At 60.7% G+C, this 55,246-nt stretch carries 56 protein-coding genes and 1 tRNA gene (1 of these 57 cut by a window edge); 43 read left to right on the top strand and 14 right to left on the bottom strand.

Annotated elements, in window-relative coordinates:
* The 3 genes from V6M90_RS28990 to V6M90_RS28980 all read right to left on the bottom strand — a co-directional run.
* Positions 1–159, bottom strand: partial view of an endonuclease gene (locus V6M90_RS28990; RefSeq protein WP_003174992.1) — the start only. The gene continues 531 nt to the left of window position 1, outside the view; the window shows 159 of its 690 coding nt (coding positions 1–159); its start codon is at positions 157–159; its stop codon lies off the left edge, out of view.
* A 4-nt stretch (positions 160–163) separates the two neighbouring features.
* Complete coding sequence (locus V6M90_RS28985; protein WP_003174991.1) at positions 164–415, bottom strand: DUF1654 domain-containing protein; 252 nt, start codon at positions 413–415, stop codon at positions 164–166.
* Positions 416–603: 188 nt separating this feature from the next.
* Positions 604–1,692 (bottom strand): asparaginase, encoded by a 1,089-nt coding sequence (locus V6M90_RS28980; protein ID WP_003174990.1) that lies wholly within the window; start codon positions 1,690–1,692, stop codon positions 604–606.
* A 545-nt stretch (positions 1,693–2,237) separates the two neighbouring features.
* On the opposite strand from V6M90_RS28980, the gene V6M90_RS28975 reads away from it, so the two are divergent.
* The 7 genes from V6M90_RS28975 to V6M90_RS28945 are packed head-to-tail and all read left to right on the top strand — an operon-like array spanning position 2,238 to position 9,202.
* On the top strand, positions 2,238–3,197 hold the full coding sequence (locus V6M90_RS28975) for a sugar ABC transporter substrate-binding protein (RefSeq protein WP_003174989.1): 960 nt from the start codon (positions 2,238–2,240) through the stop codon (positions 3,195–3,197).
* Positions 3,198–3,254: 57 nt separating this feature from the next.
* A complete protein-coding gene (locus V6M90_RS28970; RefSeq protein WP_003174988.1) occupies positions 3,255–4,808 on the top strand; it encodes a sugar ABC transporter ATP-binding protein in 1,554 nt (517 codons plus the stop codon).
* Positions 4,805–5,782 (top strand): ABC transporter permease, encoded by a 978-nt coding sequence (locus tag V6M90_RS28965; RefSeq protein ID WP_003174987.1) that lies wholly within the window; start codon positions 4,805–4,807, stop codon positions 5,780–5,782. Before V6M90_RS28970 ends, V6M90_RS28965 begins: the two co-directional genes overlap by 4 nt.
* 3 nt (positions 5,783–5,785) lie before the next feature.
* Entirely contained in the window at positions 5,786–6,808 is a 1,023-nt protein-coding gene (locus tag V6M90_RS28960; protein ID WP_003174986.1) for a LacI family DNA-binding transcriptional regulator, read from the top strand.
* 23 nt (positions 6,809–6,831) lie between these two features.
* Positions 6,832–7,746: a ribokinase gene (rbsK, locus tag V6M90_RS28955; RefSeq protein WP_003174985.1), complete on the top strand. Its 915-nt coding sequence runs from the start codon at positions 6,832–6,834 to the stop codon at positions 7,744–7,746.
* Positions 7,743–8,147, top strand: a complete 405-nt coding sequence (gene rbsD / locus V6M90_RS28950; protein WP_003174984.1) for a D-ribose pyranase — start codon at positions 7,743–7,745, stop codon at positions 8,145–8,147. Before rbsK ends, rbsD begins: the two co-directional genes overlap by 4 nt.
* Before the next feature lie 26 nt (positions 8,148–8,173).
* The gene (locus tag V6M90_RS28945; RefSeq protein ID WP_332847609.1) at positions 8,174–9,202 is read left to right on the top strand and encodes a nucleoside hydrolase; all 1,029 of its coding nucleotides are present in this window, start codon (positions 8,174–8,176) and stop codon (positions 9,200–9,202) included.
* Between the two features lie 33 nt (positions 9,203–9,235).
* On the opposite strand, the gene V6M90_RS28940 is transcribed toward V6M90_RS28945, so the two are convergent.
* Positions 9,236–9,448 carry a hypothetical protein gene (locus tag V6M90_RS28940; RefSeq protein ID WP_003174982.1) on the bottom strand — a complete coding sequence of 71 codons (213 nt, stop codon included), beginning with the start codon at positions 9,446–9,448 and terminating at the stop codon, positions 9,236–9,238.
* A gap of 169 nt (positions 9,449–9,617) precedes the next feature.
* Here V6M90_RS28940 and V6M90_RS28935 point away from each other — a divergent pair, with 169 nt between their 5' ends.
* Both V6M90_RS28935 and V6M90_RS28930 read left to right on the top strand, forming a co-directional pair.
* Positions 9,618–9,923, top strand: coding sequence for a hypothetical protein (locus V6M90_RS28935; protein WP_003174981.1), 306 nt, complete (start codon positions 9,618–9,620; stop codon positions 9,921–9,923).
* Positions 9,924–10,068: 145 nt separating this feature from the next.
* Positions 10,069–10,389, top strand: a complete 321-nt coding sequence (locus V6M90_RS28930; protein ID WP_003174980.1) for an I78 family peptidase inhibitor — start codon at positions 10,069–10,071, stop codon at positions 10,387–10,389.
* A gap of 73 nt (positions 10,390–10,462) precedes the next feature.
* Here V6M90_RS28930 and V6M90_RS28925 read toward each other — a convergent pair whose 3' ends face one another.
* On the bottom strand, positions 10,463–10,675 hold the full coding sequence (locus tag V6M90_RS28925; RefSeq protein ID WP_003179963.1) for a cold-shock protein: 213 nt from the start codon (positions 10,673–10,675) through the stop codon (positions 10,463–10,465).
* 289 nt (positions 10,676–10,964) lie between these two features.
* Positions 10,965–11,279 (bottom strand): hypothetical protein, encoded by a 315-nt coding sequence (locus V6M90_RS28920; protein ID WP_003174978.1) that lies wholly within the window; start codon positions 11,277–11,279, stop codon positions 10,965–10,967.
* A 356-nt stretch (positions 11,280–11,635) separates the two neighbouring features.
* On the opposite strand from V6M90_RS28920, the gene thrS reads away from it, so the two are divergent.
* From thrS to V6M90_RS28870, 10 genes are all read left to right on the top strand, one after another.
* The gene (gene thrS, locus V6M90_RS28915; protein ID WP_003174977.1) at positions 11,636–13,558 is read left to right on the top strand and encodes a threonine--tRNA ligase; all 1,923 of its coding nucleotides are present in this window, start codon (positions 11,636–11,638) and stop codon (positions 13,556–13,558) included.
* Entirely contained in the window at positions 13,558–14,109 is a 552-nt protein-coding gene (infC, locus tag V6M90_RS28910; RefSeq protein ID WP_169850653.1) for a translation initiation factor IF-3, read from the top strand. The genes thrS and infC overlap by 1 nt, the downstream gene beginning before the upstream one ends.
* A 60-nt stretch (positions 14,110–14,169) precedes the next feature.
* Entirely contained in the window at positions 14,170–14,364 is a 195-nt protein-coding gene (gene rpmI / locus V6M90_RS28905) for a 50S ribosomal protein L35 (protein WP_002553160.1), read from the top strand.
* A gap of 30 nt (positions 14,365–14,394) precedes the next feature.
* Positions 14,395–14,751, top strand: coding sequence for a 50S ribosomal protein L20 (gene rplT, locus V6M90_RS28900; protein ID WP_003174975.1), 357 nt, complete (start codon positions 14,395–14,397; stop codon positions 14,749–14,751).
* A gap of 109 nt (positions 14,752–14,860) precedes the next feature.
* Positions 14,861–15,877 (top strand): phenylalanine--tRNA ligase subunit alpha, encoded by a 1,017-nt coding sequence (gene pheS / locus V6M90_RS28895; RefSeq protein WP_003174974.1) that lies wholly within the window; start codon positions 14,861–14,863, stop codon positions 15,875–15,877.
* A 26-nt stretch (positions 15,878–15,903) separates the two neighbouring features.
* Positions 15,904–18,282, top strand: coding sequence for a phenylalanine--tRNA ligase subunit beta (gene pheT / locus V6M90_RS28890; RefSeq protein WP_003174973.1), 2,379 nt, complete (start codon positions 15,904–15,906; stop codon positions 18,280–18,282).
* A 3-nt stretch (positions 18,283–18,285) separates the two neighbouring features.
* A complete protein-coding gene (gene ihfA, locus V6M90_RS28885) occupies positions 18,286–18,588 on the top strand; it encodes an integration host factor subunit alpha (RefSeq protein WP_002553164.1) in 303 nt (100 codons plus the stop codon).
* On the top strand, positions 18,569–18,925 hold the full coding sequence (locus V6M90_RS28880; RefSeq protein ID WP_003174972.1) for a MerR family transcriptional regulator: 357 nt from the start codon (positions 18,569–18,571) through the stop codon (positions 18,923–18,925). The genes ihfA and V6M90_RS28880 overlap by 20 nt, the downstream gene beginning before the upstream one ends.
* A 90-nt stretch (positions 18,926–19,015) precedes the next feature.
* Positions 19,016–19,092, top strand: a tRNA-Pro gene (locus V6M90_RS28875).
* Positions 19,093–19,318: 226 nt separating this feature from the next.
* Positions 19,319–19,753, top strand: a complete 435-nt coding sequence (locus V6M90_RS28870; protein WP_080547106.1) for a hypothetical protein — start codon at positions 19,319–19,321, stop codon at positions 19,751–19,753.
* 112 nt (positions 19,754–19,865) lie between these two features.
* On the opposite strand, the gene V6M90_RS28865 is transcribed toward V6M90_RS28870, so the two are convergent.
* Positions 19,866–20,402 (bottom strand): helix-turn-helix domain-containing protein, encoded by a 537-nt coding sequence (locus tag V6M90_RS28865; protein ID WP_141063192.1) that lies wholly within the window; start codon positions 20,400–20,402, stop codon positions 19,866–19,868.
* A gap of 135 nt (positions 20,403–20,537) precedes the next feature.
* Here V6M90_RS28865 and V6M90_RS28860 point away from each other — a divergent pair, with 135 nt between their 5' ends.
* The 3 genes from V6M90_RS28860 (at position 20,538) to V6M90_RS28850 (ending at position 23,043) form a co-directional block, all read left to right on the top strand.
* Positions 20,538–21,320, top strand: coding sequence for an aldolase (locus tag V6M90_RS28860; protein WP_003174970.1), 783 nt, complete (start codon positions 20,538–20,540; stop codon positions 21,318–21,320).
* A gap of 37 nt (positions 21,321–21,357) precedes the next feature.
* Entirely contained in the window at positions 21,358–22,245 is an 888-nt protein-coding gene (locus V6M90_RS28855) for a dihydrodipicolinate synthase family protein (RefSeq protein ID WP_003174968.1), read from the top strand.
* Between the two features lie 78 nt (positions 22,246–22,323).
* Complete coding sequence (locus V6M90_RS28850; RefSeq protein ID WP_332847608.1) at positions 22,324–23,043, top strand: type 1 glutamine amidotransferase; 720 nt, start codon at positions 22,324–22,326, stop codon at positions 23,041–23,043.
* Positions 23,044–23,123: 80 nt separating this feature from the next.
* Here V6M90_RS28850 and V6M90_RS28845 read toward each other — a convergent pair whose 3' ends face one another.
* A complete protein-coding gene (locus V6M90_RS28845) occupies positions 23,124–23,408 on the bottom strand; it encodes a hypothetical protein (protein WP_332847607.1) in 285 nt (94 codons plus the stop codon).
* Positions 23,409–23,615: 207 nt separating this feature from the next.
* Complete coding sequence (locus V6M90_RS28840; RefSeq protein ID WP_408637346.1) at positions 23,616–24,422, bottom strand: lipopolysaccharide biosynthesis protein; 807 nt, start codon at positions 24,420–24,422, stop codon at positions 23,616–23,618.
* A 170-nt stretch (positions 24,423–24,592) separates the two neighbouring features.
* Between V6M90_RS28840 and V6M90_RS28835 the strand changes: the two genes are divergently transcribed.
* Positions 24,593–26,998: a TonB-dependent siderophore receptor gene (locus V6M90_RS28835; RefSeq protein WP_141063191.1), complete on the top strand. Its 2,406-nt coding sequence runs from the start codon at positions 24,593–24,595 to the stop codon at positions 26,996–26,998.
* A 9-nt stretch (positions 26,999–27,007) separates the two neighbouring features.
* On the opposite strand, the gene V6M90_RS28830 is transcribed toward V6M90_RS28835, so the two are convergent.
* The 3 genes from V6M90_RS28830 to V6M90_RS28820 form a co-directional block, all read right to left on the bottom strand.
* The gene (locus tag V6M90_RS28830; protein ID WP_332847606.1) at positions 27,008–28,336 is read right to left on the bottom strand and encodes a hypothetical protein; all 1,329 of its coding nucleotides are present in this window, start codon (positions 28,334–28,336) and stop codon (positions 27,008–27,010) included.
* Positions 28,337–28,345: 9 nt separating this feature from the next.
* Positions 28,346–29,695, bottom strand: a complete 1,350-nt coding sequence (locus V6M90_RS28825) for an McrB family protein (protein WP_332847605.1) — start codon at positions 29,693–29,695, stop codon at positions 28,346–28,348.
* 171 nt (positions 29,696–29,866) lie between these two features.
* On the bottom strand, positions 29,867–30,763 hold the full coding sequence (locus tag V6M90_RS28820; protein WP_332847604.1) for a M12 family metallopeptidase: 897 nt from the start codon (positions 30,761–30,763) through the stop codon (positions 29,867–29,869).
* Here V6M90_RS28820 and V6M90_RS28815 point away from each other — a divergent pair.
* Complete coding sequence (locus V6M90_RS28815) at positions 30,762–31,376, top strand: TetR/AcrR family transcriptional regulator (protein ID WP_003174962.1); 615 nt, start codon at positions 30,762–30,764, stop codon at positions 31,374–31,376. The two genes, V6M90_RS28820 and V6M90_RS28815, sit on opposite strands and share 2 nt — an antisense overlap.
* A gap of 75 nt (positions 31,377–31,451) precedes the next feature.
* Here the strand turns inward: V6M90_RS28815 and V6M90_RS28810 are convergent, their stop codons facing one another.
* Positions 31,452–34,190, bottom strand: a complete 2,739-nt coding sequence (locus tag V6M90_RS28810; RefSeq protein WP_332847603.1) for a beta-glucosidase — start codon at positions 34,188–34,190, stop codon at positions 31,452–31,454.
* A gap of 487 nt (positions 34,191–34,677) precedes the next feature.
* Between V6M90_RS28810 and V6M90_RS28805 the strand changes: the two genes are divergently transcribed.
* The 19 genes from V6M90_RS28805 (at position 34,678) to V6M90_RS28715 (ending at position 53,404) form a co-directional block, all read left to right on the top strand.
* Positions 34,678–34,902, top strand: coding sequence for a hypothetical protein (locus V6M90_RS28805; protein WP_042944985.1), 225 nt, complete (start codon positions 34,678–34,680; stop codon positions 34,900–34,902).
* A gap of 58 nt (positions 34,903–34,960) precedes the next feature.
* Positions 34,961–36,691, top strand: coding sequence for a type II secretion system ATPase GspE (gspE, locus tag V6M90_RS28800; RefSeq protein ID WP_332847602.1), 1,731 nt, complete (start codon positions 34,961–34,963; stop codon positions 36,689–36,691).
* Positions 36,688–37,890 carry a type II secretion system inner membrane protein GspF gene (gene gspF / locus V6M90_RS28795; RefSeq protein WP_003174958.1) on the top strand — a complete coding sequence of 401 codons (1,203 nt, stop codon included), beginning with the start codon at positions 36,688–36,690 and terminating at the stop codon, positions 37,888–37,890. Before gspE ends, gspF begins: the two co-directional genes overlap by 4 nt.
* 20 nt (positions 37,891–37,910) lie before the next feature.
* Positions 37,911–38,336: a type II secretion system major pseudopilin GspG gene (gene gspG, locus V6M90_RS28790; protein WP_003174957.1), complete on the top strand. Its 426-nt coding sequence runs from the start codon at positions 37,911–37,913 to the stop codon at positions 38,334–38,336.
* A gap of 9 nt (positions 38,337–38,345) precedes the next feature.
* A complete protein-coding gene (locus tag V6M90_RS28785; RefSeq protein ID WP_003174956.1) occupies positions 38,346–38,777 on the top strand; it encodes a GspH/FimT family pseudopilin in 432 nt (143 codons plus the stop codon).
* A complete protein-coding gene (locus V6M90_RS28780) occupies positions 38,774–39,136 on the top strand; it encodes a prepilin-type N-terminal cleavage/methylation domain-containing protein (protein WP_003174955.1) in 363 nt (120 codons plus the stop codon). The genes V6M90_RS28785 and V6M90_RS28780 overlap by 4 nt, the downstream gene beginning before the upstream one ends.
* Positions 39,133–39,762, top strand: coding sequence for a prepilin-type N-terminal cleavage/methylation domain-containing protein (locus tag V6M90_RS28775; RefSeq protein ID WP_332847601.1), 630 nt, complete (start codon positions 39,133–39,135; stop codon positions 39,760–39,762). The genes V6M90_RS28780 and V6M90_RS28775 overlap by 4 nt, the downstream gene beginning before the upstream one ends.
* Positions 39,759–40,484, top strand: a complete 726-nt coding sequence (locus V6M90_RS28770; RefSeq protein ID WP_332847600.1) for a type II secretion system minor pseudopilin GspK — start codon at positions 39,759–39,761, stop codon at positions 40,482–40,484. Before V6M90_RS28775 ends, V6M90_RS28770 begins: the two co-directional genes overlap by 4 nt.
* On the top strand, positions 40,481–41,524 hold the full coding sequence (locus V6M90_RS28765) for a PilN domain-containing protein (RefSeq protein WP_305427479.1): 1,044 nt from the start codon (positions 40,481–40,483) through the stop codon (positions 41,522–41,524). The genes V6M90_RS28770 and V6M90_RS28765 overlap by 4 nt, the downstream gene beginning before the upstream one ends.
* On the top strand, positions 41,499–42,113 hold the full coding sequence (gene gspM, locus V6M90_RS28760; protein ID WP_003174951.1) for a type II secretion system protein GspM: 615 nt from the start codon (positions 41,499–41,501) through the stop codon (positions 42,111–42,113). Before V6M90_RS28765 ends, gspM begins: the two co-directional genes overlap by 26 nt.
* On the top strand, positions 42,106–42,630 hold the full coding sequence (locus V6M90_RS28755) for a hypothetical protein (RefSeq protein ID WP_332847599.1): 525 nt from the start codon (positions 42,106–42,108) through the stop codon (positions 42,628–42,630). The genes gspM and V6M90_RS28755 overlap by 8 nt, the downstream gene beginning before the upstream one ends.
* Positions 42,627–44,849 (top strand): type II secretion system secretin GspD, encoded by a 2,223-nt coding sequence (gene gspD, locus V6M90_RS28750; protein WP_003174949.1) that lies wholly within the window; start codon positions 42,627–42,629, stop codon positions 44,847–44,849. The genes V6M90_RS28755 and gspD overlap by 4 nt, the downstream gene beginning before the upstream one ends.
* Positions 44,850–45,443: 594 nt before the next feature.
* Entirely contained in the window at positions 45,444–45,707 is a 264-nt protein-coding gene (locus V6M90_RS28745) for a DUF6124 family protein (RefSeq protein WP_141063181.1), read from the top strand.
* 580 nt (positions 45,708–46,287) lie between these two features.
* Entirely contained in the window at positions 46,288–48,681 is a 2,394-nt protein-coding gene (locus V6M90_RS28740) for a TonB-dependent receptor plug domain-containing protein (protein WP_332847598.1), read from the top strand.
* Positions 48,682–48,697: 16 nt separating this feature from the next.
* Positions 48,698–49,663 (top strand): amino acid ABC transporter permease, encoded by a 966-nt coding sequence (locus V6M90_RS28735; RefSeq protein WP_003174945.1) that lies wholly within the window; start codon positions 48,698–48,700, stop codon positions 49,661–49,663.
* Positions 49,656–50,429: an amino acid ABC transporter ATP-binding protein gene (locus tag V6M90_RS28730; protein WP_003174944.1), complete on the top strand. Its 774-nt coding sequence runs from the start codon at positions 49,656–49,658 to the stop codon at positions 50,427–50,429. The genes V6M90_RS28735 and V6M90_RS28730 overlap by 8 nt, the downstream gene beginning before the upstream one ends.
* An 18-nt stretch (positions 50,430–50,447) precedes the next feature.
* A complete protein-coding gene (locus tag V6M90_RS28725; RefSeq protein WP_003174943.1) occupies positions 50,448–51,374 on the top strand; it encodes an ABC transporter substrate-binding protein in 927 nt (308 codons plus the stop codon).
* 12 nt (positions 51,375–51,386) lie between these two features.
* The gene (locus V6M90_RS28720) at positions 51,387–52,970 is read left to right on the top strand and encodes a flavin monoamine oxidase family protein (RefSeq protein ID WP_332847597.1); all 1,584 of its coding nucleotides are present in this window, start codon (positions 51,387–51,389) and stop codon (positions 52,968–52,970) included.
* An 11-nt stretch (positions 52,971–52,981) separates the two neighbouring features.
* A complete protein-coding gene (locus V6M90_RS28715) occupies positions 52,982–53,404 on the top strand; it encodes a RidA family protein (RefSeq protein WP_003174941.1) in 423 nt (140 codons plus the stop codon).
* A gap of 114 nt (positions 53,405–53,518) precedes the next feature.
* Here the strand turns inward: V6M90_RS28715 and V6M90_RS28710 are convergent, their stop codons facing one another.
* A complete protein-coding gene (locus tag V6M90_RS28710; protein ID WP_141063176.1) occupies positions 53,519–54,982 on the bottom strand; it encodes an aldehyde dehydrogenase family protein in 1,464 nt (487 codons plus the stop codon).
* Positions 54,983–55,246: the final 264 nt, after the last annotated feature.

Genomic DNA, 55,246 nt, shown 5'->3' with positions numbered 1-55,246 from the left:
GCGGTTGCCGGTGTATTTGCAGCCGCAATAGAACTCGGTGGATTGTGGCGCGTAGAGTTTCCAGGCGATTTTCTTGGCTTCGGTGAACGTTCGGGGCGCCTGGGCGTGGGCGCTGAAGGCAAAAAACAGGCAACACAATGCAATAAAACGCGCATTCATTGAGTCAATCTTCCTTCGGCACAACCCAGAAAATCTGCACACCGCCATCGTCCCGATAGGCGAGGGTGACGTTATCGTTCTCCGCGATTTCCTCCAGCAAGCGCTGCCACTCATCCTCTGGCTCATCCGGCAATCGGAAGATCAGGGCGGCCTTGGCTTTTTGAGCGTTGGTGGAATTGATGATTTTTTGCACGCGAATGGCCAGGCGTTCGTAGGCGTCGGGTGGGGTTGGCACTGCGGAAGAGGACTTTGCCACGGAGTATTCCTTGATAAACTGTACGCACATACAGTATTTAACTGTAGGTGATTTCGCAACTACTTAAATTTCAAGAAGTTCGTCTGATAGCTATTCGGGAATTTTGGTGTAAGGCGGGAGCGTTGTCGAAGCGAGCGCAATGGGGTGAGGGCCTTCGCTCCCTCACCCCAGTCGGGGTCAGTCAGGCATCAATACTCCCAGAACATCCGTTGCAGCTCTTTGCTGTCCTGGGTCTTGGTCAGGGCGACCATCGCCAGAATCCGCGCTTTCTGCGGGTTCAAGTCGAGGGCGGCGACCCAGTCGTACTTGTCGTCAGGCTGTTCGGCGTTACGCAGCACCATGCCGCCGGCATTCACGTGGGACGAGCGGATGATTTGCACGCCTTGCTTGCGCAATTCGACCAGGGCAGGAACCACCTTGGACGACACCGAACCGTTACCGGTACCGGCGTGGATGATGGCTTTGGCGCCAGCCTGGGCCAGGGCCTTGTAGGCGGTGTCGCTCACGTTGCCGTAGCCGTAGGCGATTTCAACGTCCGGCAGGCTCTTGATGGTCTTGATGTCGAATTCCGAATCCATGGTGTGACGCTTGGCTGGCAGGCGGAACCAGTAGGATTTGCCTTCAACCACCATGCCCAGTGGGCCCCATGGGCTCTTGAACGCTTCGGTCTTGATATTGATCATCTTGCTGACGTCGCGACCCGACTGGATCTCATCGTTCATGGTTACCAGGACGCCCTTGCCGCGCGCATCCTTGCTTCCTGCCACGGCGACGGCGTTGTACAGGTTGAGCATGCCGTCGGCCGACATGGCGGTGCCTGGGCGCATCGAGCCGACGACAACGATAGGCTTGTCGGTTTTTTCCACGAGATTGAGGAAGTAGGCGGTCTCTTCCAGGGTGTCGGTGCCGTGGGTGATCACGATGCCATCCACGTCCTTGTTGTCAGCCAGCTCGGCGACGCGGCGACCCAGTTGCAGCAGGTTTTCGTTGTTGATGCTTTCGGACGCAATTTGCATCACTTGCTCGCCACGCACGTTGGCGATCTGGCTAAGCTCAGGAACGCCGGCGATCAATTGTTCGATACCGACCTTGGCCGCCTGGTAGGTGGCGCTGTTGGCCGCGCTGGCGCCGGCGCCGGCAATGGTGCCGCCAGTGGCGAGGATCACCACGTTGGACAATTTGGTCTTGGATTCAACGTCCTTTGCCTGGACGGCAACGGGGAACAGCAGCAGTAGGGCTAACGCGCCCGGAACAAAGTTCTTCAGTGCAGATTTCATTATTCTTCTCTCTGGTTTTTGATGAGTGCTGTAGCCGGTTCATCTAGAACACCCGGGCGATTCTGAGCGCCACGAGCGCAGGGTTAGGAGCAGAATCCGTACCAGGCCGAACAGGTTTGTGAATTTAAATTAACCTATTGATTTATAAGATTTTATACTGGTTTTTGTATGTATCGTTCCCAGCGCATGTCCGGCTTTCCGAACAACTGGTGGGATTGTGTTCGGTTGCCCGAAAAGTCTGATGGAAAAGTCCTGGGTTAAACGTCGACGTCTGTCGTTTCGGACAATCGCATCGCGGGGAAGGAGTGAGGATGGCCGCCAGGTGGGGCGAGAGAAGGGGGCCGTGCATGAAAGGTTGTTTTATCCCGTTGACAAAACTCGACAAGGTTCGCATAGTTCGATCAACGCAAACGTTTGCGAGATGTTTCACGCAGGGCTCCCCGAGTCGGCGTGAACGCTCGTATCAGCCTCCCGGGTGGGCGGGCTGCCGAAGCGTTCTTCGGTGCAGGCGTTGCTCACAATAATCATAAGATCGGAGTACACCCATGAAGCTGCCATTTGCAGGACGTCTTCTTGCTGTCGCTGTGCTTGCTGCCGCATCCGCCGCTCTACCCCTGTCCTCTGCATTCGCTGATGACGCCGCCGCCAAACCCAAGGTTGGCCTGGTGATGAAGTCCCTTGCCAACGAATTTTTCGTGACCATGCAAGAGGGCGCCAAGGACTACCAGAAATCTCACGCCGCTGACTTCGACATGATCACCAACGGCATCAAGAATGAAACCGACACCAGCGCACAAATCGACATCGTCAACCAGATGATCCTGTCCAAGGTCAATGCCATCGTTATCGCACCCGCCGATTCCAAGGCACTGGTCACCGTGCTGAAGAAAGCTTCCGACGCCGGTATCAAGGTGGTCAACATCGACAACCGCCTGGATCCGGACGTGCTGAAAAGCAAAAAACTCGATATCCCGTTTGTGGGCCCGGACAACCGCAAAGGCGCCAAGCTGGTGGGTGACTATCTGGCCAAGCAACTGGCGGCGGGCGACAAGGTCGGCATCATCGAAGGCGTACCTACCACCACCAACGCCCAACAGCGCACCGCAGGCTTCAAGGATGCGATGGACGCTGCCGGCATGAAGATCGTGTCCACCCAATCCGGTAACTGGGAAATCGACCAGGGCCAGAAAGTCGCGTCGGCCATGCTCAGCGAATACCCGGATCTCAAGGCGCTGTTGGCCGGTAACGACAACATGGCCCTGGGCGCCGTCTCCGCCGTTCGTGCAGCCGGCAAGGCTGGCAAAGTGCTGGTCGTGGGCTACGACAATATCGAAGCCATCAAGCCAATGCTGAAGGACGGTCGCGTGCTGGCCACCGCCGACCAGGCCGCTGCACAACAAGCCGTGTTCGGTATCCAGAACGCGCTCAAGCTGGTCAAGGGTGAGAAAGTCGATGCCACCGACGGCGTGATCGAAACCCCGGTCGAACTCGTCATCAAGCAGTAATTCTCGCGGTACCCAACAGCGTCCGCTCGCCCTGGGCGGACGCCTGGAGATTTTCCTATGTCATCTTCCGCCCCGAACGCTGTCCTCTCGGTCAGCGGTATCGGTAAGACCTATGCCCAACCGGTTCTGTCCGACATCACCCTCACGCTCAACCGTGGGGAGGTGCTGGCGCTGACCGGTGAAAACGGCGCAGGCAAAAGTACCTTGTCGAAAATCATCGGCGGGCTGGTCGTGCCGACCACCGGGCACATGCAATTCAATGGTCAGGACTACCGTCCCGCCAGCCGCACCCAGGCTGAAGAGCTCGGCGTGCGCATGGTCATGCAGGAACTCAACCTGCTGCCGACATTGACCGTGGCTGAAAACCTGTTCCTGCATAACCTGCCCAGCCGCGCTGGCTGGATCAGTCGCAAGCAACTGCGCAAGGCCGCCATCGAGGCCATGGCCCAGGTCGGCCTGGATGCCATCGACCCGGACACCCTGGTCGGCAGCCTGGGCATTGGTCACCAGCAAATGGTCGAGATCGCCCGCAACCTGATCGGCGACTGCCATGTGCTGATCCTCGACGAACCCACGGCCATGCTCACGGCCCGTGAAGTCGAGATGCTGTTCGAGCAAATCACCCGCCTGCAGGCCCGCGGCGTGGCGATCATCTACATTTCACACCGGCTCGAAGAATTGGCGCGTGTTGCGCAACGCATTGCGGTACTGCGTGACGGCAAGCTGGTCTGTGTCGAGCCGATGGCCAATTACAACAGCGAGCAGCTGGTGACCTTGATGGTCGGCCGCGAATTGGGCGAACACATCGACCTGGGCCCCCGGACCATCGGTGGCCCGGCCTTGACGGTCAAAGGCCTGACCCGCTCGGACAAGGTTTGCGACGTTTCCTTTGAAGTGCGTGCCGGCGAGATCTATGGCATTTCCGGACTGATTGGCGCTGGCCGTACCGAATTGCTGCGCCTGATCTTCGGCGCCGACCAGGCCGACAGCGGCACTGTCGCCCTGGGCTCGCCGGCGCAGGTGGTGAGCATCCGCTCGCCGGTGGACGCGGTGGGCCATGGCATCGCTCTGATCACCGAAGACCGCAAGGGCGAAGGTTTACTGCTGACCCAATCCATCAGTGCGAATATCGCGCTGGGCAACATGCCGGAAATTTCCGCTGGCGGCATCGTCAACCGCCGTGACGAAACCGCGCTGGCCAAGCGTCAGGTCGACGCCATGCGCATCCGCAGTTCCAGCCCGGCGCAATTGGTGTCCGAGCTGTCGGGCGGTAACCAGCAGAAAGTCGTGATCGGCCGCTGGCTGGAGCGCGACTGCCAGGTGATGCTGTTCGATGAGCCGACGCGTGGTATCGACGTCGGTGCCAAGTTCGACATTTATGCCTTGCTCGGTGAACTGACCCGCCAGGGCAAAGCGTTGGTGGTGGTGTCCAGCGACCTGCGCGAGCTCATGCTGATCTGCGATCGCATCGGTGTGCTGTCTGCCGGTCGCTTGATCGACACCTTCGAGCGCGACAGCTGGACCCAGGACGAATTGCTCGCCGCCGCGTTTGCCGGCTATCAGAAACGTGATGCGCTGCTCAACGATGCCGCGCCTAGGAATACCCCATGAAAACCACAACTTCCCCCGGTAAAACTGGCGGCAACTTCTACGGCCTGGGCACCTACCTGGGCTTGGCGGGCGCGTTGCTGGCGATGATCGCGCTGTTCTCGGTGCTCAGCGACCACTTCCTGTCCTACGACACATTCAGCACCCTGGCCAACCAGATTCCGGACTTGATGGTGCTGGCGGTTGGCATGACCTTCATCCTGATCATCGGCGGCATCGACCTGTCGGTCGGCTCGGTGCTGGCATTGGCGGCATCGGCGGTCAGCGTGGCGATCCTGAGCTGGGGCTGGAGCGTGTTGCCTGCCGCCGTGCTCGGCATGGGCTGTGCGGCATTGGCCGGTACCCTTACCGGTTCGATCACTGTGGCCTGGCGCATCCCTTCGTTTATCGTGTCCCTGGGCGTGCTGGAAATGGCCCGTGGCGTGGCGTACCAGATGACCGGTTCGCGCACGGCCTATATCGGTGATTCGTTCGCCTGGCTGTCCAACCCGATTGCGTTCGGTATTTCGCCATCCTTTATCATCGCGTTGCTGGTGATCATCGCTGCGCAACTGGTGCTGACGCGTACGGTATTCGGTCGCTACCTGATCGGCATCGGCACCAATGAGGAAGCCGTGCGCCTGGCCGGTATCAATCCCAAGCCTTATAAGATCCTAGTATTCAGCCTCATGGGCCTGCTCGCGGGTGTGGCGGCGTTGTTCCAGATCTCGCGACTCGAAGCGGCGGACCCGAACGCCGGCTCCGGCCTGGAGCTGCAAGTGATCGCCGCGGTGGTGATCGGCGGCACCAGTTTGATGGGCGGGCGTGGCTCGGTGATCAGTACGTTCTTCGGTGTGTTGATTATTTCGGTATTGGCCGCGGGCCTGGCGCAAATCGGTGCCACGGAGCCGACCAAACGCATCATCACCGGTGCGGTGATCGTGATTGCCGTGGTCCTCGATACCTACCGCAGCCAGCGCGCCAGTCGGCGGGGCTGAGCCATGGCAACGATCAAGGATGTGGCAGCGCTTGCAGGTATTTCCTACACCACGGTGTCCCACGTGGTGAACAAGACGCGCCCTGTGAGCGAGCCGGTACGCATCAAGGTTGAAGCCGCGATCAAGCAGCTCGACTACGTGCCCAGTGCGGTGGCGCGCTCGCTCAAGGCCAAGACTACGGCGACCATCGGTTTGCTGGTGCCCAACAGCCTCAACCCGTATTTCGCGGAGTTGGCGCGCGGCATCGAGGATTACTGTGAGCGTAACGGCTACTGCGTGATCCTGTGCAACTCCGACGACAACGCAGAAAAGCAGCGCAGCTATTTGCGCGTGTTGCTCGAAAAACGCATCGACGGCCTGATCGTGACCTCGGTGGGCGGCGACGACAGTGGGTTGGCGGCAGGCTTGAGCGCGGTGCGCACGCCCATGGTGATCGTCGACCGGGCACTGGATGGGATTGATGTCGACCTGGTCCGTATCGATCACGAGGAGGGCGCCTACCTGGCGACCCGGCACTTGCTCGAGCTGGGGCATCGTGACATCGCCTGCATTGGCGGCCCGGCGCATACCCGCGTGGCGCAGATGCGTCTGGCGGGGTATCAGCGTGCGTTGCGCGAGGCGGGTATCGACGTGGCGGCCCATCGCATCCAGGCAAGTGATTTCACCAGCACCGGCGGTTACGCCGCCGCTGTGCAGCTGTTGGCGCAGAACCCGCCCAGCGCGATTTTTGCCAGCAACGACATGATTGGTTTCGGCGTGTTGCGTGCGGCTGCGGAGCGTAATATCCGCGTGCCCGGCGAACTGTCGGTGATCGGTTTCGATGACATTCAAATGGGCCGTTATGTGTACCCGGCGCTGACTACGGTCGGGCAATCGATCCTGCAACTGGGCGAGACGGCGGCCGAGCTTCTCCTGCGACGAATCGCAACACCCCAACTGCCGATCGATCAACGGATCGTGACGCCGAGCATCGTATTGCGTGAGTCGACGGCGCCCGTCGCCGGTGCGTTCGCCCAATACCGCTGAACCGAATTGATGAGTATTGATGTATGCCAGCAAAAGTAGTGGTTATAGGCAGCTTGAACATGGACCTGGTCACCCGCGCCAGCCGGTTGCCCCGTGCCGGTGAAACCCTGATCGGCCAGACGTTCTCGACAGTGCCGGGCGGCAAGGGCGCCAACCAGGCTGTCGCGTCTGCTCGCCTGGGGGCCGAAGTGGCAATGATCGGTTGCGTCGGTACCGATGCATACGGCGCTCAACTGCGGGATGCGTTGCGGGTGGAAGGCATCGATTGCCAGGCGGTCAGTACCGTGGACGGCTCCAGTGGCGTCGCCTTGATCGTGGTGGATGACAGCAGCCAGAACGCCATTGTCATCGTCGCCGGCAGTAATGGTGAACTGACGCCAGCCTCGCTGCAGGCGTTTGACGCGGTGTTGCAGGCGGCGCAGGTAATTGTCTGCCAGCTGGAAGTGCCGATGGACACCGTGGGGTATGCCCTCAAGCGCGGTCGCGAACTGGGCAAGACGGTCATCCTCAACCCGGCGCCGGCCAGTGGTCCGCTGCCCGCCGAGTGGTACGCCTTGATCGATTACCTGATTCCCAACGAAAGTGAAGCCACCGCGCTCAGTGGAGTGACCGTCGACTCACTCGACAGCGCCAAGCGTGCGGCAACCGAGTTGATCAAGGCGGGTGCCGGCAAAGTCATCATCACCCTGGGGGCCCAAGGCGCGCTGTTTGCTGATGGCCAGGGTTTTGAACAGCTGGTTGCGCCCAAGGTCCAGGCCGTGGATACCACTGCCGCCGGCGATACGTTTGTCGGCGGCTTCTGCGCGGCGCTGGCCAATGGCAAGAGCGAAGCGGAGGCCATCCGTTTCGGCCAGGTCGCGGCGGCGCTGTCGGTCACTCGCGCCGGTGCGCAACCCTCCATTCCTACGCTGCTCGACGTACAAGGTTTTGTGCCATGAAAAAGACTCCGCTGCTCAATATTGCCCTGTCGCGCGTCATCGCCTCCCTGGGGCACGGCGATATCCTGGTGATCGGCGATGCCGGTCTGCCGGTGCCGCCGGGTGTCGAATTGATTGACCTGGCATTGACCCAGGGCATTCCTGACTTCATCGGCACGCTGCGTGTTGTGCTGAGTGAAATGCAGGTTGAAAGCCACGTGCTGGCCGAAGAAATCCTGCACAAGCAGCCGCCCGCATTGGCTGAGTTGAACACCCTGACCGACCAGGCTGCCCTCGGTGAGCGGCGTCTGGTGAGTCATGACGCATTCAAGCAGCTCAGCCGCAAGGCGCGGGCCGTTGTGCGCACGGGCGAATGCCAGCCTTATTGCAATATCGCGCTGGTGTCCGGCGTAACGTTCTAGAGTTCCCCAACGACAAGGAGTGTTTTATGCAACGTGGTCTTCCCATCCTGAGAAATCTGTTTCGGAGTGTCCTGCTTTTGTCCGCGCTCACAGCAGCCAGCGCCCAAGCGGCGGAAAAAATCGATCTGATCATCGACACCGACCCAGGCGCCGACGATGTAGTGGCCTTGCTCTTCGCCATGGCCTCTGCGGACGAATTGAACATCCGTGCGCTGACCACCGTGGCCGGCAATGTGCGGTTGGACAAGACTTCGCGCAACGCGCGCCTGGCCCGCGAGTGGGCGGGGCGCGAGGACATCCCGGTATACGGCGGTGCCCCGGCGCCACTGCTGCGCAAACCTATCTATGCCGAGAATATCCACGGCAAGGAAGGCATTTCCGGTGTGGCCGTGCACGAACCCAAAAAGGGCTTGGCCGAGGGTAACGCGGTTGATTACCTGATCAAGACCCTTCGCGCAGCCAAACCTCACAGCATCACGATCGCCATGCTCGGTCCGCAGACCAACCTTGCGCTGGCATTGACTCAGGACCCGGAAATCACCCAGGGCATCAAGGAAGTGGTGGTGATGGGCGGCGCGCATTTCAACGGTGGCAATATCACGCCGGTGGCCGAGTTCAATCTGTTCGCCGACCCGATCGCGGCCGAGATTGTGCTCAAGAGCGGCGTCAAGCTGACCTACCTGCCACTGGACGTGACCCACAAGGTCTTGACCAGTGAGGCGCGGCTTAAGCAGATCGCCGATATCAAGAATAACGCGAGCAAGATCGTTGGCGATATTCTCAACGAATACGTCAAAGGGGACATGGAGCACTACGGTATCCCGGGAGGGCCTGTGCACGACGCCACTGTCGTTGCCTACCTGCTCAAGCCATCGCTGTTCAGCGGGCGTGAGGTCAACGTCGTGGTGGACAGTCGCGAAGGCCCGACCTTCGGCCAAACCATCGTTGATTGGTACGATGGCCTGAAACAGCCGAAGAACGCATTCTGGGTTGAAAGCGGCGACGCCCAGGGCTTTTTCGATCTGCTGACCGAACGCCTGGCGCGCCTGAAGTAAATCCCCTGCCGGTCGGCGCTCGTCGACCGGCTCTTATCCGCGCTCGGGGTTGTGCGCGCCCTGGTGATCGGTCGGGTATTTCTCGAATACCTGGCCTATGAACGCCTGCGCGGCTTGAGTGCCCAGTTCCTTGACCAGCAGGTCGATACCGATGATCGCCAATTCTTCCGGGCTGCCGGGGCTGTAGGAACTTTGTCCTAGGGGCCATTTGGCTTTGATATCGGCTTGGAGCGTTACGGTGGTCATGAAAGTCTCACGGGTAGAAATGCGGGGCAATGCGCTGGAATGCGGCTCTAACGGGCGCAGTTAAGCATTTTGCGCAGTGTTTGGCACTGCTACTTAGGCATGAAGTGTTTCGAAGTGAGGCCCGCGCTGTGCGACACTGGCCCATTGTTTAATGGCCGGGGAACACCGCGTGCAGATCGATTTGAACAATCCCGAGAACCTGACCCTGGATAACGTGCGTCAATTGCTCGCCAGCGCCAGCGACGATCAACATACTCAATTGCGTGTCACCAAGGCGGGTATCGCCTATATTTCTTCCGGGATAGTGGGCGGCACTGATATCGGCGGCCTGCTGTTCCGTCTGGAGACCTGGGCCAAGGGCTCCGGCTATGTCGGTAACGTGGCCGCCAGCGACGAGGTCTGGGTCATGCAGATTTTCAACGCGCTGAAGCAGAATTGGCCAAAGCCTGCCTTTGACTACATTGATATCTATTGATTACGTTCATATCTGGTCACGATTGACTGGGCGAATGCCTGTCGAGACTCAGGCAGACTTGCCCATCGACGGTTTACGTCTTGAAACCAATCTATCAGACCGCTGTCGCACGATCTCTGTCCATTTTTTATCATTAGGAGGCTTCATGCCTTGGAAGCTCGCATCATTCGGTACTTTGTTGGCAGCACTCGCCCTGGCGGGTTGCAGCACCCCGGGTGCCTCTGAGCCAGGCAAAGACGCCACCGTGACCGACGCCGGCCATAGCCGCTGTGAGGCAAAGGCCGCCGAATTCACCGTCGGCCAGAAGGCTTCGCCGCAGTTGCTGGAACAGGCCCGTACTCGTGCCGGTGCGCAGAACGCGCGGATCCTCAAGCCCAACGATATGATCACGCTGGAATACCGTTCCGATCGCCTCAATCTCAATACCGACGACAATCTGGTGATTACGCGCGTCAATTGCGGCTGATCGCTTCCAGGCTTTTGCAGCGCCCATAAAAAACCCCGTCACATGGACGGGGTTTTTTAGATCGGCGCAGAAATTACTCTGGGCGAACCTGTGCAGCTTGCATACCCTTTTGGCCTTTCTCAGCCACGAAGGAAACGGTTTGGCCTTCTTTCAGGCTTTTGAAACCGTCGCTTTCGATAGCTTTGAAGTGTACGAACAGGTCGTCACCGCCACCTTGAGGAGTGATGAAGCCGAAGCCTTTTTCATCGTTGAACCATTTAACGGTGCCGGTTTGGCGATTAGACATGGTGTATCTCCAAGAAACATATATTTTCAGTAGTGCTGTGCTGCTCAGGCCAACTGGGCACACCGGGCTATCATAGTCGAAATGTTCGACTTGGGAGCCCCCCCAAGGCACTGTTTGCTAATCAATAGCGTTGCGTTTAGGGGCTGTGTTGGCTGAAAGCCCCGATTTACGGGGCTTTCGCACGAAATATCAGCTGGTAAAAAAAGCCGTAAAAGCTGCGTAATTTGTGAGAAATGGCAGTTTTCAGGCTGTTTTTACGGCTGAAAATCCGTCTGATCGCGGGTCGTTCTTACTTTTTCTTCACGACTTTGCAGGAAGAAATAGCCGCTACAGCTTTGTTTTTGAGCTCAGGGCTGGCGTTCTGATTGGTCATCAGCTCCTTGATTTCGGCGGTGCTCAATTCAGCGTTGATCTTGTCGGCGCCGCATTCGCAGTGGGCTTTGGCGGTCTTGGCATCCACGTTCTGGCTGGCGGCCGCGCTGCAATCCTTGACGAAACTGTCGCGGGCACCGGCAGGCCAGTTCGACGGGGCCGCAGCGTGTGCGCCGAGGGAAAGCAGGGTCAGGGAAGCGGCTAGAGCGAGGGTAGAGGTAAAACGCATCATGAGGATGCTCCTTTGGGTCGAGGACGAACGGCGATTCTCAGTGGGTTTGAGGGCTTGCGTACAGCCCAAGTTCACTTTTGCCGCTATTTTGTCTTCGCATCAGTGGGCGTCGGCGCGATGACCGTTCATCTGTGCTAGCATCGTTGCCCTGGCTCTTACGGGTGCGCCATTTGCCGCCTTGCCATGTTCTTTTCAGCTCACTCCAGTCACTCTGGTTCGATTATCGGTTGGCCGAAAGGCTCCTGCCGCTGTAAGGCAGGCGTTCATCATTTGAACGGCCTGGTATTGGATCTTGTACTGGCTCATCCCAACCCACGTGACCTTTGGTAGGGGTCACCACTAGGAGAGGAGGCGCCATGCCAACTATTACTCTTCCCGACGGCAGTCAACGTTCATTCGATCATGCGGTTTCCGTAGCCGAGGTCGCCGCATCCATTGGTGCCGGCCTGGCCAAGGCCACCGTGGCCGGCAAGGTCGACGGCAAACTGGTCGACGCCAGTGACCTGATCACTTCCGATGCCAGCCTGCAAATCATCACGCCCAAGGATCAAGAGGGGCTGGAGATCATTCGCCACTCTTGCGCGCACCTGATTGGCCATGCGGTCAAGCAGTTGTACCCCACCGCGAAGATGGTGATCGGCCCGGTCATTGACGAAGGCTTCTATTACGACATCGCCTACGAGCGTCCTTTTACGCCGGACGACCTGGCGGCCATCGAGCAGCGCATGCACGCGCTGATCGAAAAAGATTACGACGTAATCAAGAAAGTCACCCCACGCGCCGAAGTGATCGACGTGTTCACCGCCCGTGGCGAGGACTACAAGCTGCGTCTGGTGGAAGACATGCCGGACGAGCAGGCCATGGGTCTGTATTACCACGAAGAATACGTCGATATGTGCCGCGGTCCGCACGTGCCGAATACGCGCTTCCTTAAGTCGTTCAAGCTGACCAAGCTGTCCGGTGCCTACTGGCGTGGTGACGCGAAAAACGAACAACTGCAGCGGATCTACGGCACCGCCTGGGCTGACAAGAAGCAGCTGGCGGCCTACATCCAGCGCATCGAAGAAGCCGAAAAACGCGACCACCGCAAGATCGGCAAGCGCCTGAACCTGTTTCACCTCCAGGAAGAAGCGCCGGGCATGGTGTTCTGGCACCCGAACGGCTGGACCCTGTACCAGGTGCTTGAGCAGTACATGCGCAAGGTTCAGCGCGAAAACGGTTACCTGGAAATCAAGACGCCACAAGTCGTTGACCGCAGCCTGTGGGAGAAATCCGGGCATTGGGCCAACTACGCCGACAACATGTTCACCACCCAGTCGGAAAACCGCGACTACGCCATCAAGCCGATGAACTGCCCATGCCACGTGCAGGTGTTCAACCAAGGCCTGAAGAGCTACCGCGAATTGCCGATGCGCCTGGCCGAGTTCGGTGCCTGCCACCGTAACGAGCCATCGGGTGCGCTGCACGGCATCATGCGTGTGCGCGGCTTCACTCAGGATGACGCCCACATCTTCTGCACCGAAGAGCAGATGCAGGCCGAATCCGCCGCGTTCATCAAGCTGACCATGGACGTTTATCGCGATTTCGGCTTTACCGAAGTCGAAATGAAGCTGTCCACTCGTCCGGAAAAACGTGTCGGTTCCGACGAGCTGTGGGATCGCGCCGAAGCGGCACTGGCCGCAGCGCTCGACAGCGCGGGCCTTGCGTACGATCTACAGCCGGGCGAGGGCGCCTTCTACGGTCCCAAGATCGAGTTCTCGCTGAAAGATTGCCTTGGTCGCGTCTGGCAGTGTGGTACCCTGCAGCTCGATTTTAACCTGCCGATCCGTCTGGGAGCCGAATACGTTTCCGAAGACAACAGCCGCAAACACCCGGTTATGCTGCACCGGGCGATCCTCGGCTCGTTCGAACGGTTCGTCGGTATCCTGATCGAGCACTACGAGGGCGCGTTCCCTGCGTGGCTGGCTCCGACCCAGGCAGTGATCATGAATATCACTGATAAACAGGCAGATTTTGCCGCTGAAGTTGAAAAAACTCTCAACGAAAGCGGATTTCGTGCCAAGTCCGACTTGAGAAATGAAAAGATCGGCTTTAAAATCCGCGAGCATACTTTGCTCAAGGTTCCCTATCTTTTGGTTATCGGAGATCGGGAAGTCGAGATGCAGACTGTCGCTGTGCGTACTCGTGAAGGTGCTGACCTGGGCTCGATGCCCGTCGCCCAGTTCGCTGAGTTCCTCGCGCAAGCGGTTTCCCGGCGTGGTCGCCCAGATTCGGAGTAATTATTATTAAGCGTGAAATGAGACAAGATAAACGAGCTGCACCGAAAGCCCCGATCAACGAGAATATCTCGGCACGCGAGGTTCGGTTAATTGGCGCTGACGGCGAGCAGATTGGCATCGTCTCGATTGATGAAGCGCTTCGTATCGCTGAAGAGTCCAAATTGGACCTGGTGGAAATCTCCGCCGACGCAGTCCCGCCTGTTTGCCGGGTGATGGACTACGGCAAGTCGATCTTCGAGAAGAAGAAGCAGATTGCTGCGGCGAAGAAAAACCAGAAGCAGATTCAAGTAAAAGAAATCAAGTTTCGTCCAGGGACGGAGGAAGGGGATTACCAGGTAAAACTGCGCAACCTGGTACGTTTCCTGAGTGATGGGGACAGGGCCAAGGTATCCTTGCGATTCCGCGGCCGTGAGATGGCCCACCAGGAGCTGGGGATGGAACTCCTCAAGCGGGTTGAAGCTGACCTGCTCGAGTACGGTTCGGTCGAACAGCATCCTAAGATGGAAGGACGCCAACTGATCATGGTCATCGCCCCGAAAAAGAAGAAGTAATCAACAGGGCACGGCAGGCCTTCTGATTATGTTTATCAACTGAATGCGGAGTATCCGAACATGCCAAAGATGAAGACTAAAAGTGGTGCTGCTAAGCGGTTTCTGAAAACTGCTAACGGTATCAAGCACAAGCACGCTTTCAAGAGCCACATCCTGACCAAAATGTCGACCAAGCGTAAGCGTCAACTGCGCGGTAGCAGCTTGCTGCATCCGTCTGACGTGGCAAAAGTCGAGCGCATGCTGCGCCTTCGTTAATTTTTGGATCAAGAATAGAGGAAGTAACTCATGGCTCGTGTAAAGCGTGGCGTCATTGCCCGTAAGCGTCACAAAAAAATTCTGAAACTTGCTAAAGGCTACTACGGCGCGCGTTCACGCGTATTCCGTGTTGCCAAGCAAGCGGTAATCAAGGCTGGCCAATACGCCTACCGTGACCGTCGTCAGAAAAAACGTCAGTTCCGCGCTCTGTGGATCGCTCGTATCAACGCTGGTGCACGTGTTAACGGTCTGTCCTACAGCCGTTTCATCGCTGGCCTGAAAAAAGCGTCCATCGAAATCGACCGTAAGGTTCTGGCTGAACTGGCCGTGAACGAAAAAGCGGTGTTTGCTGCGATTGTCGAGAAAGCTAAAGCCACCTTGGCTTAAGTACCCCCGACAGTCACCCTGGGCTACTCCTGTAGCCCAAGGTGGTAAACGTCATAAATAGGGGAAGAGCCTTCAAGCTCTTCCCCTATTTTGTATCTGGAGTCTGTACATGGAAAACCTGGACGCGCTCGTTGCCCAAGCTCTTGAGGCTGTGCAAAGCGCTGAAGATATCAATGCCCTGGAGCAAATCCGGGTTCACTACCTTGGCAAAAAAGGTGAATTGACTCAGGTGATGAAGACCCTGGGGAATTTGCCGGCTGAAGAGCGTCCGCAGGTCGGCGCGCTGATCAACGTTGCCAAGGAGCGCGTCACCGAGGTTCTCAATGAGCGCAAGGCGTCGCTCGAGGAGGCCGATCTTGCGGCCAGGCTCGCCGCCGAGTCCATTGATGTCACCTTGCCTGGCCGTGGCCAGGCTTCGGGCGGTCTGCACCCGATCACCCGGACTCTGGAACGTATCGAACAGTTCTTCACTCATATTGGCTACGGCATCGCCGAAGGCCCTGAGGTCGAAGACGACTACCACAACTTCGAGGCGCTCAACATCCCAGGCCATCACCCGGCCCGGTCGATGCACGACACCTTCTATTTCAACGCGAACATGTTGCTGCGCACCCATACCTCGCCGGTACAGGTCCGCACCATGGAAGCGAACAAGCCGCCGATCCGCATCGTCTGCCCAGGCCGTGTGTACCGCAGCGACTCCGATATCACCCACTCGCCGATGTTCCACCAGGTCGAAGGCCTGCTGGTCGATCGCGATATCAACTTCGCCGACCTCAAGGGCACGATCGAAGAATTCCTGCGGGTGTTTTTCGAAAAAGAGCTGGCGGTGCGTTTCCGCCCTTCGTTCTTCCCGTTCACCGAGCCGTCCGCTGAAGTCGACATGGAATGCGTGATGTGCAGCGGTAAAGGCTGCCGTGTCTGCAAGCAGACCGGCTGGTTGGAAGTGATGGGCTGCGGCATGGTCCACCCCAACGTGTTGCGCATGTCCGGTATCGATCCGGAAGAGTTCTCGGGCTTTGCCTTCGGCATGGGCGTTGAGCGTCTGGCCATGCTGCGTTACGGCGTGAACGACTTGCGTCTGTTCTTCGACAACGACTTGCGGTTCCTCGCGCAATTTCGCTAGTCGTAACGAATCTTTAGGAGAGCAGGATGAAATTCAGTGAACAATGGCTGCGCGGCTGGGTAAGCCCGCAGGTGGATCGCGACGCGCTGGTTGCGCGTCTGTCGATGGCCGGCCTTGAGGTCGATAGCGTTACGCCGGCCGCCGGTGTTTTCAGCGGCGTGGTCGTGGGTGAGGTGCTGAGCACCGAGCAGCACCCCGATGCCGACAAGTTGCGTGTATGCCAAGTCAGCAATGGCGCCGAAACCTTTCAGGTCGTATGCGGAGCGCCGAATGTGCGTCCGGGTCTGAAGATCCCGTTCGCGATGATTGGTGCTGAACTGCCAGGCGATTTCAAGATCAAGAAGGCCAAGCTGCGTGGCGTTGAATCCAATGGCATGCTGTGCTCCCAGGCAGAACTGCAGGTGGGCGAGGGCAATGATGGCTTGATGGAACTGCCGGGCGACGCACCGGTGGGCCAGGACATCCGCGTTTACCTGGAGCTGGAAGATGCCAGCATCGAGGTCGACCTGACGCCGAACCGCGGCGATTGCCTGTCCCTGGCCGGCCTGGCGCGTGAAGTGGGCGCGCTGTACAACGCCCCGGTCACCCGTCCGGTGGTTGCCTCTGTGCCGGCGGTGCACGACGAAGTGCGTTCGATCGAAGTGCTCGCGCCCAATGCGTGCCCACGTTACCTTGGGCGTGTAATCCGTAACGTCGACCTGTCCAAGCCAACTCCGCTGTGGATGGTTGAGCGTCTGCGACGTGCCGACGTGCGCAGCATCGATGCCGCCGTCGACATTACCAACTATGTCATGCTGGAACTGGGCCAACCGCTGCACGCGTTCGACCTTGCCGAGATCAACGGCGGCATCCGCGTACGCATGGCCGAAGAAGGTGAAAAGCTGGTGCTGCTCGATGGCCAGGAAGTGGCCCTGCGCGCCGATACCCTGGTGATCGCTGATCATTCGCGCGCCCTGGCCATTGCCGGCGTGATGGGCGGCGAGCACAGCGGTGTGTCCGCGACCACCCGTGACGTGTTCCTTGAAAGCGCATTCTTCGACCAGATCGCCATCGCGGGCAAGGCCCGTTCCTATGGCCTGCACACCGATGCGTCGCACCGCTATGAACGTGGCGTGGACTGGAAGCTGGCCCGTGAAGCCATGGAGCGCGCTACTGGCCTGCTGCTGGAAATCACTGGTGGCGAAGCCGGTCCTATCACCGAGACCGTCAACGAACAGTACCTGCCGTCCGTTGCGCCAATCACCCTGCGTGCCAAAAGCGTTGAGCAGATGCTCGGCCTGGTGATTGAGCCTGCTGAGATCGAGCAACTGCTGTCGGCCCTGGGGCTTGCCATCTCTGTTGGCGGGGAAGGGCAGTGGCACGTTGAAGTGCCAAGTCATCGCTTCGATATCAGCCTGGAAGTCGACCTGATCGAAGAGCTCGCTCGCTTGTACGGCTACAACCGCCTGCCGGTTCGCTACCCGCAAGCACGTCTGGCGCCGCAGCCCAAGGCCGAAGCGCGCGCTCACTTGCCTGAATTGCGTCGCCTGTTGGTTGCGCGTGGCTATCAGGAAGCAGTGACCTACAGCTTCATCGATCCAAAGCAATTCGAGCTGTTCAACCCAGGCGTTGAGCCGCTGTTGCTGGCCAATCCGATCTCCAATGACATGGCGGCCATGCGTTCGTCGCTATGGCCAGGCTTGGTCAAGGCGCTGTCTCACAACCTGAACCGTCAGCAAGATCGCGTGCGCATGTTCGAAAGCGGCCTGCGTTTCGTCGGTCAACTCGATGGCTTGAAACAAGAGCCAATGCTGGCAGGCGTGGTTTGCGGCAGCCGCCTGCCTGAAGGTTGGGCACAAGGCCGCGACGCCGTGGACTTCTTTGACGTCAAGGCTGACGTGGAAGCGGTGCTGGGCTTCGCCGGCGCGTTGGATGCCTTCACTTTTGTGCCTGGCAGTCATCCCGCATTGCATCCAGGCCAGACTGCGCGTATCGAACGCGAAGGTCGTTTGGTAGGTTTTGTGGGCGCCATTCACCCTGAGCTTTCGAAGACCCTGGGGCTGGACCGTCCAGTCTTCGTTTTCGAGTTGGTGTTGGCGGAAGTCGCGTCGGGCAAAATGCCGAAATTCAGCGAGTTGTCGCGTTTCCCTGAAGTGCGGCGTGATCTGGCCCTGATTGCCGACCGTGAAGTTGCCGCCACTGCCGTTCTGGATGTAATCCGTGAAAATGCAGGGGAATGGCTGACAGACCTCAGGCTATTTGACGTCTATCAGGGTAAAGGTATTGATCCGCATAGAAAAAGCCTTGCAGTTGGCTTGACCTGGCAGCATCCATCGCGCACTCTTAATGACGATGAGGTGAATACCACGACACAAAATATCCTCACCTCGCTTGAACAAAGGTTAAACGCCACGTTAAGGAAGTGACGTATGGGGGCTTTGACGAAAGCTGAGATGGCGGAACGTCTGTACGAAGAGTTGGGTCTGAACAAACGCGAGGCCAAGGAATTGGTCGAGCTGTTTTTTGAAGAGATCAGACACGCTCTGGAAGACAACGAACAGGTCAAATTGTCCGGTTTCGGCAATTTCGATCTGCGGGACAAACGCCAGCGGCCTGGCCGCAATCCAAAAACGGGAGAAGAAATCCCGATCACGGCTCGCCGTGTGGTCACCTTTCGTCCAGGGCAGAAGTTGAAGGCCCGAGTTGAGGCTTATGCTGGAACCAAGTCATAACGACGAGCTACCCGTCATCCCAGGCAAACGCTACTTCACCATCGGTGAAGTCAGCGAGCTATGTGCGGTAAAACCGCACGTGCTGCGCTATTGGGAGCAGGAGTTTCCTCAACTCAACCCCGTCAAACGCACCGGGAACCGTCGGTATTATCAGCGCCAGGATGTGCTGATGATCCGACAGATCCGTGCGTTGCTGTACGACCAGGGGTTCACCATCAGCGGCGCGCGTCAGCGCATGTCCGGTGATGAAGCCAAAGACGACACCACCCAATACAAGCAACTGATCCGCCAGATGATCTCCGAACTCGAAGATGTGCTGGTTGTGCTGAAGAAGTGATACAGGCTTTTAAAATACTTCCACATTTCAAAAGCTTGCGGTATATTCCTGATCGCTTCGTTGCGAAGCAAACCCAGTAACACGCCTAGTCGGGGCGTAGCGCAGTCCGGTAGCGCACTAGCATGGGGTGCTAGGGGTCGAGTGTTCGAATCACTCCGTCCCGACCATATTATTCAATGACTTAGCCCAATCGGTAACGGTTGGGCTTTTTCATGTCCGCGTAAAAACCTAAATATACAGCGACGACGCTCGCACCTCATGAAACCCAGACATCTCTTCCCAGTTCCACCCCCGCAGTAATTCGCCGCCTCCCCCTCCATCGGTCGCATGACTTGAACTCTCGGCGGGCCAACGCGTCTGACCATACGCCCCATTAAACCTACGGAAGCTATCATGCTTTTCAAGAATAAAAGTCTCGTTGCAGTCCTGTCCTGCGCCATGATGTTTGCAGCAGCCCCGTTACTCCCGGCTGACCTCTCTATCATGAACTCCGCCTATGCGAAGGGTGGTGGTGGTGGCAACGGAGGCGGTAATGGCGGCGGTAACGGCGGTGGTCACAGCGGGTCGGATCACGGCAGCTCCGATAGTAACGGCCGTGGCAATGGGCTGAGCAGCGATCACGCCGGCAAGGCGGTTCGCGACCGTGGCGAAAGCGGAAACCGCTACGGCAGTGATCGCGGTCATGGTTCGACGACTTCAGGCATCGCCCATTCCAAAGATACGCGTGGCGTTGCCAAAGCGACTGCGATCTCGACGTCGACACCAGGGGATCACAACGCGAAAGGGTTGAGTAACGCCGGGACGTCGACTTCAAAGAAATCGCACTGATTCACGACGTCGCGACATGCAACGTTGAAAAAAAACGGGCGCCCCGCACAGGACGCCCGTTTTTATTTACGCCTGAAGTGCTCGCAAGCATCACCAAAAAGACGCAGCGGCCCTAATCCGCGCTATGAACCACAACCAGCAACTCTGCCTGTTCGTCAGAAACCGTGCGCAAGCGGTGAGATTTCTGCGCATTGAAATGCAGGGCGTCGCCTTCATCCAGCGTCTGCCGTTCGTCACCGAAATCCACTTCAACACGACCACGGACTACATAGATGAACTCTTCCCCCAGGTGTTCCTTGAAGGCGGACTGGCCGAACGAGCGGGGCGGGTAGACCAGAAATGGCAACAACGCCCGCTGACCGATATGGCGCGCCAACGGCACGTGAGCCACGGGTGCAGCGCCATCATTGGCTTCGCGCTGCTGGCGTCGGACCAGGCTGTAGCCTTCGGCAGGCACCGCTTCGGTGCTGAACAATTCTTCGGCCTGGGCATTCAAGGCCTTGGCCAATTTGAGCGCCACCGCAATGGAGGGCGAACTCACACCGCGCTCCACCTTTGACAGGTAGCTCTTGGTCAATCCGGTCAGCCCGGCCAACTGCTCCAGGGTGATCCCCATCTTCTTGCGCAAAATTCTCAGCTGTACCGCCATCCAACGCTGTTCCTTGAGAAATAATGACACTTGGCTTGATAATGACACAACGTGTCATTAATATCGATTTGTGTCCTTGAGAGCCGTTGCAGCGGCTCCTTGGCAACTTGAACGATTTTCGAGCAGGTACAGACCGTGACCACGACCATGCAGACCCCGAAGGATCAGCTCGTCACCCTCGCCGAGAAGCAAATGGTGACTGCGCTGATCGACAACGAATATACCCCGAGACAGAAGCTTGCACTCACTTGCCGCATTCTTTTTGACGGCGGTCATGATTCCGGGCTGGCCGGGCAAATCACCGCACGCGCCGAAACGCCGGGCACCTATTATACGCAGCGTCTGGGCCTGGGTTTCGACGAGATCAGCGGGGCGAACCTGCTGGTGGTTGATGAAGACCTCAAAGTACTCAAAGGCCAAGGCATGGCGAATCCGGCCAATCGCTTTCACAGCTGGCTCTACAGGGCTCGTCCGGATGTGAACTGCATCATCCATACGCACCCGTTGCACAGCGCCACGCTGTCGATGCTGGAAGTGCCGCTTGCTGTCTCCCACATGGACATCTGCCCGCTGTTCGACGACTGCGCCTTTCTCAAGGAGTGGCCGGGTGTTCCGGTGGGCAATGAAGAAGGCGAGATCATTGCCAAGGCGATCGGTGACAAGCGCGCCATCCTGCTCTCTCACCACGGCTTGCTGATCGCAGGCGGCTCGATCGAAGAAGCCTGTGTGCTTGCCCTGCTGTTTGAACGTGCGGCCAGGATGCAGTTGCTCGCCATGAGCGCAGGAGAGATTCGCCCCATTCCCGAAGCGTTGGGCAAGGAAGCTCACGACTGGATCTCCACCCCGAAACGCCACGGCGCCGCCTTCAGTTACTACGCACGGCGTGCGCTGCGTACCCATGGCGACTGCCTGGCCTGACCGTCTCTACACTCTAAAAATCGCAAAGGTGCCTTGTATGTCTACTTCTAGTATTCGTGGCGTTATCGGCTACACCATCACCCCATTCGCGGCAGACGGTTCACTGGACCTGGCGGCCCTGGGGCAATCGATCGACAAGCTGATCGCCTCCGGCGTGCACGCCATCGCTCCCTTGGGCAGCACCGGGGAGGGCGCTTATCTTTGCGATCAGGAATGGGAGGCGGTGGTCCGTTTCAGCCAGGAGAAAATTGCCGGTCGAGTACCGACGGTGGTCAGCGTTTCCGACCTGACCACGGCGCGCACCGTACAGCGTGCCCAACTGGCTGAATCCTGTGGTGCGACTGCTGTGATGGTGCTTCCAGTCTCTTACTGGAAATTGACTGACGCGGAAATCGTCGATCACTACCAGGCTGTCGGTACGGCCATCAACATTCCGATCATGCTCTACAACAACCCGGGCACCAGTGGCACTGACCTGTCGGTCGATCTGATCCTGCGAATTCTGCGCGACGTGAAGAACGTCACCATGGTCAAGGAGAGCACCGGTGACATTCAGCGCATGCACCGCCTGTACACCGCGACGGAGGGCAAGGTGGCCTTCTACAACGGCTGCAATCCGTTGACCCTGGAGGCCTTGGTGGCCGGTGCCACGGGCTGGTGTACCGCGGCGCCCAACCTTATTGCGCAACTGAACCTGGCGCTTTGGGAGGCTGTTCAGGCCGGCCAGATGGCACAAGCGCGTGCCTTGTTTTATCGCCAGTACGAACTGCTGGAATACATCACGCGTCGTGGCCTGCCCACGACGATCAAGGCGGGTTTGAAGCTTCAGGGGCTGGACGTCGGCGCGCCGCGCCTGCCACTTCAAGCGCTCGATGCTTCGGGTAGCGCTTACCTGAAAGCACTGCTGGACGCGCTGACAGACTGAGCCGCTGCTTAAGCCCATAGGGTGATTGCGAAAAGGCAGTCACCTTGAATCCACCGTTGCGCAACCTAGGGTAAAACAGTGAAAGTCCATTTCGTGATGCATGAGTCCTTTGAAGCCCCCGGCGCGTTTGAGGACTGGGTAACCGCGCGGGGTTATCGAGCAAGCTATTCGCGCGTCTACCAATATGATGCCCTGCCGGACGACGCTGCTGCGTTCGATCTGCTGGTCGTGCTGGGCGGCCCCCAGGCCCCTGGCACGTCGCTTGAGCAATGCCCTCACTTCAATGCAGTGGCCGAGCGCGAGCTGATCAACAAAGCCATCAGCGGCGGGAAGGCCGTGGTGGGTGTTTGCCTGGGTTCGCAGCTGATCGGCGAAGCGCTGCAGGCGACGTTTGCACACAGCCCAGAGAAAGAAATCGGCAAATTTCCTATTCACCTGACCGAGGAAGGCTTGGCGAACCCGAAGTTTTCTCACTTCGGCAAAACCCTGGATGTCGGCCATTGGCACAACGACATGCCTGGTCTCACCACAGAAGCCAGGATCATTGCTCGCAGCGAAGGCTGCCCACGTCAGATCGTTGAGTACAGCCCACTGGTCTATGGCTTTCAGTGCCACATGGAACTCACAAAAGACGTTGTGGAGCTGCTCATCCAGGCATCAGAAGCGGAGCTGGCGACATTGACCGATCGGCGTTTTGTCCAGCAGCCCGCCGCATTACGGGAAAACGATTATGCCGAGATGAACCAGAAGCTGTTCGTGTTTTTGGACAAGCTCGTGGCCGACTACCTGTCCAGGTAACGCCAGCCGACGTCGCAGCGTCACGCCTGGATCGATCCGGTCAAACCTGATCTCAAAGGCATTGAAAAAATGCCTGCCAGTCAAGGAGCGACGAGTGGGTAGTGCTTGATACGGCATTCATAACTATGACCATCGCCTTTACACACGCCATCCAGATACCGGTAGTTCAGACGCACAGACTGTCCCTTATTGGGCCACTGGCGGCGTGGGAGCTGACGTTGATAGTCCGTGGTCTCTGGCGTAAACGTAAGAATGGCCCCCGCGTCTGGACATTCTGCGGTAAGCGATGTCGGGATTACTTTCAGGACCTGAGCCCGCAGTTGCGGATACGGATTCTTCAAGACATCGGTGATGCGCAGTTCCATATTGCACACTTGCCAGGTCGATGCATGGATTGGCATGCACACTGCGGTGAAAGTCAACAAACAGAGTGCATAGCGGGAATGTCTTTGCGGTTTAGCCATGGATCCTGCCAGTTGATTCTTGTCGGTGGGATTAAGTCATGAGTGCTTCAATATGGACCAAACATTGATCGTCTGCGCTCTGACGAGACGGGCGCGCCATGGCCGCGCCTATTTAAGCATCATTTCAACCTCCGCCAGCGTCACCTTCGGCACAACACTCTGCGGAAGCCTCGAGCACGCGGACAGGTTGTACACCCGGAAATCATCGCCCACGATCTTCTCGGCCATCAGTTCGAACGACGGCAGTATGCGCGTGTAAAAGTGCTGATCAAGCCCGCAGGGCGATCTGGCGACGGTATCGTTTTCATAAAAGCGTGCGGATTTTTCATCCAGGTCGACGCCGACCAGAAACACCGTGGAGAAACCCATATGGAATGCCAGCTGGACCGCCAGATACGCCACCGTTCGCGCATCAAAAAAGCCTTCGCCCATGTCCTTGCTGAACCCTACCGGCCTTTTGCGCAGGGGCAGTAACGAATGATCAGCGACCAGCGCTTCGTGTCTGCCCAGTACCGCATCGAGCCAGGACGGTCGTTCAGCCTTGGATAGCGGATAAAACTCGCCGGCGGGCTTTATACGCGATATACGCAAATGGTCTTCCCACAGCGCGACTCGCTGACTGTTGGCCATGGCGTAGTTGAATAGCGCCGGCTGTTGCAGGGAAAAGCTTCTATCCGTACAGGCGTAAAAACATGGTTTGACGGCCGTGTTCAAAAATTTCGAAATGGCGCCGTTCATGGTGATCATCGGCACGTGCGCAAAGTCCTCCAGGGGAAATGACCTTGCCGATGGGCCGGAAGCAATGATGAAAACCGCGCCTGTTTCGACAGCGCGGCAGTTTGCAAAATCGTGCATGACCAGCTCATCCAGCGGGTCCGGTGCAGGCGCTGCAGCGAGGCGGGACAGTGGTTTCATAACGCTCACCGTGAAGTGAATTTAAAAGGCCTACACCACTCGACCAGAGTTTTGTTACAGAGTTTCTTTGTTAAAAAAACGATACATAAGCGTTCGCTCAAAACGCCTGTCCCTTTTGTTCATCTCGCCTGTCATTCCAGGCAAGTGAATTAAATCGAGAGCCTTCTCCCATGCCCGTCATCGTCCCCTCGCGCTTGCGCCCGTTGCTCAAACTGAGCCTGATGCTGAGCCTCGGCGCCAGCCCGCTGTTCGTCCCCGTAAGCTTTGCCGAAGACAGCAACGCCCGGCGCAGCTACCAGGTGCCGGCCGGCAGCCTGAGCGCGGCATTGACCCGTTTTGCCGGGCTGTCGGGGGTCAACCTGTCGGTGGACCCGGCGCTGGTCAGCGGGCGCAGCAGCAGCGGCCTGTCCGGTGAATACGGCGTGGAAGAGGGCTTCGCGCGCTTGCTGCAAGGCTCCGGCCTGCAATTGCAACCCATGGGCGCGCAAGCCTACATGCTGGTGCCGGTGCCGGAAGGCGGCAGCCTGGAACTGGCGCCGACCTCGATCCTCGGCACCACCGGCCTGTACGACGGCGATACCTATGCCGGTGGCCAAGTGGCGCGCCGTGGCTCGCAAGGTTTGCTGGGCACGCGAGACTTCATGGAAACGCCGTTCAGCATGACCACCTACACGGCGGATGCGGTAAAAAACCAGCAGGCGCGTACGCTGGGCGACCTGATCGCCAGCGACCCGTCGGTGCGCGCCACCAACCCGGCCGGTGGGCGCTATGAGCAGTTCACCATTCGCGGCTTCAGCCTGTTCAACAGCGATGTGTCGTACAACGGTCTCTACGGCGTGCTGCCGACCTACACCATTGACATGGAAATGGCTGACCGCGTCGACATCTTCAAAGGCCCCACCCAGTTGATCAACGGTATCTCGCCGCGTGGCAGCGTGGGCGGTGGGATCAACGTGGTGCCCAAGCGCGCCACCGACAAGGACATCACCTCGTTCACCGGCACCTGGGCCTCCGACAGCCAGGCGGGCGGCGCGGTGGACGTTGGCCGGCGCTTTGGCGAAGACAACCAGTTCGGCCTGCGTTTCAACGGCGTGAAGCAGTCAGGCGACACCGAATGGGATCACCAGAGCGTCGATCGCGAGATGGCCGTGCTGGGCCTGGATTTTCGTGGCGAGCGCCTGCGCCTTTCCACCGACATCGGCCGCACCGAGCGTGACACCGATGCGCCCCAGGAGCGTGTGCAGGTCGCCGCTGCCGCGCCGGTGCCGAGCGCCAACGATGTGCGCCGCAACTACGCGCAGTCCTGGAGCAAGGCGCGCACCCAGGACACCTTCGGCACGGTGAATGCCGAATATGACCTCAGCGACTCGGTGATGCTCTACGGCGGCGTTGGCGCGCGCAAAAGTGACCACGACTTCCTGCGCCATGCCGTATCGGTGACCAATGCCGCGGGCGCATTCAGCGTGCAGCCCCGCGATTTCACCCGCGATGAGAACGTGCGTACCGCCACGGCCGGCGTGCGCAACTGGTTTCATACCGGGCCGGTGAGCCATGAGGTCAACCTGGCCGCCAGCTACTTCTATATGGACTTCACCAACGGCGGTGCGCGTTATGCGAACGCGTCGAGCAACCTCTACAACCCCGTGCAGACCCCGACGCCATCTGTGGCCACGCGCCAGGATGCGAAGGTGTACACCGAGAATAAATTCAGCGGCGTGGCGCTGTCCGACACCCTGGGCTTCTTCGATGACCGCTTGCTGCTCACCCTTGGCGCGCGCTGGCAGCGCGTCGTCGTCGACGACTGGAGCGACGGCATCAAGGGCGACACCAACTACGACGAAGAAAAGGTCTCACCCTCCGGCGGTCTGCTGTTCAAGGCCACCGACAAGCTGTCGTTGTACGCCAACTACATGGAAGGCTTGAGCCAGGGCAAGATCGCACCGTCCACGTCGATCAACGAAGACCAGATCTTCCCGCCGTTTATCAGCCGCCAGGTCGAAGTGGGCGCCAAGTACGACGCCGGTGCCTTCGCCGTGACCGCCGCGGTGTTCCGCATCAAGCAACCGGCGTATGAAACCAACGCCACCTCGCGGGTGTTCGGACCCAACGGCAAGCGCCAGAACACCGGTGCGGAGCTGAGTGTGTTCGGCGAACCGCTCAAGGGCGTGCGCTTGCTCGGCGGTGTGATGTACATCGACAGCAAGCTCAAGGACACCACCAACGGCACCTTCGACGGCAACCGTGCCCCGGCCACGCCGGAGTACAACGTCAACCTCGGCGCCGAATGGGACGTGCCTACCCTCGAAGGCCTGACCCTGACCAGCCGTGGCATCCACTCAAGCTCGCAGTATCTGGACCAGTCCAACGTCAAGAAAATCGACGGGTGGAACCGCCTCGACGTCGGCGCTCGCTATGCCTTCAAGGTGGATGACAAGCACGTCACCCTGCGCGCGAATGTGGAGAACCTCGCCGATAAACGCTACTGGAGCTCGGCCGGTGCGTCGGATGACAGCGAGCCGGGGCTGACCTTGTCGACACCGCGTACTTATTTGCTGTCGGCCACCGTCGACTTTTGAGCTGCGAGGCTACAGACCATGGACGTTGTACAGTTGGCTGTAGTCTCGCATCACCTGGGGCGTACATAACCGGACCACCGCGATAGGATGCATCCAGGCGGGCTCGTGAACGATGGGAGTGTGTTGCTCTTCACGCCCCGGCAGCCAGAACTCCAAAGCGATTTTCTTGGTACCCTGGCCTGTTTCCCGTAGAAGGTAGTTGTGTGTCAGCAGACCGTAGATCTCCAAATTCCGGAAGTCTTTTTCCAGCCTGACGAGTTCTGCGTCCAGGTTCTGTGTATAGCGCTGGGCAGGAGGGGTACGGTAATACTTGAAGTCGATGACTTTGACCTGTGATTGGGTATTCAACACCAGATCCGGGCGTCGCTCCAGGCCGTTGTGGTGGTATAGCGCTGCGCGGTATTTCAGCCAGCGGTTTGTCAGCTCGGGGGAAGAAAGGACCGCTGGCATGTGTTCGAATTCGCAGGTCAAAAAGCTCTCCAGACCACGGCTGCCTGCCGCATGATGCAGACAAACCGATTCCCATACGGCCCAGAAGTTATTGACGCCCCATACCTGCCCCTGATGTTGTTCTGTGGTACGCCCACCGTGCAGGTAGCGGTCCAGCGTTTCATGCAGGCGTCGATAATCGCTGTTGCGCAGTGAGGTGCTGCGGTTGATTTCGCGCAACAGGTATTGCAGATGTTGACGGGTGCGTAGACATTGCTGTGGATCCTCCCCATACAGTGAGTCATTGGCCGCCAGGTAACGATGTCTGAAGTTTGCTGCCATCGCTTGAACATCTGCCGAGAAGTTGCCCCAGACGCGAACCGGTTCGACGTCGAGAAACCGCAGGTAAAAGTCCTCGGCAATGAGGCAATACAAACCCACGATATCGGACGAGCCACGAAGTGTCTCGCGTCTGGACCCGGGTGCTCGTTCAAGGTAGGGAGCGCCGCTGTTGTCATACAAGGCCAGGTGCAGATGTCGTTCCAGCTGCCTTGATACGTTCCATGGTTGCTGTGCGCGCCGTTCGCACAGCGATAGCAGGTGCAAGGGATCGGCGCGTTCGAACAACTCGTCCAGCCCCAACGCATCGCAGAATGACGTGCCACCTTCGCTGTCATCCAACCCCTGCGTTGAATGGCTTTCCAGGCCATCCAGTTTGGCCAGCAATGTATGAGAGTGGTGGGTGCGGCGAAATATCGAGAAACTTTTATACAGCACAGCCAAGGCTTCAGCGGGCGCCATGCCCCCCATCCCAAAAGGCACCTTTAACAAGTAGCTGCCGTTATCTTGCGCGAAGAGCCCCACGGCACCTTTTTCGCACTCTTGCACGACTACGTCATGTATCAGCATGGTCGAGGCCTAGACCAATGCGGATGTTTTAGAAACAACAGTCGCCTGCGGTGCTTTTTCGCCGTCACACAGTCGCCCGATAAAGTCGTCGGCCTTTTCCACGAATTGGCCGAAGGTTCTAAGCTCGCTCACAGGAACTTTCAGCTTTTTCGCCAATGGGCTTTTATCGCGCTCGAATACGCTATCCCACAGGAAGAGGAGGAGTTTGCCGTGGATGTCGGACCGGCTGACGGCATGGGTACTCGCTTGCGAGCAGAGTTTGCCGAGTCCTTCAAGGAACGTCTCGATCACATTGCCGCTGCCGTGTTTGTGGTCTTTTGAAAAATAGTAGAAATATATTTTATCGCAGTCGATAGCCTTGATTTTATTGGACTTGGCCGCTTTGTCGTACTGGGCAAAGGCAAAAATCCGATCCCGTACCGGCGCCTCCAACGAGTTGGCAAATTTGGCCAGTTCTGTGTCAAAGGCATTGCTGCAGTCTCTGCCTTTGTTTGAAACTGTGACGCCTTGGGCGAGCGTTGCTAACTCATCTATCTTCGCTTTGTGCGTGATGCCCAGGGTTTTATCGATTTTCGGCTTGGCCTTGATAAACCAGGGGCCGATCAACTTATCGTCCATGTTGCGCGACGGACACTCCGCCAGAATAAAAGCGTTCAGCGCGTTCAGAACGGTTTCCCAGTCACGATCGGGAGACTCCGTGACTGTAGCCGCAGCCTGTTCCTTGGGGACCCCTTTGAAGCCTGCCGGACAGAACTCGAAATTCCAGCGGCGTTTGAACGCTGAATCCATGAAGAACACCGATTCATCGCTGGTATTCATGGTTGCGATGAGAAACAGGTTGGGCGGCAGCTTCAGGCATCGGTCGTTCAGCGATGCTTGCAGATGTTTGGGCAGTTGGGCGCGGACCAACTCAAACCGTTCCAGCTCGGCATCGAGCGCCTTGATCGTCAGGTCGGAAACGCTGATTTCATAGCTGGACCAACCGTCGTCCGCACGATCAAGCAATTGGAATACGTCGCCGAAGATTTCCGCACAGTTACCCCGATTGATCTCGTCGATCAAGAGCACCACATTCTGGACGGGTTGGCCCTCAACGTGGTCAGCCCAATAGCCGTAGGCACTGGCCAGGGCACGCAGGAAAGGTCCGGAATACATGTCGTAAGTAATGACTTTCGCTTGTGTGAGTGGTAGCAAACGCGCCACGAACTCACCGTAACTATAGTCGGGGTGAAACGTCACTGACACGATGTCGTGATGTCCTGCACCCGCTTGCAAGGCTTTGTCATTGCGCGCCAGATAACTCTTGCTGGTCCCGGGTGGCCCAAACAGGATGAGTTGGTGAGGTAGGGGAAAGTCCATATTGTGTGTTCTCCATGTTGACGCTTTCAGTCTGAATGCAGGGATGATATCAAAGAGGCATCGTGTGCGGCGGATACCCTCGATTGTGGCTTGGTTGACGTCGATAAGAAATATACACAACGACCTGATGGTGGCCGATGGTGTGATCGCGGGCCTGAGTCCCGCGCGGGTTCAGGGTGAATGGGGTGCTTTGGGATAGGCCTTGTTCGCCCAGGCGATATCGCCTGCGCTGAGGATTGAGTTTCTTGAGTGAAAGGTAGTGTCCGTGGTCCATGAGGGGGCGATGGAATAGTGCATGATCGAATCCGGGTCGTAAGGCAAAAAGTCATAGGTATCGCTGCGAGGCAGGGGGAGGAAGTTGCGCTCCAACATGGACCGGGCGAATTGCTGGTCCAGGTTGGCTCTGTTCCACGGGATATTCGCGTCGGGATGTTGATGAGCGTGACGGGCGCCCAGCATATGCCCGAATTCGTGCAGTACAACGTATGCAAATGAAGCGGTCGTATGGTCTCTTGGCAGGGCCATGGTTGGCGAGTAAGGGTAATCTCGTCTGATCTCGCGTGCCTGGGTGCCCACCGCTGAAGCGCCATGGCCATCGGCTTCATCCAGGTCGACAAGAACGTCCGCGTCATCTGCGCTGGCAACGAATTCGAATTTCAGGTTGATGTGGGGCAGCCATTCACTGGCGGCTTTTGTGATCGCCTGCACCTGGGGGGAGTCGAGGTCATGGTCAAAAACGTGAAGCTTGACGGTGCTGTGCTGTGGCCAGTATCTGCCCGGCTCACCGACGTTGCGGCGACTTCTGGACAGGCGTTGCGGGCGATCAGCACTGTCAAGGTTCTCATCCGATGGGATCACGGGCAGGGGCGCGCTGTTGGTGAATGGGCTGACAGATATCATGGCGTTTCTCCTTGATGCGTTGGTTAGATCTCTGACTGTTGATTCGTCCGGAACGCGGAAAGATTCCAAAGAAAACATGTGCGAATGTAATCTCGATGGCGCTGGGTCCATTTGCGGCCAAAGGTTATTTTGGATACGGTGCACGCCTGCCTGAAAGGACTTTTCCATGATTGAGCCCACCCCCAAGACCCGCCGCGCCCCAAAGGGTGAAAAGCGCCGCGAAGAGCTACTGGACGCAGCCTTGCAGGTGTTTTCCCTGGAAGGCTACGGCGGCGCTTCAATGGCTCAGGTTGCGGGGATCGTCGGCATTTCCGTGGCTGGGTTGCTGCATCATTTCCCCAGTAAGATCTCGCTGTTGATGGGCGTGTTGCAGCGCCGCGATGAAGTCAACCAACGGATTGCCGATGAAGTGCGCGCAGAGAAATCCCTCAACGGTTTGCTCGGCAGCCTGCGGGCGATCAATCGTTCCAATGCCACTGCACCGGGTGTGGTGCGGGCTTTCAGTATTTTGAATGCGGAGAGCCTGTTGGATACCCATCCGGCGTGGAGTTGGTTCCAGGCGCGCTACGCGGCGATTCACCAACGCATGCAGGGGCAGTTCGCCGAACTGGTCGCGGCGGGGGAGGTGCGCGGCGATGTGGACATCGCCGGGCTGGTGGAAGAAATCCTGGCCATGATGGATGGCCTGCAGATCCAGTGGCTGCGTTTTCCGGAACAGGTGGACCTGGTGGCGCGCTTCGATACCTACCTTGCGCGGGTCGAAGCGGCGATCAGAACCTGAGCCGAACGCGATCAAAATGTGGGAGGGGCAAGTCGAATCGTCGCACCGCCCCTCCCACACTGAACCGCGCCGGTATCAGTTACCGGTAGCGCTGCCTTGGTTGCTGTCGTAACCGTCACCGTCACTGGTGCCACTGTCACTTTCATCCTGATGCAGTACGCCGCCGGTCTTGACCGTCGACTCCCGCAGGGTCGAATTGAGGGCCGAGCGCGGCAATGGGTTGCTGGTGGTGGTCGACAGTTCCTGGCGGAACGGGTTGACCAGCTTGGCGTTCAGGCGAATGTCCTGGGACGACGCGCCCACCGACAGGGTGAAGCTGTCGGCGTCCACCACCCATTGCTTGCTCTTGACGTCGTAGTAGGCCAGCGAGCGATCGTTGAGCTCGATGGTCACGCGCTTGCTCTCGCCAGGCTTGAGGAACACCTTCTTGTAGCCCTTGAGTTCCTTGAGCGCGCGCTCGACTTTCGGCGCGTTCTGGCCCACGTACAGTTCGGCGACCTCGGCGCCCGCCACCTTGCCGGTGTTGGCCAGGTCGAACGACACCTTGATCGGTGCGCCCGCCACCGCGACCCCAGGGGTCACACTGATGTTGCTGTAGCCGAAGGTGGTGTACGACAAGCCGTAGCCGAACGGGTAGAGCGGCTTGATGCCTTTTTTCTCGTAACCGCGATAGCCCAGGAACAGGTCGTCCTTGTAGCTCATCGTGGCCAGGGTTTCCTGATTGTCGAATGTCGGGAAGGTCGCGTAGATCGGGTTGTCTTCGATGTTGCGCTCAATGCTGATCGGCAACTTGGCCGACGGGTTGACCTTGCCCAGCAGGATCTCCGCCAACGCCTGGCCGCCGTTCTGCCCTGGGTAGAACGCATGCAGCGCGGCCGGCACCTGGTCGATCCAGTCGCTCATCTTCAACCCGGTGCCGCCGTGCAGGGTGACGATGGTGTGGGGGTTGACCTTGGCGATGCTCTGGATCAACTGGCCCTGGAATTCCGGCAGGTCGAAGCTGTGGTCGAAGCCTTCACCTTCGTACTCACTGCTGTTGCCCGCGGCCACCAGCACGGCGTCGTACTTGGCCAGGTCCTGCGGCGCAACCAGTGACGCCCAGCTCATCTGCACGCCCACCAGGCCGCCCATGGTCGAGAGGTAGCCGTTGCGGCGCGAGTATTCCAGCTTGATATCCACCGGTTTGCCGGCTTCCAGCTTGACCTTGGCAAACACCGGGATGGTCGGCGGGATGCTGTTGTTGGGCAGTGGCTTGCCGTCGCCGTTGTCGAGGACTTTCTGGCCGTTGACGTAGAGGCGCACGGCACCGTCGGCGCGCACCTTGAACACCTGCTCTCCGCTGACTGTCGGGGTGATCTGCCCGCTGTAGCGGATCGAGGTGGCGGCGGTGTCGCCGTTCACCGGCAGGCTGTCGGTGGACCAGTCGAGGTCGACATGGTTATCGGTGCGGCTGGCGGCCGGGTCACCCGACCAGTTGCTGTTGCTGAAGAACTCGGTCTTCAAGCCTTTGACACGGTTGCCATTGCTGTCGGCATGGGTCCAGCTGGAGGTGGCCGGGTCCAGGGACAATCCGTCGATAAACTCGACCTTGGCCTCCGGCGCCAATTGCTGCAGGCCGCTCAGCTCGCTGATGTAGTGGGCCGCCATCACGTTCGCGCTGCCGAAACCAGTCGGCGGGGCGTACTTGGCCAGGTTGCCGACCACCGCGATGGTCTTGACCTGCTTGGCGTCCAGCGGCAATAGGTTGTTCTGGTTCTTCAGCAGCACGATGCCTTCGCGCGCCGCGTTCAGGGCCACGCGGTTGCTGGTGGCGCTGTTCATGTTGTGGCGGGTCAACGGCGCCTTGCTGTCGAACTTGTACAGGTAGATCTGCTTGAGGATGCGGCGCACCTTGTCGTCAAGGGTCGCGCTGCTCAGCTCGCCGCTGTCCAGGTACGGCTTGAGCACCGTGCTGTTCATCTGGTAGCCCATCATGTCCAGGTCGGTGCCGGCCTGTGCCGCCGGCAAGCCGTTGACCACCGCGTTGTAGTCGCTCTGCACGAAGCCTGGGTAGCCCCACTCGGTCTTCAGGATGTCGTGGATCAGGTGCGAGTTTTCGCAGGCGAATTCGCCGTTCACCTTCTGGAAGGCGCACATCATCATCGCGACCTTGCTGTTCTTCGAGGCGGACTCGAACGGTGGCAGGGTCATTTCGCGCAGCACCCGTTCGCTGATGCTTTCATCGAGGTGGAAGCGGTTGCTTTCCTGGTCGTTGGCCGCGTAGTGCTTGGCATTGGCCCACACCCCGCGCGACTGGATACCATTGATCACCGCCGGCCCCAGGCTGGCGCCGAGGAACGGGTCTTCACCGGACAGGTATTCGAACGCACGGCCGCTGTACGGCATGCGGTACAGGTTCACGCCGGGGCCGGTGACGAACTGATACCCGCCGCTGGCGGTGTCATAACCCAGGGCGCGGCCCAGGTCGATGGCGCGGCGCGGGTTCCAGCTGGCCGCCAGGTTCGGGCCCGACGGGTACACCACGCCCTGCTCGTTGCCTTCGCTGGTGTAGCGCACGCCGACGCCGCCATCGGCGCCGTGGATCTGCGGGATGCCGTATTGGCTCAGTGGCTTGACGTCCCAACCACCGGTGCCGCCGATGTAGGCGAGTTTTTCTTCCAGGGTCATCTTCGCCAAGGTCTTGTCCGCGGCTTTTTCCGCGCGGCTTACCCGGCCTTCATCCAGCGCAGGGCTGGTGGCCGCGTGCACTTGAGCCACGGCGAGGGCCAGCAGGGCGAATGCCGACTGTGCACCGATCATCTTGCGTTTACTCATGGGTTTCTCCGACAACTCTTCGTTGAAAAATGGGACGGCGCTCGTCACTTTTTCGTGGGCAATAGTTCGCCTTGATCGCAATGTTTAACCGATGGCTAATTGCAATTACTGGGCGGGTTTTGCAGTTATAAAAGTTTAATAATTGTATTAATTATTCTTGTGGGTGATGTCTTGGCGATATCACGAGATGGCATTTTGAACCGCGAAAACGCCATAATTAAGGCAATTCTTGCGGTTATAAGTCAAACAAAAGCTAATTTTTGCGTGAAATAAGAAATATTTCATTACGATTTTGAACTTGAGTTAAACCTACTGGTCGATTGGTTTAAGAAAATTCAGGGTGGCATGGCAAATGAATGGCCCCGCTCGGTAGTTCTAAAAGGCCATGTTTTATACAAGCTGTCATACACATCGCTTTGGTGTAGGGTCTTGAACGAATTCAGGGCGCTACTTGAGCGGTCCGTTGTTTTTTATCTGGAGAATGTTCATGAAGATTTCCCTGTTGGGTGCCGGTTTTGTGCTGGGCGTTGCATTGAGTGGCGCAGCCATGGCGGCTGAAGCCACCGACGCGGACGCCAAGTCCGGCGCCACCGATTCCACGGTTTTGACCCAGACCCAGGATGCCAAGGCCGCGAAAAAACAGAAGGCTGAAACCACCAAGGGCGGCCGGCCGTTGAATGGCAGTCAGGCTGCGCCGAAGACCTCGAACTAGGCCCCTCCCACATGGGTTTTCCACCGTCTTTAGAACATAGCCCCTCAGATAGTCACCCATGCCCAGCCCCTCAACGCCCATCGATGCCTGCCAACTGCAGATCCCGCACACCGAACAGGTCTGCGCGTGGCTGATGCAACACGCCGGCTTGAAAACCGTTGACCTGGAACGCGCCCGGCGCTTGTCCCAGGAGTCGGGCGACAGCGAATTGCTGGGCCTGTTGACCCGCCTGGGGCTGGTCTCCGAGGTGGAACTGGCCCGCGCCTGGGCCGATCTGCTCGGCGCGCCGCTGTTATTGGCGGAGGCCGCGCCGCCGTTGCTGGACCCGCTGCCGGCCTTGACCGAACGTTTCATGCGCCACTATCAGGTGGTGCCGGTGGGCTGGAGCCAGGGCGGGTTGCGCGTGCTGGCGGCCAACCCGGCGTTGGTCTATCCGTTCCAGGCCATGGCCTATGCCTGCGGCGTGCCGGTGTGGCTGGCGGTGGGCCCGCGCAACGAAGTCGAAACCCTGATCGAGCGTTACTACGGCCAGGGCCGCTCGGCCATGGGCACCCTGATCGAGAACCTCGACGAGCAGGGCGGTGCGCTGGAAGACATCGAACACCTCAAGGACATGGCCTCCGAAGCGCCGGTGATTCGCCTGGTCAACCTGATCCTGCAGCGCGCGGTGGAACATCGCGCCTCGGACATTCATATCGAGCCCTTCGAAAACCAGCTCAAGGTGCGCTACCGCATCGACGGCGTGCTGCACGAGGCCGAGGCGCCGCCGTCCAGTTCGTCGGCGGCGGTGATTTCGCGGGTGAAGATCATGGCGCGGCTGGACATCGCCGAGCGGCGCTTGCCCCAGGACGGGCGCATCATGCTGCGCATCCAGGGCAAGGAGCTGGACCTGCGCGTGTCCACGGTACCGACCAGTTTTGGCGAGTCGGTGGTGATGCGTTTGCTCGACCGCCAGACCGTGCAGTTCGATTTCCAGAACCTGGGCTTCGACGGCCAGCGCCTGGAAACCTTCCTCGAAGTGCTCGAACGCCCCCACGGCATCCTGCTGGTCACCGGCCCCACCGGTTCGGGCAAGACCACCACGCTGTACACCGCGCTGTCGCGCCTCAATACCGCCGAGCGCAAGATCATCACCGTCGAAGACCCGGTGGAATACCAGCTCGAAGGCATCAACCAGATCCAGGTCAAACCGGCCATCGGCCTGGACTTCGCCGGCGCGCTGCGTTCCATCGTGCGCCAGGACCCGGACGTGATCATGATCGGTGAAATCCGCGACCTGGAAACCTGCCGCATCGCTATCCAGTCTTCGTTGACCGGGCACCTGGTGCTCTCGACTCTGCACACCAACAGCGCGGCAGCGAGTATCACGCGCCTGCTGGACATGGGTGTGGAAAGCTACCTGATTGCCTCGACGGTCAACGGCATCCTCGCCCAGCGCCTGGTGCGCCGCCTCGACCCGGCCACCCGTGAAGCCTTTGAAGCACCGCCGCAATTGATCGCCGAACACGGCCTGGATCGCTTTACCGACCAGCGCCCGATCCTGCTCTACCGCCCGCGCGCGGATGCGCCGGGTGGCGGTTATCACGGGCGCAGCGCGATCACCGAATTGCTGGTGATGAACGACGAACTGCGTAGCTTGCTGATGCGTCAGGCCGATGCCGCCACACTCGAACAGGCCGCCCGCCGTGGCGGCCTGCGCACCTTGCATGAAGAGGGTCTGCGCCAGGCGGTGGCCGGCGTTACCTCGCTCGAAGAAGTGCTGCGCGTCACCCGGGGTGAGGGCGCATGAGCCTGTACAAGTACCGCGCCCTAGACAGCCAGGGCCAACCGCAAAACGGCACCCTCGAAGCCAGGGACCAGGACGCCGCCGTCGCCGCGCTGCACAAGCGCGGTTTGTTGTTATTGCACATCGATGTGGCTGGCGCCCAGGGGCTGCGCAAGGCCTTTGGGCGCGGCCAGTTGAACGGCGCGGCGTTGGTCAGCTTCACCCAGCAACTGGCGACCCTGCTGGGGGCCGGCCAACCGTTGGAGCGCTCCCTCGGTATCCTGCTCAAACAGCCCGGCCAGCCGCAGACCCGTGCGTTGATCGAGCGCATCCGCGAACAGGTCAAGGCGGGCCAGCCCTTGTCCAAGGCGCTGGAAGAGGAGGGCAGCCAATTCTCGCCGCTGTACCTGAGCATGGTGCGAGCCGGCGAAGCGGGCGGCGCCCTGGAAAACACCCTGCGCCAGCTCAGCGACTACCTGGAGCGCAGCCAACTACTCAGAGGCGAAGTGATCAATGCGTTGATCTACCCGGCGTTTCTGGTCGTGGGCGTGCTCGGTTCCCTGGCGCTGTTGCTGGCCTACGTGGTGCCGCAGTTCGTGCCGATCTTCAAGGACCTGGGGGTGCCGATCCCGCTGATCACCGAAGTGATCCTGGGACTGGGGCAGTTCCTCGGTGCTTATGGCCTGGCGGTGTTGGCCGGGCTGATCGTGACCGTCTGGACCCTCGCCGCGCGCCTGCGTGATCCCCGGCGGCGTGAACGTTATGACCGACGCGTGCTGGGCATTCGTGTAATCGGCCCGCTGTTGCAACGCGTTGAGGCCGCCCGCCTGGCGCGCACCCTGGGCACCTTGCTCAGCAACGGCGTGGCCCTGCTGCAAGCGCTGGTCATCGCGCGGCAGGTCTGCACCAACCGCGCCCTGCAAGCGCAGGTCGCGCAGGCCGCCGAAGCGGTCAAGGGCGGCGGCACCCTGGCCAGCGCCTTCGGCAGCGAGCCACTGCTGCCGGACCTGGCCCTGCAAATGATTGAAGTCGGCGAACAGGCCGGTGAACTGGACAGCATGCTGCTCAAGGTCGCCGAGGTGTTCGACGTCCAAGCCAAGCGCGGCATCGATCGCCTGCTCGCCGCGCTGGTGCCGTCCCTGACCGTGGTCATGGCGGTGCTGGTGGCGGTGATCATGCTGGCGATCATGCTGCCGCTGATGAGCCTGACCAGCAATATATGAACCCTTGAGGAAGCAAACCGATGCGTCAGACCCGATTCAAGCCCGCCCGCCGCCAGGGCGGTTTTACCCTGCTGGAAATGCTCGCGGTGATCGTCCTGTTGGGCATCGTCGCGACCATCGTTGTGCGCCAGGTCGGCGGCAATGTGGACAAGGGCAAGTACGGCGCAGGCAAGGCGCAACTGGCCAGCCTGAGTATGAAGATCGAAAGCTACGGACTTGATGTCGGCTCGCCGCCCAAAACCCTGCAACAACTGGTCGACAAGCCCGGCAACAGCGCCGGCTGGGCCGGGCCGTACGCCAAGCCATCGGACCTCAAGGACCCGTTCGGTCATGCCTTCGGCTATCGCTTCCCCGGTGAGCACGGCGCGTTCGACCTGATCTTCTACGGCCAGGACGGCCAACCCGGTGGCGAAGGCTACAGCGCCGACCTGGGCAACTGGGAATAAGCCACGACCATGGCTAACGCTCAACGCGGCTTTACCCTGCTGGAAATGCTGGTGGTGATCGTGCTGATCAGTATCGCGGCCGGGTTGGTCGGCTTCGGCCTGCAACAGGGTCTGCGCGCCGCCAAGGAGCGCCAGGCCGTCGGGCAGATCGTCGAGGCGCTGCGCAGCACGCGGGCGCGGGCAATTGTGAGTGGTACCACCGAAAGCACCGTATTCGATTTGCAACAGCTGAGTTTTCAAGCGCCGGGGCGCCCGAAAAAACACTGGCCGGCCGACCTGCAAGTGACCCTGCACACCGCCGAACAAGCCGGTTCGGCGGTGGCGTTCTACCCCGATGGCAGCTCCACCGGCGGCAACCTGTTGTTGGCCAATGGCAGCCGGCGCTGGCGCATCGATATTGGCTGGCTGACCGGCAGCGTGCAGTCCAGGGCCTTGCCATGAAGCACCAGCGCGGGTTCACCCTCCTGGAAATGCTCGCCGCGCTGACGTTGATGGCGATCTGTAGCACGGTGCTGCTGGTCGCGTTCGGCCAGAGCGCGCGCTCGCTGCTGCAGGTGGCCCATAACGATCGCCTCACCCATGCGGCGTTGAGCGTGATGGACCAGGAGGGCGCGGGGCCTTTGGCCAACGGCACGCGCCAGGGCGAACTGGATGGCATCGCCTGGCAATTGCGCATTGCTCAACAGCCCACTCGTGTCGGCCAGGCCCATCTGTTTCGCCTGGACCTGAGCGTCAGTGAAGGCCCGCGCCAGGCGCAGTTCAGTACCTTGAAGTTGCGCGCCGCCGGGGCCGGTTTGTGAGGCGGCGCCAGCAGGGGTTCACCTTGCTCGAGATCATGATCGTGCTCAGCCTGCTCGGGGTGCTGCTGACCTTGGTCGGCGGTGCGTTGCTCGGTGCCAATCGCGCGGTGCTCAAGGCCCAGCGCTACACGGTCAGCCTGGATGAAATGCGCGCCGCGCAGCAGTTTTTACGCACCGCCATCAGTGAGGCGTTGCCGCTGGATGTGACCGAGGACGACAGCCAGGTCGATGGTTTTTTCGCCGGTGGCCCGCAGCGCATGCAGTTCGTTGCAACCTTGCCCGGCGTGCTCGGCGGCGGCATCCAGCGCTTCACCTTGCAGTTGACCGGCACCGAGGCATCGCGCGATTTGCAGGTGGCGTTCGCGCAGTTTGAGTCCAAGGCGCAGGTCAGCGTGCCGGCGTCACGCAGCGAGCCGCAGGTGTTGCTCAGGGGCGTCGAGGACCTGCAATTCAGTTATCGCGGTGTGTCGCCCAAGGGCCAGGCCACCGGCTGGATCAGTGAGTGGCCGTGGGCCAAGCGCTTGCCGTCTGCGGTGCGCATTGACGCACGGGTAAACGGGCCGGTGCCCTGGGTGACCCAGGTGGTTGCCTTGCGCCTGAACCTGTCCGGCGGGGCGCCTGAATGATCAAGCATCAACGCGGTGTCGCGCTGTTATTGGTGCTGTGGGTGCTGGCCTTGCTCAGCCTGTTGCTCGGCGGCCTCGCCGGTTGGGTGCAGCTGGAAACACGCCAGGCGGCGTGGCATCGCCAGCATACCCAGGCGATGTTGGCCGCCGAGGCGGGCGTGGCGTTGGCCCTGCAGGGGCTGCTCGACCCTCAGCAGCGCAAACAGTGGATTGCCGACGGGCGTGAAATCCCGTTGGTGTTTGACGACGCGCAACTGCACGTCAGCCTGCGCAGCGAGCGAGGCGGGTTGTACCTCAACAGCGCCGAAGTGGCTGACTTCGCGCGTCTGGCCCTGGCGTGCGGTGCCACCCAGGTCCAGGCCAGGCAACTGGCCAGGGCGCTGGAGGTGCGGCGCAACCAGGGCCTGGCGCCGTTTCGGGTGGTGGAAGAAGTGCGACAGTTGCCGGGCATGACCCAGGCGCTGTACAGCGCACTGGTGCCGCAAATCAGCCTGTGGAGCGGCCTCGACCGGCCCGATCCGGCCTTCGCCAGCCCATTGATGCGCCACGCACTCAGCCTGCCGCATCAGAGTGCAGTGGGCGTCGACCCCGGCGAGGTGCTGGTGGTCAGCAGCCGCGCACAACGCCCCGGCGGTTATCACGCCCAAGTGCAAGCCACGGTTTTATTGAGCCCCGCGCAAGGTAGCGCACAACCTTATCGAGTATTGCGTTGGCAAGAATGACTGAACACTTAACCGCGCGGCTGGAGGCGTTGGCCGAGCCGATTGCGCGGCGCTGGCACGGCAGCCTGCTGCAACAGGGCTGGCGCCTGTGGCTCAAGGAACTGCGTGGCTGCCTGCCCGGCTGGTTGTCCTTGCACGACATCCCCGAGCACGTTTACCCGTGGCCGATCACTGCGCCCGTGGCAACACCTGCCGGCGAGGCGCGCCAGGTGCTGTTGCTGGCGCCTGACGCTGTGCTGGCGCAAACCCTGCAACTGCCCGCGGCCGCGGCGCGCAACCTGTCGACGGTGGTCGGTTATGAACTGGACCGCTTCACCCCGTTCGAGGCCGCGCAACTGTACTTCGTCGCGCGCCAGGAGCGTCGCACAGCCAGCCATTTGCAGGTGACGCTGGTGGCGATCCTGCGCGAACGCCTGGACCAGGTCCTCAGCGACTGCGCCGCTTTCGGCCTGCAACCGCATGCCGTGGATGTGGCCGACGGCGCCGGCAGGCCGATGGGCATCGACTTGTTACCGGCACCGTTGCGCCCACGCCAGCGCCCGGCCGGCAAAGGCTTGCAACGCAGCCTGCCATGGCTGTGCGCTGCCTTGCTGATTGCCGCTATGGTGCTGTGGCTCGACGACCGCCAGCGCGTGCTCGACGCCATGCAGCGCAGCGTGCGCGAACAGAAAGCGGAGGTCGCCGAAGTCCAGGCGCTGCGCCAGCAACTGCTCAATACCCGAGGCGCCGCGCAGTACCTGATCCGCCGCAAAATGGCCCAACCGCCGTTGGCGGCATTGCTCAATGAACTGACCGCCTGCCTGCCGCCCGACACCTGGATCGACCAGTTGGAAGTCAACGACGGCGCCGAGGTGTCGTTCTCCGGGCAAAGCGCCAAGGCCAGTGCGTTGATCACCCGCATCAAGAGCTGCCACAGCCTGGAAAACGCCCAGTTCGAAGGGGTGATCCAACCCGATGCGCACACCGGCAAGGATCAGTTCTCCTTGCGCGCCCACCTGCACCAGGAGGCCGCCGATGCGCCGACCACTGACACCCCGTGAGCGCCGTGGCGCGGCCTTGATCGGCCTGGCCGTGGTGCTCGGTGCCGCGTACTGGTTGTTGATCGACAGCTGGTTCGCCGGCCCCTTGCGCGCCATGGGCGAGCAGGCCGAACAACTGCGCGAGCAGCAACAACGTTATGCCGGCGTATTGCGCCAGCGTGACGGCCTGCGCGAGCAGCTCGAACAGGCCCGCCAGGACCCGGCCAGCAGCACCAGCCTGTTGCCAGGCGATGACCCCAGCGCGGTCGCGGCCGACCTGATGCAACGCATCGCCGACCTGATCAACAGCCGCGCCGGCCTCGGTGGCGGTTGCAGCCTGACCCAGCGCATGCCGATCACCCCGGAGCAGGACGATGCCGAGCCATATCGACAGGTCAAAGTCAGCCTGACCCTCAACTGCGCCATCGAACCCCTGACCGCGATCCTGCATGAGCTGGAGTACCAGCGCCCGTTTCTGTTCGTCGATGAAATGAGCATCCGCCGCCGCCCGGACGCGCCCGCCACCGGCGGCGCCGGCAAACTGGTGGTGCACCTGCTGGTGCGCGGTTACCTGCAACCGGCCGGTGCGCGGCAGGTGGCCCATGATTAATGCATTGCGTCCGATTGAGTGGGTTTTGCTCGGCGTATCCGCCGCCTTGGGCGTGCTGATGCTGGGCATCTTGAGCAACATCGGCGACGCGCCGCAGTGGCTGCCGGAACCTGAGCCTGCCGCCCATGCCAATGCCGCGGCCAAGGTGCTGACCGCGCCGGACGTCACCCTCGACAGCCTGGCCGGTACCTGGCAGGCGCCGCTGTTCAGCAGCGACCGCAGCCCGGATCGTACGGTGGGGCAGGCGGCGGTCTCCAGCCTGTCGAGCCTGACCCTCACCGGCATCGTGCTGGACGGCGACCTGCGCGTGGCACTGCTCAAGCGCGCCGATGGCCCGCCGTTGAAAGTCCACCAGAACCAGACCCTGCCCAACGGTTGGCGCCTGGAACACCTGACCCCGCGCGACGCGCGCTTTGTGCTCGATGGCCGCAGCCAAACCCTGAGCCTGCGTGCCTTGCGTCTACCGCCGCCGTCGACGACGCCCCCGATTACCCTTCCTCACGAGTCCGCCCCTTGATCGATACCTACCCTGGCGCCTTGCGCACCACCGTGCTTTGCCTGGCAACCGCTGTTTCCCTGGCGGGCTGCGGCACATTCTCCGACCACCTCGACCCGGACGAGGCCCTGTTGCACGAAGCGATGCAGGGCACCGGTTCGCAACGTCCGCCCGTGGAACCGGCCAGTGAACAAGCGCCGGTCAACGGCGGCCAACCCCAGGCCAAGACGCCGCCGCAACGCCAGTTGATTCGCGGCAACCAGCAGTTCGTGCGCCAGCCGGCGGCGTCGGCGGCGAAGGAGGAGGGCGGCGGTGACATCGTATTCAACTTTGCCGACCAGCCGATCGAGGCGGTGATCAACAGCGTGATGGGCGACCTGTTGCACGAGAACTACAGCATCGCCCAGGGCGTGAAGGGCAATGTGAGTTTTTCCACCTCCAAACCGGTGAACAAGCAGCAGGCGCTGTCGATCCTGGAAACCCTGTTGTCCTGGACCGACAACGCCATGATCAAACAGGGCAACCGCTACGTGATCCTGCCGGCCAACCAGGCGGTGGCGGGCAAACTGGTGCCCGAGATGCGCGTGTCGCAGCCTTCCAGCGGCCTGTCGGCGCGACTATTTCCGCTGCGTTATATCTCCGCTACCGAGATGCAGAAACTGCTCAAGCCGTTTGCCCGCGAGAACGCGTTTTTGCTGGTGGACCCGGCGCGCAATGTGCTGAGCCTGGCCGGTACGCCCGAGGAACTGGCCAACTACCAGGACACCATCGACACCTTCGATGTGGACTGGCTCAAGGGCATGTCCGTCGGGGTGTTCGGCCTGCAACGCGCCTCGGTGGCCGAGCTGATGCCCGAGCTGCAAAAGATGTTCGGCCCCGACAGCGGCATGCCCCTGGCGGGCATGGTGCGCTTCCTGCCCATCGAGCGTACCAACTCGGTGGTGGCGATCTCCTCGCAACCGCAATACCTGAGCGAAGTGGGCGACTGGATCCACACCATCGACGAAGGCGGCGGCAACGAACCGCAGATGTACGTCTATGACGTGCGCAATATGAAAGCCAGCGACCTGGCCAAGTACTTGCGGCAGATCTACGGCACGGGCGCGATCAAGGACGATGCCCCGGCCAAGGTTGCTCCCGGTTTGCGCACCGCGACTCTTTCATCGCCCGGCACCAACAGCACGTCCGGCAGCACGCCGGGCGGGCTGAGCAACAACCTCAATGGCAACCAACCCGCCGCGGAAGATGAGGAGCAAGCGCCCGAAGCCGAGCAGGACAACGCCGAGCAGGGCACCCGCGACGACGCCCCGGCCAAAAGCCTCGACGCCGGCACTCGCATCACCGCGCAAAAAAGCAGTAACCAACTGCTGGTGCGCACCCGCCCGGTGCAGTGGAAGGAGATCGAATCGGCGATCAAACGCCTCGATAATCCGCCGCTGCAAGTGCAGATCGAAACTCGCATCCTCGAAGTCAAACTTACCGGCGAACTGGACCTGGGCGTGCAGTGGTACCTGGGCCGCCTGGCGGGCAATTCCACCAGCACCACCGTGGCCAACGCTTCCGGCAGCCAAGGCGCGCTGGGCCGTGGCGGCGCCGGGTTGGGCGCGGCGGATTCGTTGTTCTACTCCTTCGTCAGCTCCAACCTGCAAGTGGCATTGCATGCGCTGGAAACCAACGGCCGCACCCAGGTGCTGTCGGCGCCGTCGCTGGTGGTGATGAACAACCAGCCGGCGCAGATTCAGGTGGGGGACAACATTCCCATCAGCCAGACCACGGTGAACACCGGCACCTCTGACACTACGTTGAGCAGCGTCGAATATGTGCAGACCGGGGTGATCCTGGATGTGGTGCCGCGTATCAACCCGGGCGGGCTGGTGTACATGGATATTCAGCAGCAGGTCAGTGATGCCCAGGACCAGGCGTCCACCAACGGCGACACGCCCGCCAATCCCCGTATTTCCACGCGGTCGGTGTCGACCCAGGTGGCGGTGCAGAGCGGGCAGACGGTATTGCTGGGGGGGTTGATCAAACAGGACAACGCCGACACGGTGAGCGCCGTGCCGTACCTGGGCAAGATTCCGGGGTTGCGGTGGTTGTTTGGGAGCACCAGTAAGTCCAAGGACCGTACCGAATTGATTGTGTTGATTACGCCGAGGGTCATCACCAGCAGCAGTCAGGCAAGGCAGGTGACGGATGATTATCGGCAGCAGATGCAGCTGTTGCGGCCGGAGAAAAACTGAAGGAATGCGGTTGGAAAGGTGGGCGGGGGGCCTGATGCCAGTCAGTTAAGCGATAGAGCGGGGGAACACTGTACCTGTGGCGAGGGAGCTTGCTCCCGTGACGGCCTGACAGCCGACCTGGATGTTGGATCAGATCGAGTACATATCCATTGCTGCGGTAACGGCTACTTAGGGTTACGCCCTTACGGGGCGCCTGATATCAAGATCAAAAGCCAGAGCAACAGCAACAACAACAGCGCGGGAGCAAGAGCAAGCAGATCGCAGCCACCTACGAAACGGACTTCCGCATTTCCGAGTCTCGGATTTTTCCGACAACGCTTTCAGGTTGTCGCTCGGAACTGCGCCGAATAACCTCCTGGCCGTCGCTGCCAATTCAGCGACCGGATTTGACCGTCCGACCTTACCAGTGCGTTACAGCACCCAGACCTATATCAGGCGTTTTTTCTACGCTTGATGTATCGTGTCGCGGCAGCTGTGCGCGGGATACCTTAGGGTATGCCGGGTTCCTGGTACCGGTCGGTCAACCCGCGTACAGCTGCCACCCCACTTCGTTTGACCGCGAGTGATGGCGGCTCCACTATCAGGAGTTACACCATGATCAAAGACAGCCCAAACCCCCCAAGCTCTCCAAACGCTAGCACCCGTGACGGGCTCTTCACCGTACGCGCCGATCTGGACACGGAAACCTTACTGGTCAATGCCTCCCAGGACTTGGCCTCTATCAGCAACATCGCCACCCATCTGGCCTTTGAAATCGACGGTGCCCAACGCAATGTCGCACTGGGCATGTGTCGAATGCTTGAAGGCGTGCAACTGTTGGTGGACAGGGCATTGGATAAGACCCACCCGGCTGTATGAGAGGTGGGAGCGGCTGCTGCTTGGCGTTGATCCTGATGGTTGCCCGGGCGATCCTCAGATGCAGCTGTTACGCCCGGCGAAATACTGAAGGAACGCGGTTAAAAATGTGAGAGGGGGCTTGCTCCCGATGAGGGAGTTGTCAGTGATGCATCTATGACTGACCCACTGCCATTGGGAGCAAGCCCCCTCCCACACGTTGATCTGCACAGATCAGGTAGGCCTCCGTCTAAGCTAAAGGCCAATATCAAAATATATTATTTATATCAATAAAATAATAAAAGTAGAGAATATTAGCTTATACCAAAACAGCATTATATTTTCAAAACCCATTCCGTTATGTTTGATCGCAACAGCCTACCCCTGACCTCGGATGGTACCCAGCGTAATCAAGATTCTGCGCGCCATAACCGGGTGATCATCCCCGCGGCAGAATCGTTGGAAGGGAGCTCAACGTATGTTGCCGATTCAACCCCCACGCCACACCTAGCGCCAAATCGCCGCAACACCCCTGAAAAAAACCGAGCACCGCGCACGCCCGTGTGCCTGCCCGACTTCGCGATTTGCAATGCTGGGAGTAGCTATGAAGCAAGTCTTGCAACCCACCACCGTATTGGCACTGGCGATCCTGGCGAACACCGCGCAGGCCCAGGACGACAGCACGCTGTCCACCGTCGTCGTCACCGGTAACCGAGGCGCCGAACAACGTACCGTCACCAGCAGCCCGGTACCGATCGATGTGGTCAGCGCCCGGCAATTGCAAAGCACCGGCAAGCCCGGTTTGATGGAAGCCTTGAGCGCGGTGATCCCGTCGCTGACCCTGCCGGAAAAGACCGGTTGGGACGCCAGCGGCATTGCCCGGGCGCCCAACCTGCGCGGCTTGAGCGCCGCCGAGGTGCTGGTGCTGGTCAACGGCAAGCGCCGCCACACCGCTGCCACCTTGAACATTAACGGTATCAACACCGGTGCGGCGCCGGCCGACCTGGACCTGATCCCCATCAGCGCCATTGACCATGTGGAAGTGCTACGCGACGGCGCCGCCGCGCAATATGGTTCCGACGCCATCGCCGGTGTGATCAACGTGATCCTCAAGGCCGACACCAGCGGCACTTCGGTGACCAACGCCGGCCTGGGCTATGACGGCAAAAAGCAGACCGTGCAACAAAGCCTCAACAAGGGCTTCGAGATCGGCAACGGCGGCATCGTGCAACTGGCGCTGGATGCGCGCAGCCAGAACGATGACAACAAGGCCAGTGCCAACGGCTACACCTACGCCCAAGCCTATGAACAGGCCGGCCGTGCCACCTATGGCGGCTACGGCACGCCCAAGACCAACCTGCTGACCCTGGGCTACAACGCCGAGCTGCCCATCGACGACAGCTTCAGCCTGTACTCCTTCACCACTTACTCCCGACGCAAGGCCGAGCAGGGCCAGAATTTCCGCCTGCCGACCATCACCAATACCATCACCACCGGTCCCAATGGCTACCCCGGCGGCTATACGCCGACCTGGTACATCGACGAGGACGATTTCCAGGCCGCGTTCGGCGGCAAGGGCACGGTCGGGGAGTGGGACTGGGATTTGTCCACCACCTACGGGCGCAACGAAGCGGAGCAGGGCACCACGCATAACCAGAACCCGTCCTTGGGCGAGGCCACGCCGAACAGCTTTACCTCCGGCACCTGGATCAGCACCGAGCTGACCACCAACCTCGACTTCAAGCGCGGCTTCGATGTGGGCCTGCAAAAGCCGTTGGACCTGAGCTACGGCTTTGAGCATCGGCGTGATACCTATGAGGTGCAGGCCGGTGACTACGCGTCCTATGCCGATGGCGGCTACTGCGTGGCGCCGGGCAATTGCGCGTCGTCCGGGGCCCAGGTCACCAACGGCATTTCGCCGGAAGAAGAGAGCAGCGCCTCGCGCAACAGCCTGGCCAGTTACGTGGATGTGGGCTTCAACCCGCTGCCGGACTGGTACGTGGGCACCGCGTTTCGCTACGAACACTACAACCAGGGCGTCGGCGCCACCCGCAGCGGCAAGCTGACCACCCGCTACGACTTCACCCCGCAATTTGCCGTGCGCGCTACCGTCAGCAATGGCTTCCGTGCGCCGTCCCTGGCCAACAGCCTGTTCAGTGCGCGCTCCACCACCTATGGCGTGGTGAACGGGGTGTATCAGTCGATCAACTACGGGGTGCTGCCGGTGGGTTCGGCGGCCGCCAAAGCGCTGGGCGCCGAGGAACTCAAGCCCGAGCGCTCGACCAACTTCAGCCTGGGTTTGACCCTCACGCCCACCGACCGCCTGAACTTCACCGCCGATGCCTACGTGATCAACCTGCGTGACCGCATCACCCTGACCGGCACCTTGCTCGGCCCCGAAATCACCCAGGTGCTGCAAGGCAACGGCATCACCTCCACCTCCGGCGGCCAGTACTTTATCAACGGCGCCGACACCCGCACCAAAGGTCTCGATGTGGTCGGCAACTACAGCCAGGACCTGGGCCAATACGGCGCGCTGAAGTGGACCGCGGCGTTCAACTGGAACCAGACCAAAATCCTCAACTACAAAGCGTCCACCACGATCCTCGGCACCGCCTACGACCTGATGGACCGCCAGGCGCGCAACCTGATCACCGGCGTGCAACCGAGCACCAAGCTGATCCTCGGCGGTGACTGGCGCATCGACCGCTTCAACCTCAACCTGGCCCTGACCCGCTATGGCTCGTACAAGGAGGTCAACGCCTCTGCCGACCGCAGCCTCGACCGGGTCTACAGCGCCAAGTGGATCACCGACCTCGATCTTGGCTACGACCTCACCAAAGACCTCAATGTGGCCGTCGGCGCCAAGAACCTGTTCGACATCTACCCCAAGAAACAAGGCGTGCCCAGCAGCACCATGCTCAGCAGCTACGGCACCTATTCGCCCTACGGTTTTACCGGCGGGTACTACTACACCCGCCTGACCTATGCCTTCTGAGGCCGAGGAATACAGCATGCCTATCGTCGCCAAATCCTATGACCTGATCGACACGCCCAGCCCGGTCCGCCAGGCGCGTATCTGCACACCGATCAAAGCCCTGCAGGTGGTGCCGGCCCGGCATCCGTGGCGCTGGGCCGGGTCGATCTTCGCCGCGCTGGTGCTGCTGGCCATCGTGCATTCCCTGGCTACCAACCCGCGCTGGGAGTGGGGCGTGTTCGGCCAGTGGTTCTTCTCGCCGTCGGTGCTGCGCGGCCTCGGCCAGACCTTGTTGCTGACCCTGCTGAGCACGCTGTTCAGCGTCATCCTCGGCACTGCGCTGGCCCTGGCGCGGCTGTCGGGCTCGCCGCTGCTGGCGGCCCTGGCCTGGGGGTACATCTGGTTTTTCCGCTCGATGCCGGCGCTGCTGGTGCTGATCATCCTGTACAACTTCGCCTACCTGTATGACCACATCGTGCTCGGCGTGCCGTTTACCGAGGTGGTCTTCGCCGAGTGGTCGACGGTGGATGTGCTCAGCCAGTTCACCACGGCGGTGCTGGGCTTGAGCCTGATGCAGGCGGCGTACGCGGCGGAGATCATTCGCGGCGGTCTGATCGGTGTCGACGCCGGCCAGCATGAAGCGGCAGCGGCCCTGGGGCTGCCGGCCTCGCGACGCATCTTCCGCATCATCCTGCCGCAGGCGTTGCGCTCGATATTGCCCTCGGGTTTCAACGAAATCATCGGCCTGGTCAAGGGCACCTCCATCGTTTACGTGCTGGCCTTGCCGGAGCTGTTCTACACCGTGCAGGTCATCTACAACCGCACCCAGGCGGTGATTCCGCTGCTGATCGTGGCCACCGTGTGGTACCTGATCATCACCACCGTGCTCACCAGCGCGCAGTACTACGTCGAGCGTCATTTCGCGCGGGGCACCGCACGGGTGCTGCCGCCCACGCCGTTGCAGCGCGTGCGCCGCTGGCTCAAGGAGAAACACCATGGGTGAAGCACGCGCCGGGCGCATCCAGATCCAGGGCGTGGGCAAGCGCTTTGGCAACCAGCAAGTGCTCAAGGACATCGACCTGACCATCGACCCCGGCAAGGTCACGGTGATTCTCGGGCCGTCCGGCTCGGGCAAATCCACCTTGCTGCGTACCATCAACCACCTGGAGAAGATCGACAGCGGGCACATCACCATCGACGGTGAATACGTCGGCTATCGACGCAAGGGCGACCTGCTCTTTGAGCTCAAGGAGCGCGAGATTCTCAAGCGGCGCATCGACGTGGGCTTCGTGTTCCAGAACTTCAACCTGTTCCCGCACCTCACGGCCTGGGAAAACGTCGCCGAAGCGCCCCTGGCCCACAAGCGCTGGCGCAAGACCGAGGCGCAGGCCAAGGCCGGCGAGCTGCTGGCCAAGGTCGGCCTGGCGGACAAGATTGATGCCTACCCTCGCCAACTCTCCGGCGGCCAGCAACAACGCGTGGCCATTGCCCGTGCTCTGGCGCTGGACCCGAAAGTGCTGCTGTTCGATGAACCCACCTCAGCCCTCGACCCGGAACTGGTGGGCGAGGTGCTCGACGTAATCAAGGGCCTGACCCAGCTGGGCGTGACCCTGGTGATCGTCACCCACGAGATCGGTTTTGCCCGCGAGGTGGCCGACCACGTGGTGTTTCTCTGCGACGGCCAATTGATCGAAGAGGGCCCGCCCGAACAGATCTTTCGCCAACCCCGACATCCCCGCACCGCCGCCTTTCTCGGCAAGGTGCTTTAGTTAACGGAGTGACTGTCCATGTCTATCAAAACCGCCCGCGTGGCCTTGCTGACGCTGGCCCTGAGTGCCGCGCACAGCGCATTCGCCGCCGTGCAACCGGTGGATCTGAGCCCTGACCGCGCGCGCATCCACGCGCCGCGCAACGAGGCGGCCATCGCGCAGATCCCGCCGGGCTTCAAGTTCGCCCAGCCGGGCAAATTCACCGTGGCGGTGTCCGGCGTGGCCGGGCCGCCCCTGGCACTGCTGGCCAGTGACGACAAAACTACCATCGGCAGCGAAGCCGACACCGCGCAGTTGATCGCTGACAGTCTGGGCTTGCAACTCAACGTCGTGCAAACCAGTTGGGAAGACTGGCCGCTGGGCGTCAGCTCGGGCAAGTACGACGCAGTGATCAGTAACGTCACCGTGACCGAGGCGCGCAAGAAGCGCTTTGACTTCGCCACCTATCGCCAGGATGTGCTCGGCTTCTACGTCAAGAGCACCAGCAAGATCGTCGAGATCAAACAGGCGGCGGACATCGCCGGGCTGAAGATCATCGTCGGCTCCGGCACCAATCAAGAGAAAGTCCTGCTGGCCTGGAACGACGCCAATGAAAAGGCCGGCCTCAAGCCCGCGTTATTGCAGTACTTCGACGACCAGGCCGCCGCGCAACTGGCGGTGCAGTCCGGGCGCAGCGATGCGCTGTTCGGGCCCAACTCGGTGTACGCCTATTCGGCGGCGATCACCGGCGGCATCAAGCGTGTCGGCACGGTCAATGGCGGCTGGCCGTTGCAGGCGGATATCGCGGTGACCACGCGCAAGGACAATGGTCTGGTGCAGCCGATCCACACCGCGTTGCAAGGCACGATTGCCGGCGGCCAATACGACCAGGTGCTGCAACGCTGGGGCCTGGACGTGGAGCGCGTCGACGCGTCGTTGATCAACCCACCCGGCCTGCCGGACTGAGGAGTAACGAACATGGGACTGACACGACGTGAAGCGCTGTCGAGCATCGCTGCGGTCGGCGGTGAACAGGCGGTCAAGGATGCACTGGCGGCGTTGGGCCTGGGGCCGTCATCGCACCGCCGGCCGCAACCGTTGCAACTCAAGGAGGGCCTGGGGCAGGGGACCCGTGTGCTGGTGTTGGGTGCGGGGATTGCCGGGTTGGTCACCGCCCTGGAACTCAGTCGCGCCGGGTTCGACGTGCAGGTGCTGGAGGCGCGCGACCGCGTCGGCGGGCGCACCTGGACCCTGCGCCAGGGTGATCGCGTGGACTACACCAACGGCCGCACACAAACCGTGGCCTTCGATCCGGGCCTGTATTTCAACGCGGGCCCGGCCAGGATTCCCAGCCAGCACCGCACGCTCCTCGACTATTGCAGCGAACTCGGCGTGCCCCTGGAAGTGCTGGTCAACAGCAGTCATGGCGCCCAGGTGCGGCCCGACCTGCAGCAACCGGCGTTCACGGTCGGCCAGGCGATCAACGATGCGCGCGGCCATGTGTCTGGCTTGCTGGCCAAAGCGGTGCAACGCGATGCCCTCGACGATGTACTGAGCGGCGAAGAGCGCACGCGCTTGCTGGGGTTTTTGCAGGTGTACGGCGACTTGTCCCAGGAGCTGGCCTTTGAGGGCACGATTCGCTCGGGGCACCTTGAGTCGCCCGCGCATCCCGGTGCCTTGCCGGCCAGCCGCGCACCGCTGGGGCTGGATCAGTTGCTGCATCCCGAGCTGTGGGGCGCGTTGCTGCACACCGAGTTCCCGGAATTTTCCGCCACCATGTTCCAGCCGGTCGGCGGCATGGACCGCATCACCGACGCCTTCTACCAGCGCGTGCGTGACCACGTGCAGTTAGGGGCCGTGGTTCGCCAGATCCGCCAACTGGACGACGGCGTGGCGGTGACCTACCACGACCGCAGCAGCGGCCGCGAACAGGTGGTACGCGCCGATTACCTGGTCTCGACCCTGCCGTTGCCGCTGCTGGCCAGGCTCGACACCGACTTCAGCGAGCCCATCAAGACCGCGCTGCTCAGCACCCGCAGCGACCAGGCGACCAAAGTGGCCTGGCAGTCGCCGCGCTTCTGGGAAACCGACTACCGCACCTATGGCGGCCTGTCGTGGATCGAACACCCGGCGCGCCTGCTGTGGTACCCCAGCAACGACCTCAACACCCGCGAAGGCGTGCTGGTGGCGGGCTACGTGACCGGCGAAGGCGCCGATGCGTTCGGCGTCAAACCCTTTGCCGAGCAATACGCTAGCTCCAAGGAAGCCGTGGAGCTGCTGCATCCAGGCTATTCAAAACACCTGCGCAACCCGCTGGCCGTGTCCTGGGAACAGATCCCCTACAGCGAAGGCCCCTGGCTGCAACGCGAACACTTCCCGGCCGATGCCAGCACCTTGCTCGAAGCCGGCCACGGCCGCGTGTACTTCGCCGGTGACGGCCTGGTGCAAAGCGGCGTGGGCATCTGGCAGGAGTCGGCGGCCAACTCGGCGCGGCATGTGATCGCGCAATTGGCTGAACGGGTTACCCAACAACGACAGATCGCGGCATTGGCCGCTTCTTAAGGAGATTGATCATGAGCGATAGCATCCAACGTACCAGTGTCGGCACTTTCCCGATCTCGCAGACCGTCACCGTACCGGCATCCGCCAGCCTGATTTTCGTCAGCGGCACCTTGCCGGACCTGGCCGATCCAAACGTGCCAGGGGTGTTCGGCGATACCGAAGTGCAGACGGTGTCGGTGTTCAACAAACTGCGCCAGATCCTGCGGCAACAACACCTCGACCTGGGCGATATCGTGCAGTTACGGGTGTTTCTGGTGGGGGCCGAAGAGACCCAGGGCAAGCTGGATTTTGCCGGGTTGCAGCGTGGCTATACGCAATTTTTCGGCACACCCGAGCAGCCGAACAAACCGGCGCGCACGGCGTTGCAAGTGGTGGCGCTGCCGTTGCCGGGGGCGTTGGTGGAGGTCGAAGCCATCGCCGCCCGGACTGCCTGATTCAGCGAGGGGCGACGCTTGGACTTGCCCGCTATCGCGGCGTGGTCTCTACACATCGTTAGCGAACCCCCTCTAGGCATTATCCTGTTGAAGGTGTTTGGATACCCATTTGGCTCAGTCACCAAACCCCACAATAGCCTTGGTCTCCAGATACTCCTCGAAACCCACCACCCCATACTCCCGACCATTCCCCGAGCGCTTGTAGCCGCCAAACGGCGCCAGCGGGTTCCACGCGGGGTAGTTAAGGTGCACTTGCCCGGCGCGAATCCGCGATGCCACGGCACGTGCCTGCGTCAGGTCGTGCCCCTGGACGTGGGCGCCCAGCCCGTAGACGGTGTCGTTGGCGATGGCGACCGCTTCGTCCAGCGTCTCATAGGCAATGATGCACAGCACCGGGCCGAATATTTCTTCCTGGGCAATGCGCATGGCGTTGTCCACGTTGGAGAAAACAGTCGGTCGGGTATAGAAACCCGTGTCAAACCCCGCCACACGCCCAGGCCCACCGCACACCAGTTTGGCGCCCTCGTCGAGGCCGGCCTGGATCATGGCCTGGACGCGATGGAACTGGGCCTCGTTGGCAATCGGGCCCAACTGGGTGTCCGGCGATTGCGGGTCGCCGACGATGAGTGCATTCGCGGTGGCTGCGGCCAGGGTTTCGACTTCGGCCAGGCGGTTTGCGGGCACGATCATTCGGGTCGGCGCGCTGCACGATTGCCCGACGTTGCGAAACGCCGACATCACGCCCAGCGGCACGGCCTTGGCGAAGTCGGCGTCGGGGAGCAATACATTCGGCGATTTGCCGCCCAGCTCCTGGGTCACGCGCTTCACCGTCGGCGCGGCCGCTTGTGCAACCAGTGCGCCGGCGCGGTTGGAGCCGGTGATCGAAATCATGTCGATATCCGGATGGGCTGCCATCGCCGCGCCCACCTCGGCGCCGCTGCCATTCACCAGGTTGAACACGCCAGGCGGCAGGCCCGCGTCATGCACCAGTTGGGCAAACAGCAGGGCGCTCAGCGGTGACAGCTCGCTGGGTTTCAACACCACGGTACAGCCGGCGGCGATGGCCGGGGCGACCTTCGCGGTGATCTGATACAACGGCCAGTTCCATGGCGTGATAAGGCCGCACACGCCGATAGGCTCGCGCTCGATGGCAGTGCCGCCTTCGACGGTCTGGAAACGATAACTGGACAGCAAGTCGCGGGCGACCCGAACGTGTTCGGCGGCCAGCGGCACCTGCATCGCCCGAGCAAAACCGATGGCGGCGCCCATTTCCAGGCAGAGCGCCTGCGCGAGCTGCTCTTTGCGTTCAAGGATCAACTCATGGATTTTCCCCAGCACCTGCGCTCTTGCGGCGGCGGGGGTGGCCGACCAACCGGCAAACGCTGCGCGTGCGGCTGCCACGGCCCGGTCAACATCCTCGGCAGAACCGCGCGCAACCTGGGCCACCACCTCCTCGGTCGCCGGATTGACCACCGGCAAACTGGCCGCAGTGGCCGGGTACACCCAGCGGCCGTCGATGTAAAACTGCTGCGACGTTGGCGAATCAAGGCTGTCGCTGAGCGATGTGTGAGTGGTCATCCAACTGGCTCCCTGGAGCGGTAATAGGCGCTGCGCGCGGCACGGCCCGGTGTCTGGCTAAGCTAGCAAAAGGTGTCAGGCCAAAGATGCCGTTATTCAACCCTGCAAGGGAGAATCTGCTGAATCCGGCCGGCTGCCATACTTCTTTGTGGCAACCGTGCAGTTGTGGTGAGCGGGGCTTGTCCTGATGCCAGTCAGTTAAGGGCGAACACTGTACCTGTGGCGAGGGAGCTTGCTCCCGTTGGACTGCGCAGCAGTCCCATT

The organism is Pseudomonas lactucae, from assembly GCF_036688725.1.
Classification (GTDB): domain Bacteria; phylum Pseudomonadota; class Gammaproteobacteria; order Pseudomonadales; family Pseudomonadaceae; genus Aquipseudomonas; species Aquipseudomonas lactucae.
This window is presented reverse-complemented; position numbering and strand designations above follow the sequence as displayed.

Excerpts from the sequence above, each read along its gene's own strand:
- V6M90_RS28845 (WP_332847607.1), bottom strand. The coding sequence starts at position 23,408 with ATGGAACTGCGCATCACCGATGTCTTGAAGAATCCGTATCCGCAACTG.
- V6M90_RS28925 (WP_003179963.1), bottom strand. The coding sequence starts at position 10,675 with ATGTCTAATCGCCAAACCGGCACCGTTAAATGGTTCAACGATGAAAAA.
- V6M90_RS28745 (WP_141063181.1), top strand. The coding sequence starts at position 45,444 with ATGATCAAAGACAGCCCAAACCCCCCAAGCTCTCCAAACGCTAGCACC.
- V6M90_RS28765 (WP_305427479.1), top strand. The coding sequence starts at position 40,481 with ATGACTGAACACTTAACCGCGCGGCTGGAGGCGTTGGCCGAGCCGATT.
- V6M90_RS28975 (WP_003174989.1), top strand. The coding sequence starts at position 2,238 with ATGAAGCTGCCATTTGCAGGACGTCTTCTTGCTGTCGCTGTGCTTGCT.
- gspF (WP_003174958.1), top strand. The coding sequence starts at position 36,688 with ATGAGCCTGTACAAGTACCGCGCCCTAGACAGCCAGGGCCAACCGCAA.
- gspG (WP_003174957.1), top strand. The coding sequence starts at position 37,911 with ATGCGTCAGACCCGATTCAAGCCCGCCCGCCGCCAGGGCGGTTTTACC.
- pheT (WP_003174973.1), top strand. The coding sequence starts at position 15,904 with ATGAAATTCAGTGAACAATGGCTGCGCGGCTGGGTAAGCCCGCAGGTG.
- V6M90_RS28785 (WP_003174956.1), top strand. The coding sequence starts at position 38,346 with ATGGCTAACGCTCAACGCGGCTTTACCCTGCTGGAAATGCTGGTGGTG.
- V6M90_RS28725 (WP_003174943.1), top strand. The coding sequence starts at position 50,448 with ATGTCTATCAAAACCGCCCGCGTGGCCTTGCTGACGCTGGCCCTGAGT.
- V6M90_RS28815 (WP_003174962.1), top strand. The coding sequence starts at position 30,762 with ATGATTGAGCCCACCCCCAAGACCCGCCGCGCCCCAAAGGGTGAAAAG.
- rbsK (WP_003174985.1), top strand. The coding sequence starts at position 6,832 with ATGCCAGCAAAAGTAGTGGTTATAGGCAGCTTGAACATGGACCTGGTC.
- rbsD (WP_003174984.1), top strand. The coding sequence starts at position 7,743 with ATGAAAAAGACTCCGCTGCTCAATATTGCCCTGTCGCGCGTCATCGCC.
- V6M90_RS28960 (WP_003174986.1), top strand. The coding sequence starts at position 5,786 with ATGGCAACGATCAAGGATGTGGCAGCGCTTGCAGGTATTTCCTACACC.
- rpmI (WP_002553160.1), top strand. The coding sequence starts at position 14,170 with ATGCCAAAGATGAAGACTAAAAGTGGTGCTGCTAAGCGGTTTCTGAAA.
- V6M90_RS28920 (WP_003174978.1), bottom strand. The coding sequence starts at position 11,279 with ATGATGCGTTTTACCTCTACCCTCGCTCTAGCCGCTTCCCTGACCCTG.
- V6M90_RS28940 (WP_003174982.1), bottom strand. The coding sequence starts at position 9,448 with ATGACCACCGTAACGCTCCAAGCCGATATCAAAGCCAAATGGCCCCTA.
- V6M90_RS28830 (WP_332847606.1), bottom strand. The coding sequence starts at position 28,336 with ATGCTGATACATGACGTAGTCGTGCAAGAGTGCGAAAAAGGTGCCGTG.
- V6M90_RS28730 (WP_003174944.1), top strand. The coding sequence starts at position 49,656 with ATGGGTGAAGCACGCGCCGGGCGCATCCAGATCCAGGGCGTGGGCAAG.
- V6M90_RS28840 (WP_408637346.1), bottom strand. The coding sequence starts at position 24,422 with ATGAAACCACTGTCCCGCCTCGCTGCAGCGCCTGCACCGGACCCGCTG.
- V6M90_RS28865 (WP_141063192.1), bottom strand. The coding sequence starts at position 20,402 with ATGGCGGTACAGCTGAGAATTTTGCGCAAGAAGATGGGGATCACCCTG.
- V6M90_RS28870 (WP_080547106.1), top strand. The coding sequence starts at position 19,319 with ATGCTTTTCAAGAATAAAAGTCTCGTTGCAGTCCTGTCCTGCGCCATG.
- V6M90_RS28710 (WP_141063176.1), bottom strand. The coding sequence starts at position 54,982 with ATGACCACTCACACATCGCTCAGCGACAGCCTTGATTCGCCAACGTCG.
- V6M90_RS28770 (WP_332847600.1), top strand. The coding sequence starts at position 39,759 with ATGATCAAGCATCAACGCGGTGTCGCGCTGTTATTGGTGCTGTGGGTG.
- V6M90_RS28825 (WP_332847605.1), bottom strand. The coding sequence starts at position 29,695 with ATGGACTTTCCCCTACCTCACCAACTCATCCTGTTTGGGCCACCCGGG.
- rplT (WP_003174975.1), top strand. The coding sequence starts at position 14,395 with ATGGCTCGTGTAAAGCGTGGCGTCATTGCCCGTAAGCGTCACAAAAAA.
- V6M90_RS28820 (WP_332847604.1), bottom strand. The coding sequence starts at position 30,763 with ATGGAAAAGTCCTTTCAGGCAGGCGTGCACCGTATCCAAAATAACCTT.
- V6M90_RS28755 (WP_332847599.1), top strand. The coding sequence starts at position 42,106 with ATGATTAATGCATTGCGTCCGATTGAGTGGGTTTTGCTCGGCGTATCC.
- V6M90_RS28930 (WP_003174980.1), top strand. The coding sequence starts at position 10,069 with ATGCCTTGGAAGCTCGCATCATTCGGTACTTTGTTGGCAGCACTCGCC.
- V6M90_RS28780 (WP_003174955.1), top strand. The coding sequence starts at position 38,774 with ATGAAGCACCAGCGCGGGTTCACCCTCCTGGAAATGCTCGCCGCGCTG.
- gspE (WP_332847602.1), top strand. The coding sequence starts at position 34,961 with ATGCCCAGCCCCTCAACGCCCATCGATGCCTGCCAACTGCAGATCCCG.
- V6M90_RS28980 (WP_003174990.1), bottom strand. The coding sequence starts at position 1,692 with ATGAAATCTGCACTGAAGAACTTTGTTCCGGGCGCGTTAGCCCTACTG.
- V6M90_RS28810 (WP_332847603.1), bottom strand. The coding sequence starts at position 34,190 with ATGAGTAAACGCAAGATGATCGGTGCACAGTCGGCATTCGCCCTGCTG.
- V6M90_RS28965 (WP_003174987.1), top strand. The coding sequence starts at position 4,805 with ATGAAAACCACAACTTCCCCCGGTAAAACTGGCGGCAACTTCTACGGC.
- V6M90_RS28880 (WP_003174972.1), top strand. The coding sequence starts at position 18,569 with ATGCTGGAACCAAGTCATAACGACGAGCTACCCGTCATCCCAGGCAAA.
- V6M90_RS28715 (WP_003174941.1), top strand. The coding sequence starts at position 52,982 with ATGAGCGATAGCATCCAACGTACCAGTGTCGGCACTTTCCCGATCTCG.
- V6M90_RS28835 (WP_141063191.1), top strand. The coding sequence starts at position 24,593 with ATGCCCGTCATCGTCCCCTCGCGCTTGCGCCCGTTGCTCAAACTGAGC.
- thrS (WP_003174977.1), top strand. The coding sequence starts at position 11,636 with ATGCCAACTATTACTCTTCCCGACGGCAGTCAACGTTCATTCGATCAT.
- V6M90_RS28945 (WP_332847609.1), top strand. The coding sequence starts at position 8,174 with ATGCAACGTGGTCTTCCCATCCTGAGAAATCTGTTTCGGAGTGTCCTG.
- V6M90_RS28970 (WP_003174988.1), top strand. The coding sequence starts at position 3,255 with ATGTCATCTTCCGCCCCGAACGCTGTCCTCTCGGTCAGCGGTATCGGT.
- V6M90_RS28855 (WP_003174968.1), top strand. The coding sequence starts at position 21,358 with ATGTCTACTTCTAGTATTCGTGGCGTTATCGGCTACACCATCACCCCA.
- V6M90_RS28740 (WP_332847598.1), top strand. The coding sequence starts at position 46,288 with ATGAAGCAAGTCTTGCAACCCACCACCGTATTGGCACTGGCGATCCTG.
- gspM (WP_003174951.1), top strand. The coding sequence starts at position 41,499 with ATGCGCCGACCACTGACACCCCGTGAGCGCCGTGGCGCGGCCTTGATC.
- pheS (WP_003174974.1), top strand. The coding sequence starts at position 14,861 with ATGGAAAACCTGGACGCGCTCGTTGCCCAAGCTCTTGAGGCTGTGCAA.
- V6M90_RS28735 (WP_003174945.1), top strand. The coding sequence starts at position 48,698 with ATGCCTATCGTCGCCAAATCCTATGACCTGATCGACACGCCCAGCCCG.
- V6M90_RS28720 (WP_332847597.1), top strand. The coding sequence starts at position 51,387 with ATGGGACTGACACGACGTGAAGCGCTGTCGAGCATCGCTGCGGTCGGC.
- ihfA (WP_002553164.1), top strand. The coding sequence starts at position 18,286 with ATGGGGGCTTTGACGAAAGCTGAGATGGCGGAACGTCTGTACGAAGAG.
- V6M90_RS28805 (WP_042944985.1), top strand. The coding sequence starts at position 34,678 with ATGAAGATTTCCCTGTTGGGTGCCGGTTTTGTGCTGGGCGTTGCATTG.